Genomic DNA, 46,925 nt, shown 5'->3' with positions numbered 1-46,925 from the left:
TCACTGCTGATGGCAAGCGGGCGATTTCTGGTTCAAATGATAAAACCATCAAAGTCTGGGATTTAACAACTGGAAAGGAACAGTTTGCTCTCAATGGTCACACCCGTTTGGTAAATGCAGTAGCCGTCACTGCTGATGGCAAGCGGGCGATTTCTGGTTCAAATGATAAAACCATCAAAGTCTGGGATTTAACAACTGGAAAGAAACAGTTTACTCTCAATGGTCACACCAGTTCGGTAAATGCAGTAGCCGTCACTGCTGATGGCAAGCGGGCGATTTCTGGTTCATCGGATAAAACCCTAAAAGTCTGGGATTTAACAACTGGAAAGGAACAGTTTACTCTCAATGGTCACAGCGACTCTGTAAATGCGGTCGCCGTCACTGCTGATGGGAAGCGGGTGATTTCTGGTTCATATGACCAAACCATTAAAGTCTGGGATTTAACAACTGGAAAGGAAGAGTCTACTCTCAATGGTCACACCAGTTCGGTAAAAGCAGTAGCCGTCACTGCTGATGGCAAGCGGGCGATTTCTGGTTCAGATGATAAAACCCTAAAAGTCTGGGATTTAACAACTGGAAAGGAACAGTTTACTCTCAATGGTCACACCAGTTGGGTAAATGCAGTCGCCGTCACTGCTGATGGCAAGCGGGTGATTTCTGGTTCATATGACCAAACCATTAAAGTCTGGGATTTAACAACTGGAAAGGAACAGTTTACTCTCAAGAGTCACACCCGTTTGGTAAATGCAGTAGCCGTCACTGCTGATGGCAAGCGGGCGATTTCTGGTTCATATGACCAAACCATTAAAGTCTGGGATTTAACAACTGGAAAGGAACAGTTTACTCTCAATGGTCACACCCGTTTGGTGAATGCAGTAGCCGTCACTGCTGATGGCAAGCGGGCGATTTCTGCTTCTTGGGACAACAGCCTCACAGTCTGGGATTTAACAACTAGAAAGGAACAGTTTACTCTCAATGGTCACACCAGTTCGGTAAAAGAAGTAGCTGTCACTGCTGATGGCAAGCGGGCGATTTCTCGTTCAGATGACAAAACCCTCAAAGTTTGGGATTTAACAACTGGAAAGGAACAGTTTACTCTCAATGGTCACACCAGTTCGGTATATACAGTAGCCGTCACTGCTGATGGCAAGTGGGCGATTTCTGCTTCTTGGGACAACACCCTCAAAGTCTGGGATTTAACAACTGGACAGGAAGAGTTTACTCTCAATGGTCACACCAGTTCGGTAAATGCAGTAGCCGTCACTGCTGATGGTAAGCGGACGATTTCTGGTTCAGATGACAACACCCTAAAAGTCTGGGATTTAACAACTCGAAAGGAACAGTTTACTCTCAAAGGTCACAGCGAATCGGTAAATGCAGTTGCCGTCACTGATGATGGGAAGCGGGCGATTTCTGGTTCAGATGACAACACCCTAAAAGTCTGGGATTTAACAACTGGAAATGTCATTGCCAGTTTCACGGGTGAAAGTTTGATCGCCTGTTGCGCGATCGCCCCCGATGGAGTCACAATTGTCGCAGGCGACGCATCGGGCCAAGTATATTTCCTGCGGCTAGAAGGGGTGGAGGCACTAACATGAATTCCTCACCTCTCTCAACTCCCATCTCTACCGCAGCTTACCCAATAGAATTTCAGCAACTCCTGCGAGAAAAAACCGAGAATTTTGCAGGTCGCAAGTTTGTTTTTTCTGCGATTTCCGACTTTCTGGACTCCCACAGCCGCGGTTATTTCACAATAGTCGGCACTCCCGGCTGCGGCAAAAGTTCCATCCTCGCCCAATATGTCACCGCCCATCCTCGCAGTATCTATTACAACGCTGGAGTTGAAGGCAAAAATCGAGCTGAAGATTTTCTCGCTTCTGTCTGCACTCAACTGATTGACAAATACCTTGCCGCCAATGGGGAAACATCGGAAATTGTCAAGCTCAGATCTCAACTTCAAAATCTCGAATCCGATGATGGGAGTTGGTTTCTGTCTTTGTTGCTTCAGCAAATTAGCGATAAATTAGCCGTAGCTTGCGAGACGGCACGTCATCGCCAAAAGTTGATAATTGTCATTGATTCTGTAGACGCGATCGCCCGCACGAGTCAGCCTCCCAGCACAAATCTGTTTTATCTGCCGAGATATTTGGGCGATCGTACTTATTTTATCCTCGCCCGCCGCCCGTTTTTGAGAGAGAAATCCGGTTTGTTAATTGAGACGCCCTCTCAAACCCTCGATTTAAGAGATTATCCCGCCCAAAATCGGGAGGATGCCCTGAACTACATTCAGCAATACCTATCAACCGCACCGGATTTAACAGCACCCGAATTGGGCCAACAACTCGCAACTGTCAGCGAAGACAATTTCATGTATCTGAGTCAGATGTTACCTGCCCTTAACGAGAATTCACACCCCGATGCTAATCTGGGAGAGTCCTCACTTGTCTCTGAACTTCCTCCCGGTTTAGCAGCGTATTATCAAAACCACTGGCTGCGGATGAGAGGTGATGGCTTATCGGCGATCGAGTTGTCGGTGCTGAATGTTTTGGTACAATCAACAGCAAGTTTATCTGTAAGTGCGATCGCCAATATAATTGATCAGGATGAATACGATGTTGAAAAAGTGTTAGACAATTGGATCGAGTTCTTAAATAAGCAGGAAATTGGAGGAGAAATTTGCTATAGTTTGTATCATGCCAGCTTCCGCAAATGGCTGGAAAAACAATCTCTTTTAGAATGACGAGTTTACCTAGACTTGCATTTCTTCTCTTCAGTCCGCGCAGGCGGACTTTGTTTGTGTAGACGCGATTTCAATCGCCGAGTTAGATCTTTGTTTGTGTAGACGCGATTTCAATCGCCGAGTTATATCAAATATAGTACAACAATGAAACGAGCAGTATTTCTTGACAGAGATGGCGTCCTCAATATCGAAGCCGGCTACATTCACAAAGTAGAAGATTTGCATTTAATCCCCGGAGTAGCCCAAGCTGTACGCCGTTTAAATGACCAAAAAATATTTTGCTGTTTGGTTTCCAATCAATCGGGCCCGGCGAGGGGTTATTATCCGGTTAGCCACGTAGAAGCTTTGCACAAACGCCTTTGTCAGCTATTAGAAAATGAAGCAGGAGCAAAGTTAGATGCTCTTTATTACTGTCCTTATTTAAGCGCAGCCGAAGGCGGAACCCACCCAGAATTTACGCGGTATACAACGTGGCGAAAACCCAATACAGGGATGTTGGTAGCGGCCGCTTGGGAACAGGATTTAGATTTGCGAAATAGTTTTATGGTCGGGGATAAAGCGACTGATGTTGATATGGCTCACAATGCCGGCTGTACTGGTATTTTGGTGCAGACTGGTTACGGAGAAAGCGTGTTGAGTGGGGAGTATCAGCACCATACTAAACCGGATTTTATTGCAGCAAATTTAGCTGCGGCGGTAGAGTGGATTTTGCAACACTTTGATTAGTGTTTGTAGTGGTATTTAAGTTGTTTCTCGTTGAGTCCTACAGGAAAGGGCAATGTAAGGAAGGGCGACTGTGAAGGTTGTACCCACGCCCATTTTGCTTTCGCAGGCGATCGCGCCTCCTTGCAATTCCACCGCTTTTTTAACAATTGTTAATCCCAAACCGTTACCTTTAATCTTTCCAGTATTCTTGCAGCGGTAAAACATTTCAAATATTTTCCCTACTTCCGTTTCTGGGATGCCCATACCTTCGTCTCGGATACGGATAATTAGTAAGGGAGAGCTAATATTTGTAAATTGGGAAGTGGCAAACAAACACTGAGGAGATAAGCCGAAAATAGCTTCTTTGTCTCCTTCGCTTGCTGGACGGCATTCCAATTCCAAGGTGACTTGCCCGCCGTTGGGAGAATATTTGATGGCATTGACGATTAAGTTAGAAATAATGCCGTGCAGCAATTGTTGATCTAACATCGCGCTGGTAACATCTGAAGGGATTAATGTTAGTTTGTGCTTGGCTTCATTTCCTAACTGCAATTGATCGAGCAAGTTTTGACAAAATTCGATTAAATTTATCGGAAATGGATTGCATTTGAGTTGGCCTGATTCTGCCCTGCCCATGAACAGCATATCGTCGATTAGCTGGTTCATCTTTTGGGTAGCTGAGTGCACCAGCCGCAAGGTTCTAACTTGGGATTCGTCACTGCTGCGAGTTCGATCGAGATCCAGAAGTTCCGCAGAAATTAAAATCGCGTTGAGCGGGTTCCGCAATTCGTGAGCGGCCATGGAAATATACTGGTTTTGGCGGTGCGATTTTTCTTCCACCGACTCTCTGACTGCTTCCGCAGCTTTGAGAGATTCTCGCATCTTGGTTTCGATTTCGTGTCTGTGCAGGGCAATCTCGATCGCCACCCGCAAATCATTTTGTTGAAATGGTTTGATAATATAACCGAACGGATCTGTAAGTTTCGCTCTTTGCAGTGTTTGATCGTCGGCATAAGCGGTTAAAAATATTGTTGGCACATTTCTATTAGTTCGGATTTTATCGGCTGCTGTTACCCCGTCCATGTCCCCTTTAAGCACGATGTCCATCAAGACTAAATCGGGCGGGTTTTCTATCGCTTTTTGAATAGCTTCTTCTCCTGAAGAAACTGTAGCTGTGACTGCATATCCCAGTTTTTTCAATCGACCTGCTATGTCTTGGGCTACAATAACTTCGTCTTCTACAACCAAAATTTGTATAGGGTTCATTTTTCGTTAAATACGCTGCCGATAATTTAACTCTTGGAAAATCAGAGTGTAGCAGGTTCCCCGCTGAGTGTCAATGGCAATACTTGCCTCTAATTGGTAAGCCAACATTCTTACTAATCGCAATCCTAATGTTTCAGTATTTTCCACGTCAAAATTAGCCGGAAATCCGCGACCGTTATCTTGAATAATTAAATGAAATTGGTGACTACTTGTCTCATTAAACTTAATAGAGATTTCACCATTTAAATTAGAGCCAAATGCGTATTTTAAAGAGTTAGAAACCAGTTCGTTAATAATTAAGCCACACGGAATAGCTGTTTCTATGTTTAAATAAATGGGATCAACTTTGAGGTTAAATTGGATGGAAGTGTTGCCACAACCAAAAGATTGATACAAATTAGCAACCAAATTTTCGACATAGGGGGACAGGGCGATCTGATCGAGATTTTCGGATTGATACAATTGCTCATGAATCAAAGCCATTGAATGGATGCGAGTCTGGCTTTCTTCAAATAAAGTTAGCGTTGCTTCGTCTTCAATATATTGAGCTTGAAGCTGCAGCAGACTGGAAATTACCTGCATATTATTTTTGACTCGGTGGTGAATTTCTTTCAGCAATACTTCTTTTTCGCGGAGTGCTCCTTGAATGCGGGCTTCGGTAAATTTGCGATCGCTAATATCTTCGCCAATACCCGCGATGCGGTAAATTTTGCCCGATTCGTCGTAAATGGGAAAAGCTCGATCGCACACCCAGCGCATTGTGCCGTCTGGCAGAAAAATGCGATATTCGGTACTGGTGGACTCGCCCTGCAACACTCGCCCCATTGCCTCTTCCAACAAATGTTTATCTTCTGGATGCACCCACTCCATCATTTTTAAGGGCTCAGCATACAATTCTTCGCGACTGCGCCCCCAGATTTGTTCGTAAGCTGGACTCAGATACAATAAATCGGTGAATTCCGCAGACATTAGCCAGACGGAATCTTGGATAGTTTCTGCTAACTGGCGGAAGCGTTCTTCACTTTCGCGGATGGTTTTTTCTGCCTGTTTGCGTGCGGTAATATCTACTGCAATGCCCACGATGCGGTAAACTTTACCAGATTGATTTATAATCGGAAAAGCCCGATCGCGAATCCAGCGGATTTTGCCATCCGGCCTGACAATTCGATATTCTATCTCGTCTTCAGACTCAATTTGTCTAGTTAAATTACCAATAACCCGCTCGCGATCTTCTGGATGGAGGGAATCTGCAAAAAAGCGCCCGTTAGCATACAAATCAGCGCAGCTTCTGCCCCAAATCTTTTCGTAACCCGGACTGATATAAATAATTTCCTGGGGTTGAATGCCTACCATCCAAAACACGCTTTCAATGTTTTCTGCTAGCTGTCGGAACCTTTCTTCGCTTTCTTTCAGCGCTGCTTCGGTTGCTTTGCGATCACTAATATCTTCTGTCACTACTACATTGTAAATTGCCCCGCTCAGCGGTTCTTGGATGAGCGATACAGTAATATTTACCCAAACTACAGTGCCGTCTTTGTGCAGCAAGCGTTTTTCCATTTTAAAACTGTCAATTTCCCCGGCAAATAATTTCTTGTTTTGTTCTAAATCTGCATCTATATCTTCTGGGTAAGTAACGTCCATCCAAGTGCGCGACAGCAGTTCAGTCGCAGTATATCCCACTATCTCGCAGAATTTTTGATTGACTCGCAAATAGTGGCCTGTTTCGTCAGGGTGGGTAATGCCGACTGCCGCTTGTTCGACGGTTGCCCGAAAGCGTTCTTCGCTATCTCTGAGGGTTGCTTCTGCTTTTTTGCGATCGCTAATATCCCGCTGCACGCCAAAATACCCGACGATTCTGCCGTGGGAATCATAAATGCAAATATAGTCGCCTTCCACCCAAATTAGATCTCCGTCAAACTTGCGATTGTCATTTTCGATATGAATCCGGCCTTCATCAAAAAATTGCTTGATTATCTCTCTGCTGCCAGTAAAGTTGTTGGAAAATAAAGAGTCAAGCGTGCGGCCAATAAACTGTTCCCTAATACCTCCGTATTGGGCTATCAAAGCATCATTTGCCTTCGTTACCCGCCCGTTAGAAAATATGTAATCCAAGACCTTTTCTTTGTCAACTGTATCGTCCCAGTGTACTGGTTCGTCCAGCATCACAAAGAAAAAGCCATCTAAAGATTGCGAGAAAAACAATTCTAACTGTTCCTGGCTTTGCCGCAGAGCTTCTTCGGCGCGCCAGCGAGAAATAATTTCTTCCTGCAATTGACTATTGGCTGTTTTTAAGTCTTCAGTGCGCTTTTGATATTTAATTTCTAGCTGATTTTTGATTTCTTCCAGCGCTATTTCTGCCTGTTTTTTTTCGGTAATATCTTGAGTAACTACTATGCCTGCAAAAATTTCTTCCAGGTCGTTTTTGACGGGAGCAATTGTTGTGGAATAAACGCGATTGCCGTATTTATATTCAAAAGTATTCTCTTTTCCTGCCAAAGCCGCGCGATATTTAGTCTCAAAAAGTGGCAAATCTTCAGGGGGGGATACTTCCCACAATGTTTTGCCTTCCAACAGTTCTTTGGACAAACCAACTACTGCCAAACCTTGGCCGTCAACCAGAGTATAGCGCAAATCGCGATCGAACAAAAACACCGAACCATTGGGATAATATTTGATGAGAGTTCGGTACATTTCCTGGCTTTTTTCCAGAGATGCGATTAACCGAATGCGATCGTCCTCGGTGATATCAAATTCAGTTACGGAACCCGAAAAGCCAGCATTCTCGACTGCTTTGAGTTGTGCTTCTAATTTCTGGCACAATTCTCTCTGCTGCTGCAAATCCCCTTCAAGTTGCCGAATTTTTGCTTTTTGCTCTGCTACTAATGCTTCGCAGGTTTCAAGAGGTCGATCGATCTTGGTAGGATCAATACACATAAGCGCTCTTTGTTTGGCACTTGCGGACTTGAGCTTTTTCAAGCCAATACTAACAAAGCTCAAGCCTTCACTGCTAACTTAATTAATCAATCTTTCTTGACTTCTGCCCAAAGCCTTCTACTTTTCCTTTATTTAGGAACTCCCGCCGTCAAGACTTCATGACTTTCCAATGTCACCAAAACATCATCTTCAATTCTCACGCCAATACCGCGCCATTTTTCAGGAACCTCCGGCTGTCCTTCAACGGGTTTAATATAAGGAGAAATATAAATCCCCGGTTCCACCGTCAGCACTTGTCCTGCCTGCAAAACTTGCGGATTTTCGCCGTACTGATAAACCCCGACATCGTGCACATCCAATCCCAGCCAATGACCAGTGCGGTGCATATAAAATGGCTTGTATTTCTCTTCTTTAATTATCTCTTCAATGTCCCCCACCAAAAGTTTTAAATCCATTAAACCTTCCACCAAAACGCGCACCGCTGTTTCATGAATTTTGCTGTAAGGATTTCCGGGATATACTTGACTAATTGCCTGCAATTGTGCTTGCAAAACTAAGTCATAAATTATCTGTTGTTCGGCTGTAAATTTGCCGCTAACAGGAAAGGTGCGAGTAATATCGGCGTTGTAGTACCCGCAGGCACAACCAGCATCTATTAGCAACAAATCGTTTTCCTGCATTTGGCGGTTGTTTTCGATGTAGTGGAGGACGCAGGAATTGTAACCTGATGCAACAATTGAAGGGTAAGCGGGAGTGCAGCCATTTAAGCCAAAAGTATGTTCTATTTCCGCTTGAATTTCATATTCGTATCTGCCCGGTTTGGCGAATTCTTGGGCGCGGTTGTGCGCTGCAACTGAGATATTAGCGGCTTTTCGCATTAATGCTAATTCTGTTTCGCTTTTCACCAGCCGCATCGGGTGTAAAATGATGTTGGAATCTTCGATTGCTGTGGGGCCTGTGCCGCGTTTCGGGTAGGTTGCCATCAAGCGCTGCCAGTGATTGAGGACTGTTTGGTTGAAAGTACGATCGCGCCCGAAGTGATAGTATATGCGATCGGCTTTTTCTAAATATTTCGGCAATTTTTCCGCAAGTTCGGCAATGGGGAAAGCTTCATCCGCGCCGTACAATTCTTTAGCGCCTTCTACTCCGGCGCGATAACCATGCCAAGTTTCTTTTTCCAAGTCTTTTGGCTGCACAAACAAAACAAACTTGTGTTCTTCGTGGTGCGGCGCGAGCACTGCTACCGCCGCAGCTTCATTGAAACCGGTTAAGTAGAAAAAATCGCTATCTTGTCGGTATGCGTATTCTACATCGTTGTGCATGACGGCTGCGGGCGCGCTGCGAAATATGGCTGTCCCGCTGCCAATTTTTGCCATTAATTGTTCGCGTCTTTGCCGATACTCTGTGGGGTTTGTCATCCGATTTTAGATTTTAGATTTTAGATGGAATTTAATATTAACACTCATCCGATTTTAGATTTTAGATTTTAGATGGAATTTAATATTAACACTCATCCGATTTTAGATTTTAGATTGATTTTAATATTAACACTCGGCGGTTTAAGCCGCTGAGTTTACGGGAACACAGGCACAACCCGCAAGCTAAGGGTTGAAGATATAGTTACTCTGTGTTTTTTTTCTACTTATTTATTCTCTTGTTCTGCGATCGCCAATTTACAAGTATAGTCAACTAGCCGAGACAAAGATGAGTTGCGATCGACTAAAGTCCATCTCGGATCGAAATTCGACCAATTTTCGCCATCTTCGCTAACTCGGACGGTTCTAAACTGTCGCTGCTGGCAGTTGACTTCCATTTGCGCCAACAATTTCTGGTTCCTAAACTTTTGAGTTCCTAAAATAGTTCTGACTGGATAAGAGGGAGCACCGGGAATATCGGATTTGCTTAATTCAACGCTGCTGGAGTCGATGCAAATATCTACAAAACATCTTGATTTTTCGGCGCGGGCGCTCAAAGTATTGAGTGAAAAAAATATCCAAGTTGCTATTAAAAAATATGACAGATTCTTAGTATGTATGGCAAATGTAGTATTCATCTGCGTTAATTGGCGTTTAGGGGCGGTTTAATATTATTGACAGTTTAATAAAAAAGTAGGGACGTGGCAATAGTCTTGCGTCCCTACTTTTTAAAGACACAGCAAGGCCGTGTCCCTAATTTTTAAACAAGTCTTAAAGCTGAGGAACGTATTGTTCTTTTTCAGGAACAAAAGTGTATTCAGAGACGATTAGGCGCAACTCTTCGCCGTCGATGGTTTCTTTTTCAATTAACAAATCGACTAAGCGATCGATCACAGTGCGATTTTCGCGAATAATTCGGCGGGCGTCGTCGTAGCAATGATCGACAATCGATCGAACTTGTCCGTCAATCCGAGAGGCTATTTCTTCGGAATATTCCGATCGCGCTGTGTAGTCGCGGCCGAGGAAAATTTCGCTTTGCTGAGCTTCCAGGGCGATCGGGCCCAAGGTAGACATCCCGTAGCGAGTCACCATTTGCCGCGCCATGCCGCTTACTTGCTGCAAATCGTTGCCGGCACCGGTGGTTACTTCGGCATCGCCAAAAACTACTTCTTCGGCTGCGCGGCCACCTAAAGCACCGCTAATCCGGGCTAAAATTTGCGATCGAGAAATCAAACCTTGGTCTTCGCTGGGCATGAACCAAGTCAAGCCGCGGGCCTGTCCGCGAGGAACTAAGGTAACTTTTTGAACTGGATCGTGGGCTTGAATGATTGTACCGACGATCGCGTGGCCGATTTCGTGGTAAGCAATCAAGCGCTTGCTCTTGCTGTCCACCAAGGGAGTGCCTTCCATACCTGCTACCACGCGATCGACTGCATCGTCAACTTCGAGCATCGTAATCGCTTCTTTGCGGCGGCGGGCGGTTAAAATAGCAGCTTCGTTGAGCAAGTTAGCCAAATCAGCGCCGGTAAAACCAGGAGTGCGGCGGGCGATAGCGTCCAAAGAAATCTCTGGAGACAGCTTCTTGTTGCGCGCGTGAACTTCCAAAATTTCCAAGCGGCCTTTGATATCCGGCGTATCTACGCTAACTTGGCGGTCAAAACGTCCCGGACGCAGCAGTGCTGAGTCGAGCACGTCGGGGCGGTTGGTGGCAGCAATGATGATAATGCCAGTATTGCCCTCAAAACCGTCCATTTCGGTCAGCAACTGGTTCAGGGTTTGTTCCCGTTCGTCGTTACCGCCACCGATACCGGCGCCACGCTGGCGGCCCACTGCATCGATTTCATCGATAAAGATGATGCAAGGAGCATTTTCTTTAGCTTTCTTGAACAAGTCCCGAACGCGGGAAGCGCCGACACCGACGAACATTTCAACAAATTCCGAACCGGAGATGCTGAAGAAAGGCACGCCAGCTTCGCCTGCGATCGCTTTTGCCAGCAGGGTTTTACCGGTTCCGGGAGGGCCCACTAGCAGGACGCCTTTGGGAATCTTCGCCCCGACTGCGGTGAAGCGTTCGGGTTTTTTGAGGAATGTCACCACTTCTTGAAGTTCTTCTTTGGCTTCCTCAACGCCTGCTACGTCGTCGAACAGTACGCCTGTTTTAGCTTCCATTTGAAAGCGAGCTTTGGATTTGCCAAAATTCATGGCTTGGCCAGGGCCGCCGGGAACGTTGCCACCGCGGCGGAAGAGGAAAAACAGGCCTCCTACTAACAACAGGGGAAATACTAGATTGCCTAAAAGTCCCCAGACAGCACCGTCGTTGCGTAGTGGGTGAGTGTCGAAGCTGATTTTTGAGTCTCTGAGCCTAGAAACCAGTTCCGGGGCATTTGAGGGCAAGTCTACCCGCCACCGCTGCTCGTGATTGTCCAGTTCGGGATCGACTGCTAGGACAATAGCCGTCCGACCTCCGTCGTAAAGGTCAACGCTGGTCACTCGACCGGCGTTTAAGTAATCTAAGAATCGACCGTAGCTCAGGCGGGTGCTGGCGGTGTTCTTGCTCATTTCTGCGGGGGATGGGGCAAAGGCCCCCTGCCACAAGAAAAAGCCGATGACTAAGGCGGGTAAAGTCCAAAGTAGTATAGTTCGCCAAGAAATTTTCATAAATGAGGATGCCTTGAATTGGGGACAGATCGGGTAAGATCGCGGTGTGGGAGAAGTGCGACAAAAGTTTACACTCAGAATCTTAACTAAATTTAACTTAACAATGCACTCTCAGGCAACAGGCCGTATTGCCGCGATCGATCGAGAATACTCCTCGACCGAAACCATCCAGGGTACAAGCCCCCGGACCGCGGCCCCTGTTGTCGCCTCTAAAATCTAAAATCTAAAATCTAAAATCTAAAATCCATTAAGGGCGATCGTCCCGAATATAATGTTTGGTGCTGATTTCGATACCGATCTAGGTAGAGTTAGAAGAATCGCCGCTTTCACCCACTGTCTTTAAGCGTGGCAGTGTCAAGGGATAAGGCATGATAATGGTGAGGCTCAGTGAGGTAATACATTTCAATGACAACTAGACAGCTTGTTCCTAATTCGGCTATGCTGACCCAGCAGACTAAAGTCGCTTCTAACAAATCGATTATTAGTGCTGATTTGGGTCGGACGGCAACTAAAGCTTGCGTGAGTCGCAACCCAAGTAGCGTTGTTTTCATCCCTGCCAACGTGGCTACTATGCCCGTGGAAAAGGTGCGGGGTGGCAGCTTTGAGTCCAAAGCAACAGACCCTCTGTTGGATATGTGGCTGGAGTACCAGGGCAGGGGTTACGCTATAGGTCAATTGGCGGCAGATTTTGGCGCTAATCTCGGTGGCGCTGACCAGTCGAAAGTAGTAGATGCTTTGGTTAAGGTCTTTTCCTGTGCAGGATATTTCCAGATGAAGGGCGAAATAGCAGTTGTGCTGGGTTTGCCGTTTTATTCGCAGGATCAGTTTGAGAAGGAAAAGGAAGAGATTATCAGCCAACTGCGCTCTCCCCACGTTGTGGTGTACCGGGGCGAGCGTGTGGATATTAATATCAGTCACGTTTGGGTGATGCCGGAAGGGTTCGGCAGCCTGATTTGGTGCGAGGCTCAAGATAACAAGGAGTTTACGCCGGAATTGCCGGAACTGTCGGTGGCTGTTGTTGATATCGGACACCAAACTACCGATTTGTTAATGGTCGATCGTTTCCGGTTCGCCCGGGCGGCTTCAAAGAGCGATTCCTTCGCAATGAACAAGTTCTACGAACAAGTTGCCTCAAAGATTCCGGGGGCAGACCCTCAATCTCTGTCTTTACTGGAAGCGGTGAATAAACCCGAAGGCCAGCGTTTCTACCGTCCCAGAGGAGCGACTAAGCCGACTAATTTAGATCCGATTATTAAGGATTTGCGGGAGGCTTTCGCTAACGAACTGTCCGAACGTTTGGTGCAGTGGCTGCCCGAACGTGTGACGGATGTGGTTCTGACTGGCGGTGGCGGCGAGTTTTTCTGGGAGGTTTTGCAACCTTTGCTTAAAGACGCCAATCTTAAGGCTCACTTGGCTCAGCCTTCTCGGAAAGCTAATGCTTTGGGACAGTTTATTTATGCTGAGGCTCAGCTAGCCACGATAAAGTAACGCATTAAGGCTTGAACCCTATGGCACTGTGGGCAAAAAATAAGGCGAATTTCTCCGTGGCGTTTACGGAAGATGCTGCGGATCAAACTTTGCTGGCCGCTATTGAAAAAGAGTTGGCTTTCACGAAGTATCAGACTTTCAGCAATCTCTGCAAGCAAGCTTTGTGGCAGTTTTTGTCTGTATCTGAGTCTGCTAGCTCTACACAGAGCTTTCAGCGGTTGGAACAGCGTATTGCTGAACTTGTGGTCAAATTTTCTGAGTTTGAACACAATGTTTCGGCAGAGGAATTAAGCCGTTTGGAGGGACTGGAACATCACCTTAGTCAACTCAGCGCGCAGTTGGATCAGTTGCAGGGGAGTGTTAACAGTAAGTTTGCTCAAGTTTCTTTTGCCCCAGTTTCAAAAGTAGTAGAGCCTGGCCCGATTGAGTCTGAGTCTGTTGCGGATGATAATGTAGTGTCTGATGCTGAAGTTGTTCCTCCTCGGAATTCCGATCCTTTGTTGGAGCGTTTAAGTTCTTTGTTACCCCAAGATTTCTAAAATGAGGTAGACCAAGGCTAAAAAGCCTTGAGATGTGATGTTGGTGACCCGCTGTTGGCAGCAGGTACTGAATACAGAAACAAAGCGATCGCTCTTTTGAAAAAAAAGGGCGATCGCTTTGTTATTTGTCCGTTGTCCGTTGACTTTTGACTGTTGTCTGTTGTCTGTTTTCTGTGGTTATACCAATTTTAAAAAAGAATGCAACAGTATTCTTGTCCCCCCGCAATGCAGCGGGGGGGCTAGGGGCGGTCGAAGAGTGTTGCACGATTTTAGAGAAATGGTATTACCAATTACCAATTACCAATTACCAATTACAATTATTTGATTAATCCTAATTTTTGTAATCGCGAACGAATGGCACTAGGCTGTCGCTGAAATCTCTGAGCTAATTCGCCAATTTGTTGACCGCTAGCATATTCTTTTTTCAAATTCTCGTCTTCATCCTGACTCCACTTGACATAAGCTCTGGGATATTTCTGGCGAATTTTCTCATTCTGGGTTTTAGGTCGATAACCATTCTTTTGCTCGGCATTCAAACCAGAACCAAGCTGTGGGTTAATTTCCCCACCGCGACTAGCTAGCGCTTCTTGGACCCGGTTGGGAATCACAGCAATTTCTTCTGAGAGTTCCGCCAAAGCATTGTCTACTTTTTGCTGAAGTTCTGTTAGCTGCCGCTGCTGCAAATTTCCCCACTGCGGCAGTTCGTTGATAAACTGCTGCAAGTCCAGAATTATTGTTGTCAAAGTTTCGACTTGTTGCAACTCCGGTCGCTGTTTGAATTGGCGGCTGGTGAGTTCGATCTCGCTTTGAATCATTTTAATAGTTTTTTCTAAAATTATTAGTCGCTGGCGCAGGTTCTCAATGGCTGAAATTAGAGAGTGTACGTTTTCTCCAGGCGCAACATTGAGATTTTCGCGAGATGTTTGAGCAAGAGCTTCGTCTAAAGCATTTACAGCAAGTTGCAATTGCTCGATCGCGCGATCGGTAGTAGCTGCTTGTTGATTTACGCGATCGAACGTGGCCGCCGTACTTGCTTTAACTTGCCTGTGCAGCTTCTGCCGATTCACAAAATTCAACACCAACGCAATCACTACAGGCACTTGAGCATAAACGCTCTGTTCCCAAACCAAGCTAGCAGCCAATCCCACAGCAGAGGCAGCAATAAAAACCACTTCAGCAGTTTCTAACAAATTGCTGGACCTGGGATTTTGGATTTTCGTTGGTGAATTGGATGATGACATAGGCTAATACCATTTTAGATTTTAGATTTTAGATTGTAGATTTTAGATTGGGAATGACTGATGAAGCTCGGAGTTTAGAGCACGGGCTTATAGTTGCATTATTTTTTTCAAGTGGTACAAGTATGCGGATAAAAATAAAGTACGCGCGATGGCAGATATCCGGTATGTAATCGCACGTAAACCCCGAATTTAGCAGTGGTGAAAAACAGATTAAGTTTTTTATTCACAGCCATGTAATTAAATATATTAAAGCTGCAAAATTTGTCGAGCTAAAGTGAAATAAATCAAGACCCCGAGGACATCAACTGCGGTGGTAATAAAAGGAGCAGACATTAAAGCCGGGTCTAAACCCAAAGAACGAAATAGAAACGGCAGAGCTGAACCGGCAAGAGAAGCTAAAATTGCGATCGCAAACAAACTCACTCCCACCGCGAGTGCCACTGGTAAACTCCCTTGCAAAGTATAAGCCCAGCCCGTCGCTACAGTCCCCAATATAGCTCCTAGCAGCGCTCCCGCCATCCCCTCGCGAACAATTACTTGAAACGGCCCCATTGCTGTAATTTCATCAGTGTTCAAACCGCGAATTACAACTGTTGAGGACTGAGCTCCGACATTGCCTCCAGTGCCAGTCAGCAGGGGAATAAAAGCTGCTAAGGCGACTACTTGGTTCAAAATATCTTCTTGAGCTCTAATAATTGCGCCGGTGACAGTATTAGTTAAAAGCAGAACAAACAGCCACACGACTCTTTTCCGGGCAACAGTGATTAAGTCGGTCTGAAAATAATTGTCGCCGCCGGACTGGACGCCGCCCAAGGTATAAATATCTTTGGCTGCTTCTTGTTCTAAAATGTCGATCGCGTCGTCAACTGTAATGATCCCGACCAGCCGCTGTTCGCGGTCTACAACGGGCACAGCTAAAAAATCGTAACGCTGGATCAGCCTAGCGACTTCTTCTTGATCCGTTCCTGTTTGAACAGAAACTACTTCGCGGGTCATAATTTCGCCGACAGTTTTGTCGAGGGGGGAAGTGACTAAATCCCGCAAAGATAAAATACCGGTCAAGCTGCGTCCGGCGTCGGTGACGTAAAGAGAATAAATTGTTTCGGTAGTTTTAGCCAAAGAGCGAATTCGGTCTAAAGCTTGGGCGACGGTAAAGCTTTCTTTCAGAGAAATGTATTCCGGGGTCATAATCCGACCGGCGGTACTGGCTTCGTAACCCAAAAGTTGAGCCGTAGCTTCCCGTTCCGTCGGGCTCAATTCACCCAACAGGCGACGGACTAATATTGCCGGCAGTTCGTCAAAGAGTTTAGCTCGATCGTCCGGGGACATTTTGTCTACAATGTCAATGACTTCTTGGCGTTTGAATTTTTCGCAGAGGGACTGCTGAACGCTGGAGTCGAGATATTCGTAAACTGCGATTGCTTCGTCTTTGGAAAGCAAGCGGAAAGCTATTACTTGCATGGTTTCTGGCAGGCCTTCGATAGCTTCAGCTATGTCTGCTTCCTGCACCGGGTGCAAAATCGCTTTTGCTCCTTTAAAGTCTCCTTCTTCCAACAGGGCCCTTAACTGCGATCGAACTAATTCCCGCAGTTCTTTTCGCGCGTAGGTGGGTAGAGAAGACGATTGATAACTTTTTTCTGTCACTGATGACCCTCCTAAACCTGTGCTGCGCGCCTTCCTGAATCCAGTTTAGAGCGTATTGACGCCACTGGTTGCAGTGATCAGACTTGCCCTGACAAGATCCGCACCTCACCCCTATTCTTCTGGTGCGCGCCGAGCACCTTGCCTGATTTGGGATCAAATACATTTATCTTGATCGGCGACACTCATCGGTAGAAAAGGAGAATTGCGTCCGAGCACTTTTTCCAACAGGTTCGTCGAACTTTGATTGCGAATAAAATTATTGACTGTTTCTTTCCATTCAGTATCGCTTGCTGGTAGAATCATGCCGTAAGAAATGCAGGTTAAAGGCTGCTCCGGTATAACAGAATATTGGTTTGGAGTTAAACCCTGTCTCAGCGCTTCTCCTACTAACAGCATTCCGTCGCTAGCGAAGGCATCGATTGCTCCGGATACCGCATCTTTTACACCCGACTGTCTGCCCCCGATACCTTCATAAATTCGCTGGTTGGCTAGTTGATATCGGCCTGCAATGAATTGTTGGGTAACAGAACCGCTTAGCACGCCAATGGTCACGTCTTGCAGGAATCCTGAAGGGTTGACTCTCAGTCTGTTTTCTGGCTTGACTAACAGATAAGTGCCGCTGTATAAAAAAGGCAGTGAATATGCAATCCCGCTGGGGGGATTTTTTAGAATTGTATTAGGCCCGCATTCTAGGTGAGCGCGCTTGCTGGTTACGCTGCGGAAGCGCCCTTTTTCCGCTGATTCGTTTAGATCTGTTTCTACTTTTTCTAAGCGGATGGAGCGATTTAATTTTTTTTCTAAGTCAGCTCGAAAAAGTTCTAAGCCTTCCATGCAAACTCCTTGCCATTTTTCACCTTCTAAGTAGCCAAAGGGAGGGGCATCTTTTCGGATGCCAACTTTGAGAATGCCGGTTTGCCGAATTTCTTCCAGTGCTGTCTGGGCTGAAGCAACTGTAGGTAAAGCAGCAGGAAATAATATCGAAAATATAGCTGTAAATGCTGCGAGTTTGAGGTTTTTCTTGGTTAGCGTTGATTTCATTCGTTGAGCATCCGAATAGATATTTTACGGGTTTTTAATATGATACGCAAAAAAACCATATTGTCAATATATTTGGGTGCTTGTATTTTGGGTGAGCCTCGTATTTTTGGTGGTGCGATCGGCTAACTTCAACCAGCACTGTCTAAAATTAAGTTTCGGGGGTTTGGCAGCAGAAAAGTATCGCCTGCTTTAATTAAGTCGCCAGAGCCGAGAATTGACGGCCGCTTTCGCTCAGCTTTGGCTTCTATATTGCAGTCCTATTTTACCCGAATCAAACCAACAATTGATATTTTTCTTGTGCCAAACGGTAAAGTGGTCGCCACACCAAACGGTTAGTCAATACAACCAACAACGACATCACAGAAGTAGCAGCCAACAGCAAGGGAAAATTCCCAGATGCCGTAGCCTGAGAAATAGTTTCTCCCAAACCCTCTGTCGTAACAATTTGACCTTTAAACTGCACGTACTCGCTGACAATACTTGCATTCCAAGCACCGCCAACTGCTGTAATAATTCCTGTGATTAAGTAGGGAAAAATTCCCGGCAAAATTAAAGTTTGCCAGCGCTGGATTAGGGATAGTTTGTAAACTTGTGCAGCTTCAAATAACTCCGAAGGTATGGCTTGAGCGCCCGCAATAACATTAAACAGCAAATACCACATTGTACCCAACATCATCAGCGCCACAGAACCAATTTGCAAGCCGCCTCCAGCGTGAATTAAAGCTAGTAGCAATACGGGAAATAAAGCAGTTGCCGGTACAGATGCTGCTATTTGTACTAATGGTTGCAAAATTTGAGCTAAACGCGGATTTCGACCGATCGCCACTCCGACCGGCACTGTCCACAACAGCGATAAAAATAGCGCGCAAATGACGCGCAAAGCTGTGAAAAATGCACCTGTCATGACTTTTTGCCAGTCAGACAAATTCAGCAATCGCAGCAGCAGCACTGCTTCCCAAGTTCCCCAAAGCACAATGACGGCAAACCCGCTAACAAATATCCAATTTATCCAATTTCCGATGCGGCTTTTTTGTCTGGAATTTGTTGGGAAATTAACAGGTGCAAAAGCTCTGGCCAAACCGACCTCAAGACTGTCACCGATCGGCGAAATACGCGACTTGAAAACCCGCAGTGTCGCCGATCGCCTGAAAAAATCTAACACATTTGACTGCGGTACATTGGTAGCTTCCACCGCTTGATATTTAAACTTTTCTACCCAAGCAATCAAAGGCTGCCAGATGAAAAAGTCTATGGCTATAATCACCCCAATTAAGACTGCTAAACCCCAGCCGATCGCCCCAAAATTGCCTTCATTGGCTGCCTTGCCCAAATAGGAACCTAGTCCGGGCAAATTAAAGTTTTTCTCCCCCAATGTAAAAGATTCGATCGCAATCAAAAAGAACCAGCCGCCCGCCACTGACATGACGCTATTCCACACCAGTCCGATCGCCCCAGCAGGCAATTCTAATGTCCAGAACTGCTGCCAAGCATTGAGCCGATAAACTTGAGCAGCTTCCTTAAGTTCTTTCGGAATCCCGGAAAGCGACTGATAGAAACTAAAGGTCATATTCCACGTCATCCCAGTAAAGATTAAGATAATTGATGCAAGTTCTACGCCAATTCTTTGACCGGGAAATAAAGTGACTAGCGCTAAAACAACTCCCGGCAAAAAAGATAAAACAGGAATCGACTGCAAAATGTCTAACAAGGGAATTAAAATTTTCGCAGCCAGGGGAAAACGGTAAGCAGAATAAGCATAAACTAGGGTAAACAGCAGCGATAAAAAATAGGCGGCTGCCATGCGTAAAAGAGTCTGGGCTGTATATTCTGGCAAGACCTTTAGGGTGGTCTCAATTTTGAAATTTGGGTTGTAGTCACTGCTGAATTGAGAAGCTGTTTGGACAATTGCCAAAATTAGAGAGAAGATTGCTAGAATCAGCAAACCATCTTGCCAAGTCCAAGCTGACCTTTCTAAAGTTTTATTGGCTGGTGTTAGAGGTCTGGTCATAAGAAGTAGTTATTGGTAATGGGGCATCGGGCAATTTTAGATTTTAGATTTTAGATTTTAGATTGAAGAATTGATTAGTAACTTGAATCTAAAATCAGCCATCGAAAATCGAAAATTGGCTTGCATGGGGCATCGAGCATGGGGCATCGGGCATGAGTTATTAGTTATTAGTTATTAGTTATTGGAGGCCGAGCCTCCGGGTATGTATTCCCACCCAGGCAGAGCTTGGGAACAAGACTAAGACACCAATAAATAACAAATAACAACAAACAACTAACAAATAACTACTCAGGTTTATCTTCAGATTCTAAGAAGATTTCGCCCCCTGGCTCATCGTAACTGTATAACTCTGCATAGCGACCCCAGTCAATAGCAGTTTTCAATTGCCGCATTGCTTCTTTGGGGCTAAAGTGGGCTTCGAGAATATCCAAAATCAACTCTTCAGAAATGCGGTGATTGCGCTTGACCTGAAGCATTCGATAAATTTGCTGTACGAGGCGAATATTGCTGAGAATTTGGGTGCGAACAATTTGTTTGCGCTGGTCAATGCCGCCGGCAATAAACTCAATGCCAACTGGAGTTAAAAGGAGGTCGCCTTCTTGAATTACCAGAAATTCCATTAATTTTGCTGCTTCCACGATCGGCAAAATGTCGTCAACCTCTAACATTAATTCTTGACCGAGGCGGTAGAGATCCTGCTCCTTTCGGTCTTCCAAGAGTTCCAACAGACCTGCGATCGCACCGGTTCGCACCTGCGGCAGAGATTGGTATTTAGCGCTTTGAGCGGGTTGAGGTTGAGACACAGTAGCGACACTTTCAGGCGGTGCAGTTACTGTTTCATAGCTCAAGTCGGGATTGGTGAGAATTTTGTAAACTTGGTCTACCAGAGCTTGAAATTCGGGAGTTTTACGATCGCGGTAATGCGGCAAAGTCACCGTCAATTCGGCGCGAATTCGCCCCGGGTTGCGGCCCAAGACTACAACGCGATCGGCTAAAATTACCGCTTCCTCAATCCCGTGAGTTACGATTAACACAGCTTGAGTCGGAATCTTTTTTTCCAGCCACAAATCTAATAACTCAAACCGCAAGTTTTCTGCCGTCAGCACGTCTAAAGCTGAAAACGGTTCATCCATACAAAGCAATTCGGGTTCTACCGCCAAAGCTCTAGCAAATCCCACCCGCTGCCGCATTCCGCCGGAAAGTTCTTTCGGATAAGCATTTTCAAATCCGTCTAAACCAATAATATCAATCATTCGCAAGGCTTTTTGCAGGCGCGGTTCGGCCAATTCTCCTTTAGCTTTTAAGCCTAATTCTACATTTTCTAGTACGGTCAGCCAGGGATAAAGGGCAAAGTTTTGAAATACAATTGCCACCCCAGGATTTAAGCCGACTAAAGGACGATTGTGGTAGAGAACTTGACCGTTGCTGGGCGGGATAAGTCCGGCAATCATCCGCATTAATGTTGATTTTCCTGAACCGGAGGGGCCTAGTAAAGCTACTATTTCGCCCGCTCGGATCTCTAAACTAATTGACTCTAAGATAGAGATTTTTTGACCGTTGGGCTGCTGGTAAACCTTGCTAACTCCTTCTAAGGTGATGAGACCCTCTGTTGCTGTTTTAACTACCACAATTAAACCTCCTATCTTTTGTTTGAGTTTAGTTATTAGTCAGTAGTCAGTAGTCAGTAGTTAGTAGTTAGTAGTCCGCAGTCAGTAGTCAGTAGTTAAAAACTCTGGCAAACTGATAACTGATAATGGCTAATTGATACCAGTTTTGTAAAATAAGCAACTGCCGAAAAGCCTTAACCATGATGCAGTCTGTCATTCTCAATCGAAAATCAAAAATGGTATGACTGGCGAGTATTCAGTCAATTTTCTGTGACAGGTGATCGCTTTTTCACCAGAAACAAGACTGGAAAAATAGCGAGTTGGAGCGCAACTGAAAATATAACCGGCTAAGTAATTGAGCGCTCGTAAACAATTATCATCGCCCAACTGCCCAGAAATCACGATCAGCCATAGCCTGTGTTAAAGATCCCATAGGCGGAACCTCTTTTGTTTGCAGGCACGAGTCGAGCTACGGCGGCTTTCAAAATCGATTCCTGGACTCCCATACCTATACCCTATAAAGTCATTCCTAGCAATTCCCTATGCCCATTTCCCAACAATACCAATGGGGCAAACAGTGAAGAAAAAATCACTGCAAACATCATGGCCCAAATGCCGAGGCGATCGAACTTGCCACCCAAAAATCCGGGCTGCGATCGCGTCACTCCCCATCGCCCAAGGGTAAAATATAGGAATCTAGCTGTCAAATGTGATTGCGCTTCGGTGAAAATCAGTCAAGTTGAGATGTGAGACTTCGGTGTGAGCGCTCAGTCGAAGGATGTGAGATTTTAGATGTACTCCACAGATTAATCTGGGAGCAGCAACAAAAGTCTAAAATTTGTATCTTTCCACCACAGGAGTCCGAGGCTTATATTCGTTTTTAGGTAGGGTTAAAGGGAATGAAGGGAAAATCCTCATAGCCATCACCAATCAGCCCTAAAGTATCTAAATAAACCCAAAACATCTCGATCACCCTTCCCCTTTAATTTTTAACCCTCCTGCTTCAAAATCGCAGGGAGGGAGATAGGTTCGCTGAAGTACCAACAGCACTGTCACCCCCAAAAAAGCTGGCACAGCCAAAATCGCAAAGCCGAACCGATAACCAAATTGCTTTGCCCATGCGATCAGCTATCATCAATAAGGAAGCTGGCGATCGCTATTGGATAAGGTGCAGTTGAGCGTCGTCCCCCTCGATTGATCGCGAAATGTTAACTACCTAAATTCTTTCTTATTCACCTTCACGGGTTATACACACAAAGAAGTTTGGGGCAATAAGGGGTTTGACAACTTATTACCTCGCGCGCATTAACAATTAATTAAAACTGTCCATATCACCTACCAGCAGTGATATAAATCCTATCGCTCCAACTATGGTTTCTGTTCAAACTGCCAATGTGTTGGGCTGGGATTTAGACTCTCATATCAAATCATGGAACAGGGAACAGGAAAACCATTTTATGTAGGAATGGATCTCAAAAGCTGCATCTGAATAGGGTAGAATTATAACAAACCAGATGGAACATTACAAGTTGCGTATTTTGGGATAAAAATTCTCTGCAATCTTAATTGCATTACGGAATGTTTAAACTTGTATCTTTTCCTTAACCATTTTATCTTCTTTACCAAATCTTTATTTTTTTTCTGTAGGGTCTTGTTATCGTTGCTTCAAGCGAGCTTACAGCACTTTGCAACAAGAGTGAAGTACCCCTTAGTTAAAAAATAGGTCTTTATGACACACTGCCCCTGCTGCTCGACTCAAATGCTCCGTCACGTTCGCCAGCATCAAATCTACTGGTTTTGTCGCCAATGTTGGCAAACAACACCTATTTACAATCTGAACAGATATTGCTCATCGCCCTCTCTTAATCTAGTTAGAGGGCTAGGGCTTAATGAACAACATTCTTTGTCGGTGGAATCTAATAGGTCACTTGAGGCAGATAAAGTTTAGATATTGTCTTATGCCTAACTGGTTTTCACGCTCGAAACTTTTTTTTATTGCCTCATTAAATTACCCAACTCTAGCCCAAGAAAGGGAATACAGATCTATTTATCTATCGCTTAATTTATGGTAATCCCTCGACTCAACGTAATTAGAAGTTTATGCCAAACACGACTTAAACGATTGCTACCTCTTTTGCTTGGTGTGGTGGCTTCTCTTGCTGTTTTATTTACGTGGCAACAGCTAACCATCAACGGAGAAATTCACATTGAGCAGTTAATTCAGCAGGAAGCCAATGCGATTCAGTCACAACTGACCGAAGAATTATCAATTCGGATGCTGACACTTCGGCAAATGGCGAATCGCTGGGAAGCCAATGGCGGTACACCAAAGGATCTTTGGGAAGCCGATGCTGAGGCTTATGTAAAGGATTTCTACGGTTATCAGGCGATCGCATTAGTTGATCCATTATTTAAAGTGCGATCGATTGTGCCACTGGCTGGGAATGAGGCAGCGCAAAACCTAGATCTTAATCTGGAAATGCGTCGCAAAATCACTTTGCAAGTGGCTCGTGATTTGCGTCAACCTATGTTAACTCGCAATGTTTCCCTCGTTCAAGGGGGTCAAGGATTTCTAGCAACTTTTCCTTTATTTGTAGGGGAGCGGTTTGATGGGTTTATTGTCGGAGTTTTTAAGTTTAAAACTCTATTTGACAGTATTTTAAAAGTGCCATTTGGGTACAAGGTGGCTATATATGATGACACGAATTTGATCTACGGTCAAGAGCTTTTGTCTCAATGTTTACCTCTTAAAACAGTTTTAATAAGAGCCTATAGTGCCGAGTGGCGAGTTGATCTTTATCCAAATTTAGATTTAGTAAAAGAGGGTAAATTTTATTTACCAACAGTTGTGTTAATTGGGGGATTGAGTTTAGTTTGGCTGCTGATTTTGGTCATGTATCTCGCACAAGTTAGTTATCGCGAAGTCCATCAATTCAAAAAAGCCAATCGCCAGTTGCAATGGGAAATTCACCAGCGACAACAGGCAGAAATTGCGATCGCTCGACTAGCTGCGATCGTTGAATCTTCGGAAGATGCCATTATCAGCAAAGATTTAGAGGGTGTAGTTACAAGTTGGAATGTAGGAGCCGAAACAATTTTTGGCTATACAGCGACCGAAATAGTAGGGCAATCAGGGAGAAAACTGATTCCCGCAGACTATCGAGATGAGGAAAACGAAGTTCTCACCAAAATCCAGCGAGGAGAACGCATCGAACACTACGATACAAAGAGGCTGAGGAAAGATGGAACATTAATCGATGTCTCGATGAGTGTGTCTCCCATTAAAGACGAAACAGGGAATATAATTGGAGCCTCAAAGATTGCCCGGAATATTGCTGACCGCAAACAAGCAGAAGCAGCACTACGTGAAAGTGAAGAACGCTGGGAACTTTCTGTACGCGGGAATAATGACGGCATTTGGGATTGGAATGTTCAAACCAATGAGATCTTCTTTTCTAGTCGCTGGAAGGAAATGCTGGGCTATGAAGACCATGAAATCCCAAACATTTTAGACCAATGGGTTAATTTGATACATCCCGATGATTTGGGATGGGTGATGCAAGCCGTTCAAGATCATTTTGCCAAGAAAACTCCTTTTTATATCACAGAACATCGCATTCGCTGCAAAGATGGTTCCTACAAATGGATTTTGGATCGCGGTCAGGCGCTGTGGGATGATGCAGGTAACGTAATTCGGATGGCTGGCTCTCACACCGACATTACAGAGCGCAAGCAAGCTGAAGTTGCTTTACAGGTAAGCGAAGCCAGATATCGGCAATTGATCGATAACTTAAATGCGGGTTTTGTGATTCATGCGACAGATACCAGCGTCCAATTATGTAATGAAACGGCTGCTGAATTACTAGGGTTTTCAATGGATCAAATACTGGGAAAAACCGTGAGCGATCCGGGATTGCATTTGGTACGCGAAGATGGCAGCGTTATGCCCCTAGAGCAATATCCCGTGAATCAGGTTTTATCCACGGGAAGTTCGCTCAAAAATTATGTTTTAGGAATAAAAAAAAGAAGTGATAGTTGTGTTTGGGTATTAGTTAATGCCTACCCTGAGTTAGATCAAAAGGGTCAAATCCAACGAGTAGTAGTTACGTTTATTGATATTAGCCAGCGTAAAAAAGTAGAGCAGGACATCCAAAACACTCGCAATTTCTTACAAGCACTGCTGGATAATTTACCGATCGCAATTTTTGTTAAGGACGCACAGCCTAAACAATTTGGCGTATTTCAGTTTTGGAATAAAACCAGCGAACGGTTATTTGGCATCTCAGCCGAAAAAGCGATCGGCAAAAGTGGCTATGATTTTTTCCCAACTGAACAGGCTATCTTTTTTGACCAAAAGGATAGAGAAGCCTTTGAGAAAGGTAAGACTGAGGATATTCTTGAAGAAGTCATTGACAGTCATAGTCTGGGCAAACGTTGGCTGCATACGGTGAAGATTCCCATTTACGACGAGCAGCATCAGCCCCAGTACCTACTTTGTTTTTCAGAAGATATCACCGATCGCAAACACGCAGAAGCAGAGCGTAAAGAAATGAGTGAGGTAATGCAAAATGCGGTGTCCGGCATTTCCAAACTGGATGTACAAGGGCGTTACCTCTATGTGAATAAAGCTTATGCTGACATGACAGGCTATCACCCAGAAGAAATGATCGGAATGTCCTGGGAAAAAACCGTAGATCCCGATGAGTTGAAAAAACTGGTTGCAGCTTATTGGCGGATGGTGCAAGAGGGCAGGGTTGAAGTTGAAACCAGAGGAGTTCGTAAAGATGGTTCGGTTTTTTATAAGCAATTGGTGATGATTTCAACTTACGACGAACAGCACCAATTTATGGGGCATTACTGCTTCATGAAAGATATTAGCGATCGCAAAAAAGCCGAACTTGCCCTAGAACAGGAACTCCTGCGGACTAAAACACTTTTCAACACTTCAATGGATGGTGTTGTGGTCATGAATCGCCTCGGAAAAGTCGTCGAAGCCAGCCCCAGTTTTGCGCGGATGCTAGGTTACAGCCTAGAAGAAACCCTGAATCTGAGTGTCTTTGATTGGGATGCTCAATTGACAAAAGAAGAACTACAGCTTTTCATCCTCAGAGACGAGATTATTCCTCTGTTTCAGACGCGACATCGCCGCAAAGATGGTTCTGTCTATGATGTGGAAATTAGCTGGGATCGGGTAGAATTAGAAGGTGAGATGATGAACTTCTGTATCTGCCGGGATATCACCGAACGCAAACAAGCCGAAATCGACTTACACATCTCTCAATCGCGATTTGCAGGAATTTTAGAGATTGCCAGCGATGCGATTATTTCTATCAATACCAATCAGCAAATTACTCTGTTTAACAAAGGAGCAGAACGAATTTTTGGTTACGCCGCTGAGGAAGTTTTAGGGAAACCCCTGGCGATGTTGATGCCCTCGCGCTTTGCAGAAGTTCACCATCAGCACATCAGCGAGTATACCCACAATGGCTCCTATGCAAGGCAAATGGCAGAGCGAGGAGCCATTTTTGGACGGCGCAAAGATGGCACAGAATTTCCGGCTGAGGCTTCCATTTCCCAGATCGAAATCGGCGGTGAAATTATTTTTACTACCTTTCTGCGAGATATTACGGCTCGACAACAAGCAGAGGAAGCTCTGCGCTATCAGAAAGAGATGTTTCAGGCGATCGTCGATAATATCCCAGTGATGATTGCTTTATTTAACAGGCAAGGTCAAATGGAATTGCTCAACCCAGAATTTGAAAACATTTTAGGTTGGTCCCTAGAAGATTGGCAGCAAAAAGATATCTTAGCTGAGTGTTATCCTGACCCAGTTGATCGTCAAAATGTCGGGAACTTTATGTTATCAGCAACCGGCAAGTGGCAAGATATGAAAACACTGACCGCCACCGGACAGCAATTAGAGACATCTTGGGCAAACGTGCGGCTTTCTAGCGGGCATTTTTTGGGCATTGGGCAAGATATTAGCGATCGCAAACAAAAAGAATTGGCACTGCAGCACGCAAGGGAAGCAGCAGAAGCAGCGAACTTGGCAAAAAGTACCTTCCTAGCCAATATGAGCCATGAATTACGCACTCCTCTCAACGTAATTCTAGGATTTGCTCAGGTGATGACCCATGACCCCTCCCTAACTCCCAACCAAAAACAAGACCTGGAAACAATTCGGCGCAGTGGAGATCACCTCTTGAGTTTGATTAACGATGTGCTGGATCTCTCGAAAATTGAATCGGGACACTGCACAGTTGAAGAAAGCGGATTGGACTTAATTGCGCTGCTGCATTCCCTCCGAAATATGTTGGCGGAACGAGCAAGTTCTAAAGGACTTGACCTTTGTTTCGAGATTGCGCCAGAAGTTCCCCAATTTATGCTTGTCGATGCTCAAAAACTGCGCCAGGTTTTGCTGAATCTGCTGAGTAATGCCATCAAATTTACCGATCGGGGAAGCATTAGTTTGCAAGTCAGCATTGAGGCGGACGGTACAGGGGCATTAACCACAACTCGGCCGATTCTCCAGTTTGTAGTCGCTGACACAGGTGTAGGGATGGCATCGGTCGAACTCGATACTATCTTCGATGCGTTTGTGCAAGCCCAAGCTGGGAGACGATCGATCGGCGGTACTGGGCTAGGTCTCACCATTAGCCGCAAATTGTTGGAACTCATGGGCGGAGAAATTTCTGTCAGCAGCACTCTGGGAGAGGGCAGTACCTTCACCTTTACCCTTCCCGTCAGCCCCATCAGTGGAGTTAATGTTACACCCGAAGAGAATAATCGCCTCGTGATTGGGCTGGCTCCGAGTCAAGCGGATCATCGCATTTTGGTGGTTGACGATCAAGCAGAAAATCGCTTGCTAATGGTCAGATTACTGACACAATTAGGATTAGAAGTAAAAGAAGCTACCAACGGACAGGAAGCGGTGCAGATTTGGCAACAATGGCAACCCGACCTCACCTGGATGGACATTCGGATGCCCGTGTTAGATGGATACGAGGCTACGAAGCAAATTCGGGCAATGGAAGACGGACAGAAGAGTATCATTATTGCACTTACGGCCCAGGCTTCCCAGAGCGATCGCGCCCTAGCCTTGGCTGCTGGCTGCAACGACTACATCAGCAAGCCCTTCCGGGAACAGACCCTATTTCTTAAGATGGGGGAATACCTAGGTTTAGAGTATGTATATGAGGAAGAGGACACAGAAAAAGGGGAACGGGGAACAGATTGTTTTCCTTCTGATCTCTGTTCCGTTGCCTCTTCCGTTTCTGATTCCCTCGATCCAATGCTTCTGGCGACATTACCAAAAGAATGGGTGGTTCAGTTGGAAGATGCTGCTTTATGTGGGGATGATTTTGCGATCGTTGGACTGGTAGCTCAACTTTCCTCAGAACTCGCTCAATTCGGTATTCATCTGACCGAACTCGCCAACCAGTATCAATTTGAGAAAATCCTTAATCTAATTCAACGTAATTTCCCAAGTGGAATCCGTCCATTGGATTTATAAGGTGTTGTGCAGTTAAACGTTTGATTAGGACTAGGGAATTAGGAACAGCTAAAAAGAATTAAATTTAATTCTTGGCAATTGGCAAAAAACTTCTTAATTTTTATTGATAACTACTGCTCTAAAATGCCTCATAAAATACCCAATATTTCCCAAATTACTCCTGGCTATTTAACAAATTTAGAGGAATGCAGTGACGAATCCGTGTACGCTCCCGGTCATATTCAGCCACACGGAATCGTTTTATTTATGCAACGAAACAACCTCAATATTTTACAAGCTAGTGAAAATGTCGAACAGTTTTTTGGAATTTCTGTCCAAGAATTATTAGGTCATTCATTGCCAAAAATATTTGGTCACGATCGAGTCCAAGAAATTGTCAGGCAGATCAGTCACGAACAAATAAACATTAATAATACTTTTGATATAAAAATACCTCTAAAAGACGGTAAAATTCAAACATTTAGAAGCACAGTACATCAGCTACCCGATGATTTGATTCTGGAGCTAGAACCCCAATTGACTGTTGAAAATAATCAGAAAATCGATTTTTATCATCATCTGCAAACAGTTATCCTCAACTTTCGCAGTGCGATCGATCTTTCGGATTTAGCTCAAACCATTGCTAGAGAAGTGAAAGCCATCACCGGGTTCGATCGCGTGATGGTATATCGCTTTGAAGCCGATGAGCATGGGGTGGTGATTGCCGAAGAGAAAGAAAGCTATTTAGAAAGCTACCTGGGATTGCATTACCCGGCGATCGATATTCCCGTACCCGCCCGCAAATTGTTTTACCGCAATTGGATACGCCAAATTCCCAATATCAATTACACCCCGGCCCGCCTAATTCCCACCAACCATCCCCTAACCGATACACCGCAGGATCTAACTGCTTGTGTGTTAAGGGGAGTATCTCCCTACCACCTTGAATATTTGCAGAATATGGGAGTTGCTGGGACACTGACAATTTCGTTAATTGACGATCGGCGCCTCTGGGGATTAATTGCCTGTCACCATTACAGCCCGCGATTGGTAGATTACGACACTCGCAAAACCTGTGAATTTTTAGGACAATTTGCCTCGATCGAACTGGTGCACCAGCAACAGCGAGAATTGAACCTTTACCGATCGCAGGCGAAAACTATTCAGGATCAACTTCAGCAGGCATTCCGGCGAGAGTCTAATTTTATCGAACAAGTATTGACCGAAAATGCTTCTCAATTGCTAGATTTAGTTCATGCTCAGGGAGCTGCAATTCTGCTCGATGGTCGTCTGACATTGGTAGGTAAAACACCATCTGAATCAGAAGTTTGCGAACTTGTGCAGTGGTTGCTGCAACAGAACAAAGAACGAGTGTTTGCAACAGCTTCTTTGTCTCAGTTGTATCCCCAAGCTAAGCAATTTAAGGAGCGAGGTAGTGGTGTTTTAGCAATCTCAATCTTGCTATGCTACACCATACAAAAGTCATACCACATTCTTTGGTTTCGACCCGAACAAATTCAAACCATAAACTGGGCTGGTAATCCACAGGATGCTGTGTCGATCGACGAAATTGGAAAAATGCACCTGTGTCCCCGCAAATCCTTTGAACTGTGGAAAGAGACAGTGCGGGAGATGTCTGAGCCGTGGCAGATTGCAGAGTTAGAAGGTGCCGCCGAAATGAGACATATCCTCATGCTGGCGGTGTTAGAATTTTCGCAAGCTGCCCTAGAACACGCTGCAGAAAGGGCAACTATAGCCAACCGTGCCAAAAGCCAGTTCCTTGCTAACATGAGCCACGAGCTCAGAACGCCACTCAACGCCATTCTGGGATTTACCCAGCTTATGAACCACAGCCCCTATATCCCAGAAGAATTTCAAGAGCATTTAGGGATCATTACCCGTAGTGGAGAGCACTTGCTGACATTGATCGACGATGTTTTGCAAATGTCTAGGATTGAAGCCGGGCAATTGGTACTGAGTCGAAGCTGTTTTAATCTGCATCGACTGCTGGGTTCTATTAACGAGATGTTCTCCCTCAAAGCGCCTGAGAAAGGGTTACATCTGAGCAGCGAGTGGGATGCTACTGTCCCCCGTTATGTTTGTGGAGATCAAGCAAAACTTCGCCAAATCTTGATTAATTTGTTGGGGAACGCGATCAAATTTACAACAACAGGAAGCATAGCCCTGCGCGGACGAGCTTTTTCATCAGATGATATGTCATCCGGTACAAATCGCGATCGCGCCACTAATCCACCCGATATTAAACCAACTATTACCCTGTCTCTCGAAGTTGAGGATACCGGATCGGGCCTTTCTCCCTCAGATTTAGAATCAATTTTTGACGCCTTCATGCAAACCAATCGCGATCGTCATGATCGAGGAACAGGTTTAGGACTGTCTATCAGTCGTGAGTTTGCGCGTCTGATGGGAGGCGATATCACCGTGCGAAGCACCCTAGATCGAGGCTCTACTTTTACCTGCCAAGTCGTTTTGGAACTACCAGAGTCCCTTGATTTAGAGGAACCTGAAATTAGCGATCGGATTATCGGGATTGAACCTGGGCAACCTATCTACCGAATTCTAGTAGCAGAAGACGTTCTAGAAAATCGGCAACTGCTGGTGACGCTGCTGCAGTCAGTTGGGTTTGATGTGTGTGCGGTGGAAAATGGGGTAGAGGCGATCAATCGTTGGCAAACATGGCACCCTGACCTGATTTTGATGGACATTCAAATGCCTGTGATGGATGGGTATGAAGCGACGAGACAGATTCGAGCGCAACAGTCATTAGTCATTAGTCATGGGTCATCAGCAGACACGAGAGAGCAAATGTCACAGGACAACAGACAAATGACACGCATCATTGCCCTCACTGCCTATGCTTTTGAAGACGATCGCACCGCCAGCCTGCAAGTTGGTTGCGATGACTACATTGCCAAGCCGTTTAATGAATACACACTTTTCGACAAAATAGCTCATCACTTGGGCGTCCGCTACTGCTACGCCGAAAAATTTCCGCCAGACTCATCAGCTTCGCCACCAAAGATATTTACTCCTGACTTGAAAACCATGCCCACCCAGTGGATTGCAGAAGTTCATGAAGCAGCACTCGATCTTAGTGATAATAAGCTTTATCAACTTATTGCTCAAATTCCCCAGGAGAAACAAGATTTCATCGAAGCGATGACATCTCTGGTCGATAACTTTCAGCTTGAAACGATCGCAACTCTCACCCAGATTTAGGAAGAAGACCATGACAACTCTATTCAAACTTGCCGCCCAAACGAATATTCTCATCGTGGATGATACCCCAGACAATCTGCGCTTGTTAGCCAAAATTCTAGAGTCACAGGGCTATATTGTGCGTAAAGCGCTCAACGGCAGAATGGCGCTCCAAGGTGTTCATCGCGACCCACCAAGTCTGATTTTACTTGACATCAATATGCCGGAGATGAATGGGTACGAAGTCTGCCAAAAGTTAAAAGCATCGGAAGCCAGTGCAGAGATCCCGGTTATTTTTATCAGTGCGATCGAGCGACTGGAAAACAAGCTACGAGCCTTTGAACTGGGTGGTGTAGATTATATTACCAAACCCTTTCAAGAGCAGGAAGTACTCATGCGAGTAAAAAATCAATTACTCATCCAACAGCAACGCCAACAACTGATCGAACAAAATCAACGTTTAGAACACGAAATTCAGGAACGTCTAAAGGCAGAAGCAGAAGTAAGGCAGCTATCCGTGACCGATCAATTAACTGGATTATATAACCGACGTGGCTTCTTTTTATTAGCAGAACAACAACTGAAAATTGCTCAACGCACGCAAACCTCTTATTGTATTTTGTTCGCTGACTTAGATGGTTTGAAAAAAATTAACGATACTTTCGGACACGAAATGGGAGACAGAGTAATTGTTGACGCCGCTCAAATATTAAAGCAAACCTTTCGTGACGCGGATATTGTAGCTCGACTGGGAGGAGATGAATTTGCTTTATTTATTACTAATTTTTCTAGTGATTCATCTACTAATTTTCAGAGTCGCCTGCAAGAAAATATAGATTGCTTTAATCAACAGTCCGAGCGAGGTTATATATCAATAAGTCTTGGTGTGCAGTTCGGGGAGTTAAATAATGAAGTTTTATTAGAACAATTGCTGGCAAAGGCTGACAAACTAATGTACGAGCATAAACGCACCAAACGCTGTTTGAATTCTTAACCGTTCTTTTGATAACCGCGAGATCGGAGCGCCATAAGCATTATTTATTAAATGTGAGTTCAACCGAGAAAGAGTACACTGAAAACAAGATAAGGAAACAGCTTGAAAACTTTAGCCCCTCAGCCGGAAAACACGATGCAGTACACATCATCACACCTAAACCTGACAGGGTGGCAACCGGGTTAAAAGCTCTAGGGAAAAGCCGTCCCGAAACGATTGGCAAACCACAAGGTGATATAATACCGGCTCAAAGCGTCGGCAACGGAACCTAAACTAATTGCGATCGGGTGGCGGAAATTTGGGTATTGCTGCATACAGCTATTGAACATTTGCTAGTTGAATTTGAGATAAATGTGAGATTCAGCGAACTTATGTAAAGTATTGTAGGATTAAATTGGCGATCGCTCTAGCTGTTCGCAATTAAAATTAAGAGAGAGTATTTATGCAAATTGTGCTGGCTGCCTTAGACGATAGTTTAGTTAGATCGTGGGAAAGCACTTGCGGCAGTATGGAAAATGTCAAGATACATCACGGTTCAATATTTGATGTGAAATGTGATGCTCTTGTTAGTCCGGGGAATAGTTTTGGTTTCATGGACGACGGCTTAGAGTTAGAAATTTCGGAATATTTTGGAGGGCAGGTTCTTGAACGCTTGCAAAAACTAATTCAGGCTCGACATCACGGCGAACTCTTAGTAGGAAGGGCAGAAATTGTAGACACCGATCATGCTGAAATTCCCTATTTAATCGCTGCACCAATTATGCGCGTTCCCACAGTTTTAAGAGAAACAGTAAATGTTTATCTAGCAACCCGCGCTATTTTGACTCTCGTAAAATTTGGCTCAGTCCCAGATGGAACGCCAGTCAAACATATCATTGAAACTATCGCTATTCCCGGCATGGGTACGGGAACGGGCAAAGTGCCAGCACATATCTGCGCCAATCAAATGAAAGTTGCACTCGAAGAGATCCTCTTATCTAAGTACGAATTTCCTCAATCTTTACTGCACGCTCAAAGATGTCACCACTTGTTATATACGGAAGAAAGCGAAGATTTGCACGGTGCAAATTGAAATTATTAAATTTGCCCGTTTTATTGTGTTGAGAAACCAAGTTTATTGGTGTTTTTTTTTAGGTATAGAGACTTATCACAAAATTAAGTGCGCTAAACCGTACCTGCAAGTTGGTGGTATCCTACACACGAGAGTAACTTTGGTAGATATAATGTAATAGAACTGAGGTCATTCCAACTAGGTAAACGCGGATACAAAAGTTGATCAAGCTGGAAAAAGAATTGCCTAGTTCTTATTAAATGCCAGAATTCCTTCTGGCGCTACACGTACAAAGTCTGTATAAAAAACCACAATTCGTTCTGGCGCTACACCTACAAAGTCTGCATCCAGGGACTGTGAGATTTTTTGAAAATGTTTACTACCACAGGAGAAGATTGAGATGACAGATCCAAAAGTAACCGAGGAACCAGTTTTAGAGGCAACTCTGGAAACGACGGAGCTCGTCAAAAAAGAGATGCCCGATGCGACTGATGAGGCGATCGCAGAAACTGCGGCGCTGTTTGAAGCAATTAAAAAACGCGCCACCGCCGAAGTGCAAGCAGCGGGCGAACTCACCCGCGAAGCTTATTTAAAAGCTGTGAATAAGGCCTCCGGGGCGATCGAAGAAAATAAGGATCTCGCCCACGAGAGATTCACAGAAGCAGTCAGGCTGATTAAAAAAGAAACTGAGAAAAATTGGCTGGTGGTAGATGCGATTAAAACGCGGGCGCAAGCGCAGGTGCAAGATGCCGGCGAAGTCAGTCGCGAAGCTTATTTGAAAGCAGTGCGACAAGCGCGAGAAGCGGTGGAACAAAATAAATTGATCGAACGCGATCGCATCGAACAAGCTGTTGACCACATTCAGACGGAAGCTGAAAAGAATTGGCACCTTATTGTGAAGCAAATTGAGTCGATCAACACTCGCTTGACAGAAACCGCTAAGTCTGCATGGAATGCGCTAACGGCGTTTTTTGACAAGAAGCATTAAACTCAGATATGACACCCTTTTAAAGAACAGGCAAGATGCCTGTTCCACAAAGATTGAATTTTCTTGTGGAACAGGCATCTTGCCTGTTCATAAAAGGTTTTGACACTAAGCGCTATAATCAAAAAGCTTTATTTTTAATCCATAACCCCCAACCATGAGAAGTTACTACTGCGGCGAACTGCGAAGCGAACACATCGGAGAGACTGTCACCCTTTACGGCTGGGTGGATCGCCGCCGCGATCATGGCGGGGTGATTTTTCTGGATGTGCGCGATCGATCGGGTATCGTGCAAATTGTCAGCGATCCTGAACGCACCCCGGATTCCTATCACGGGGCTGAGGCTTTACGCAGCGAATACGTGCTTAAAATTACCGGGCGAGTCACCGGCCGCCCCGCAGATTCCCTCAACCCGAAATTGCCTACGGGTGAGGTGGAAATTTATGCTGACGAAATTGAGTTGTTAAATGCGGTTCGCAAACAGTTACCGTTTCAGGTGGCGACGGCGGAAAATGAAAGCGTGCGGGAAGATTTGCGGCTGAAATATCGCTATTTGGACTTGCGGCGCGATCGTATGAGTCGCAATTTGCAGCTTCGCCACCAAGTCGTGAAAGCTATGCGCCGCCACCTGGAAGATGTGGGAGGTTTTATTGAAGTTGAAACACCGATTTTAACGCGATCGACTCCTGAAGGTGCGAGAGATTATTTAGTGCCCAGTCGCGTCAATTTGGGCGATTGGTACGCTTTGCCGCAGTCGCCGCAGTTGTTCAAACAATTGTTAATGGTTTCCGGTTTGGACAGATATTATCAGATTGCCCGCTGTTTCCGCGATGAAGATTTGCGCGCCGACAGACAGCCGGAATTCACACAATTAGACATGGAAATGAGTTTCATGTCTTTAGAAGAAATTCTCGAATTAAACGAAGGTTTAGTCTCCCAGATTTTCCAAAGTGTCAAAGGCATAGAATTGCCCCGTCCTTTTCCGCGCTTGACTTACGCGGAAGCAATGGATCGCTACGGTAGCGACAAACCAGACACTCGCTTCGGTTTGGAATTAGTCGATGTTTCCGATTTGATGAAAGATTCGGGATTTAAGGTATTTTCCGGGGCGGTTGCTGCGGGCGGAATTGTGAAAGTTTTGCCGATTCCCGGCGGGAATGATGCGATTTCTAACGTGCGGATTAAACCGGGTGGCGATTTGTTTAGGGAAGCCAGCGAAGCGGGTGCGAAGGGATTGGCTTACATTCGCGTGCGGGATAATGGCGAAATTGATACGATCGGCGCTATTAAGGATAATTTGACGGAAGCGCAAAAACAGGAATTGCTTGATCGCACGGGCGCGCAACCCGGTCATTTGTTGTTATTTGCTGCGGCTGACGCGACAACTGTCAATAAGACTTTGGATAGATTGCGTTTGTTTGTCGGTAACGAATTGGGATTGATTGACAAAGACAAGATGAATCTGCTGTGGGTGACAGATTTCCCGATGTTTGAATGGAACGCTGACGAGAAGCGTTTGGAAGCATTGCACCACCCGTTTACTGCGCCGCATCCCGACGATATTAATGATTTGAAAACTGCGAGAGCTCAAGCTTACGACTTGGTGTTAAACGGTACAGAAGTCGGCGGCGGTTCCCTGCGGATTTATCAGCGGGAAGTTCAGGAAAAGGTGTTTGAGGCGATCGGCTTATCGACTGAGGAAGCTTATAATAAGTTTGGCTTTTTGTTGGATGCGTTTGAGTATGGAACTCCGCCCCACGGAGGCATTGCTTACGGCTTGGATCGGTTGGTGATGCTGTTGGCTGGTGAGGAATCGATTCGCGATGTGATTGCGTTTCCGAAGACGCAGCAGGCGGGTTGTTTGCTGACGAATGCGCCGGCTGGGGTGGATGAGAAGCAGTTGAAGGAGTTGCAAGTGCGATCGACTTATACGCCCAAGTCATAAGCGAATGGGGACTTAGGCAAAGCCTATGTGTCATGCTGAGAGAAGGGAAGCATCTCGCTGGATGCTTCACTACACTGCGTTTTGTTCAGCATGACAGACACTATTCTGCGTCCTGGACTGTCATTGAGTCAAAACTTTGGCTGATACTGTATGCTAGAGTTACATTCCAGGTCTTGAGACTAAAAACGCTATAATTAGCATAATCGAAAATAGGTAAAAACGATGTCAACAGTTTATCGTTTAAAAGCCAGCGAACTCAATCATCATTTTTTAGAACAAATCAAGGCGACTTTTGGAGATAAAGAGATTGAAATAATTGTTTCTGAGTGTGATGAAACAGAATATCTTTTGAAATCAGAAGTCAACAAAAATAGACTTTTAAAAGCTATTGAAAATGTTAAAGAGGGGCAAAATTTAGTTGAAGTTAACTTACAGAATTTGCAATGAGCAGAAGAATTGTTTGTGAATCTTCTGCTTTTGCAGATTTTAATGAATGGGCAAAATTAGACAAAAAGATTTATCGCAAAATTGTAGAATTGATTAAAGATATAGACCGCTCACCGTTTGAAGGATTGGGAAAACCTGAACCTCTGAAATACGAGTTAAGTGGTTTTTGGTCTAGGCGCATTGATAACGAACATCGTTTAGTTTACCAAGTTACGGAGCAAGAAATTGCGATCGTGGCTTGTAAGTATTATTACAGTGAATAGATGTGATTGCGTTTCCGAAGACGCAGCAGCCGGGTTGTTTGCTGACAAATGCGCCGTCTGGTGTGGATGAGAAGCAGTTGAAGGAGTTGCAAGTGCGATCGACTTATACGCCCAAGTCATAATTATGAAACACCTTGACAATTTAACCATTCATCGGTTCCGAGGTCTGCGAGATTTAACTTTGCAGGACTTGGGCCAAATCAACATATTGGTTGGTGGGAATAACTCAGGTAAAACCAGTGTTTTAGAGGCGATATCAACCTATTGTCGCCCCTTAGATCCGCTGGAATGGCTGAACACATCGTGGCGGCGAGAAATCAAATATTCTCGCAAGCCAAGACTGGAGGCACTAAAATGGCTGTTTCCTCAAAAGAAAGAAGAAGAACAATTGGATTTTTACCAAATGGAAACTCGTGTTTCTGGTAATGGTAAGTTTCTAGTGAGAGAGTCGAGGGCAATTTACCAAGAATTTGAGGGAGTGGAATTATCGGATGATGACGAAAGTCAATCCTCAGACGATCTTGGATTTGATAATACTCTGCGAGGTGCAGAAATAGAGCTGAAAGCTATTATATCGGATTCACCAAATGAATTATCTGAATTTTTTGAAATTTGGGAAAATGAGCGTTTAACAAATCGGCGAATTCGCTCAGATGCAATGCTGTCAGTTGATACTGTGACACCTTTTTCTCACCGCATAGAACAGTCACAAGTTGGCTTGCTCTCAGAAGCTATTTTTCAGCGTTTTAAGCCGGAAGTGATTAAGCTATTGCAAGTGATGGATTCAGGAATTATTGATTTAGTGATTCTCTCGCATGGCGGCAATCGTAGCAGTCTCTATATTGACCACAAACAGGTGGGTATTTCACCATTAAGTTCTTTTGGTGATGGAGTACGTCGCTTGCTATTTATTGCTCTAACACTGACAAAAGTCAGAGGTGGAGTTTTGCTAATTGATGAGATAGAAACAGCAATTCATACTGAAGCACTTCGCAGTTCATTTGCTTGGATTGTGCAGTGGTGCAAGCAAATGAATGTTCAGTTATTTGCAACTACTCACAGTTTAGAAACAGTTGATGCGATGTTGGATGCTAGCGATACGGAGACGGACTTAGTTCTTTATCGTTTAGAGAAACAGGAGTCACAAACTAAAGCCGTTAGAATTGAACGGGAAAGATTGCAAAGATTGCGGGAGGATTTAGGTCTGGAGGTTCGCGTGTGAGATATGCCATTATTGGAGTAGAAGGCCCGCACGATCAGGCATTTGTCGGCAAGGTTCTCAAGCTTTTGGGTTTTAAAGATTTTCGGGAAGAGTGGGATAAATTGGATAAGTTGACAAGATTGGATATGTCAAAAGAATTGGAAAGTAAATTTGATAAATTCTGGCACAAATTTATTCCTAAGTATCCCAAACAAGGAAGCTTGTACAAACGTCTTAATATGCCTTCTATTCTGTTCACAGAGAGCCTATCGGTAGCAATTTATGAAGGCGAAGGAAGCAATATTGTGACTAATTTGGATGACATTTTGTCTGCTAATTCTGAGTATCAAACAAACTTGGCAGCATTCGGGATAGTTGCCGATTGTGACAAATCAACTCCCGATCACATTGTCGCAACATATTCTAACAAGTTCCGCAGTTATTTTCCTAATTTTCCAGTTAACCCTGGTGTTGTAGATACTAATAGCCCGCGTACAGGAATCTATGTTTTGCCAGACAATCAGCAGCAAGGTGTTTTAGATACTTTACTGTGCGAGTGCGGACAGATAGCTTATCCCGCGTACATGGAGAAAGCTAGTTCATATCTAAATGAGTTCTCACAATCAGATATAAAAGCTTTAAAATGGAAAAATTTCGATAGACAAAAAGTTTTAGTGGCTACTGTTGTCAGCGTTCTCAAACCCGGCAAAACTAATACAGCAAGTATTGCTGATAATAATTGGGTGAGCGAACAGACACAGCAGCAGGTTCCGGCTTTGGCAAATTTTATTGAATTTTTGAGCCAACTTTTGGAATTGAGTTAAGGGTCGATCGCACTTCTGGAATCCGTGCGATCGCCCTCAAAGATTACTCTTTCCAGTAACGGGTTAAAATCCGAATTACCTCACCCGCTATCGGCGATGGTAGAGGCGGGCTCCATTCCCCAACTTCTGCAAAACCTAAAACGTGCAACAGATTAACAATGCTGTCTACCGCTTTGGGAACGCCACACAACAGCAAACGAATCGGTTGTTTACCTTGAGGTACGTCAGGAATTTCTTCCCGGAGCAGTTCGGGAACTGATTTTGGCTGTGATATCATACAGTTTCTCCTAAATATGGGAGTTCAAGCCCCCACCGAACGATTGCAACTCCGACCGGTGGGGGTTTTGTTTTGTGTTAACTCTAAAGTATCACGGTAGGCACTCCGAGTCAACCTGTGAGGGTAAAATTGATACTGTAGAGGTTAAAAAAAGGTACAATAGGGCAGTAAAAGCACAAATAACAGCCTTGCCAGCAAAACTCCCCAGAATAGTTGTATATCTTCCAGAAGAACTTAAAGCAGACCTAGAGCGGTTAGCCAAATCGCATTATCGACCGGTCTCGAATATGGTGTTGACATTAATTCAAGAAGCAGTAGATGAGGCTAAATCTGAGGGGAGAATTCAAAGCGACGATCGATCGCAACCACAAAAAATCGACAGCGACGAGTAAAATGACATGGTGAACACGCTACCCCCAAACAATGTGAGTCCTGCAAAATCTCCCAGAGTTGCCTTTTACCCGCCGCCCGAAATCAAGGAAAAATTAGAGAAGCTGGCGAGTATTGAGCGTCGTTCGATTTCCCAAATGGCATTACTTTTGGTGGAAGAAGGACTCGAAAGAGCGCAGAAGGAAGGCAAGTTTAATGAATCCAAAGAATCCAAAGATGATTAATCCGCTGGAACAGGGCGGAAAGCCTGTTAAGCGAGAATCACCCTTGATGCGGGTTCAACTCCAAGCATCTGCGTTACCTTAGTTAATTAACGCACTCCCCAAGTAAATTCATGCTTCCCCGCATCCAAGAATTAGCCGCCACCCTAGCACCCCGCTTAATCGAAATTCGCCGCCACATCCACTCCCACCCCGAACTCAGCGGCCAAGAATATCAAACGGCCGCCTACGTAGCCGGAGTCCTCGCTTCCAGCGGAGTCCGCGCGATCGAAGGAATCGGCAAAACAGGAGTGCTCGGCGAAATCAAAGGCTACAGCAGCGAGTCCCGGTGGCTGGCAATTCGCACCGATATGGACGCTTTACCGATTCAAGAACGCACACACTTAGAATTTGCCTCCCGCAACGAGGGAGTCATGCACGCCTGCGGCCACGACATCCACACCACCGTCGGTTTGGGCGCAGCCATGATATTGTCTCAGCTAGGGGAAAAATTGCCCGGTCACGTCCGCTTCTTGTTTCAGCCGGCGGAAGAGATTGCCCAAGGTGCTCAATGGATGATTAAAGATGGGGCGATGCAAGATGTTGACGGCATTCTCGGAGTGCACGTTTTTCCGACCATTCCCGGCGGTTGCATCGGTATCCGCCACGGGGCCCTGACGGCGGCGGCAGATGACCTAGAATTGATTGTGATGGGCGAATCCGGCCACGGTGCGCGTCCCCACGAGGCGATCGACGCAATTTGGATTGCTTCTCAAATAATTACCACTTTGCAGCAGGCAATTAGCCGCACGCAAAATCCTTTGAGGCCACTGGTTTTGACGATCGGGCAAATTAACGGCGGACGAGCGCCGAACGTAATTGCCGATCGAGTAAAATTATTGGGAACCGTGCGATCGCTCCATCCGGAAACCCACGAAAACCTGCCGGCTTGGATCGAACAAATTGTTTCTAGCGTTTGCGCGACTTACGGCGCTAAGTACGAACTCACCTACAAGCGCGGCGTGCCCGGAGTCCAAAACGACCCAAAACTCACGCAATTAGTCGAAACTGCGGCTTTAGAAGCTTTAGGTCGATCGCGCGTCCAGATTTTACCAGAACCATCCCTCGGCGCGGAAGATTTTTCCATGTACTTAGAACACGCACCGGGAACCATGTTTCGCTTAGGAGTGGGACTGACTGACAAACCCAACTATCCCCTCCATCACCCGCAATTTGAGGTCGATGAAGCGGCCATCGTCACCGGCGCTGTCACCTTGGCCTATGCCGCCTACCAATATTGGAAACAGCATCCAGGTTCACACTAATAGTCTTCGACGTATGGGTGGTCAGCTAACTAACCGTAGGGTGCTTAGTGGGAAAAATGTTTAGTCTCTGGTAATAACATTCAGCCCTGATCCACCCTACAATAACTACAAAAACTAATTTAGAAAATTTTATGAACCTAGATTTCGATCGATTCTGCGACGCCTGCAACCCCACTCACTCCCTGATGTTGGGCAATGCCGAAGATCAGCGATACTACATTGATTTTGCTGAGGTGCGCGGCGGGAAAATCATTAACCTACTCAAACGAACAATTACCCGCGTGTCACCAGATAAACGGACTTGCCAATTATTTAGCGGACATATTGGTTGCGGCAAGTCTACTGAATTGTCGCGACTGCAAAAAGAGTTGACTGATGAGGGATTTCATGTAGTTTACTTCGAGTCAACACAAGACCTCGATGAAATGGATCTCGATTTGACGGATATCATGTTAGCGATCGCCCGGCGAGTCAGCCAAAGCTTGGAAGAGGGTAAAATTTCCTTGCAGCCCCAGGGTTTTAAAGAATTCTTAAAAAATAGTTGGAAAGTTTTACAAACCCCTGTGAGTTTAGAAGCTGAAGGAGAACTTTTTGGCAGCAAATATAAGGGCAATACAGACGGAAATCTGGAAGCTTCTCTGCCTTTAGGCATCGCCAAAATTACTGCCAAAATCAAAAGCAATCCCGACTTGCGTTCTACACTGAGACAGTACATGGAACCGCAAGCGAATAAAATGTTAGAACTGATTAATCAAGAAATTATTGATGTAGCCATTAATCAGCTAAAGCAGCGGGGTAAAAAAGGATTGGTGGTGATTGTTGACAACTTAGACCGGATAGTTTTTCGACCCAATGCAGCGGGGCGACTGTTGCCAGAATATATCTTTATTGACCGGGGCGATCAGTTGCGGCAACTGAATTGCCATTTAGTTTATACCCTGCCGCTGGGATTGATTTTTGGCAATGAAAGTGAAATTTTGAAAAATCGATTGGGAGGCGGAGTTGACCCGAAAGTTTTGCCGATGGTAGCAGTAAAGAATAGAGACGGCAGCGAATGTGTTGAGGGGATGAATTTGCTGCGGCGCATGGTGATGTCGCGGGCTTTCCCTGATGTGCCAACCGAGGAACACATCACATTAATTACCGAAGTTTTTGACAGTCCTGAAACTTTAGATGAATTGTGCCGAGTCAGCGGCGGTCATTTGCGAAACTTGATGGGGATGCTGTTTGGTTGCTTGCAGCAAGATGACCCTCCCATTTCGCAAAATGTGTTGAAATCAGTGATTCGCAGTGCCCGTGACACTCTGAGGAATGGCATTGATAATGATGAGTGGGAATTACTTTTTAAGGTGGTGAAAGAACAAAGCATTAAGGGAGATAAAGAATACCAAGATTTGCTGGGAAAGCTGCGAGTTTTTGAATATGTAGACACTCAAGGAAATTGGTTTGCGTTGAATCCGCTGTTGATGGAAACTGACAAATTTAAGCTGTGGCAGCAGCAAAATTGTTGAGATTATGGTAAACTCAAATCTAGCCGAAGATATTGCAGTAGAAAATGAGCGCTCGCTCTCTACTTTAGTAAGGACGATCGCCCGCTTTCAAGGAAAGTTTTCTTTAACTATAGTGCGCTGTAATTATGCTAGCTTGCGTTCTGCCATGCTGGAAAAGCTGCGCGAGCTCTCGACTGTTGAATATCAAGAATTAGCCCTCGAACCTGCTACCAAAACACTTTATCAAACCATTCTCAATGCCGCCCAAAAGCAACCGCCGAAAGCTTTAATAGTTTTCGGTATAGAATCGGTGGTTGCTCTTGATGACCTCTTAGCGGGGGCTAATAGAGCGCGAGATCAATTCAAGCAAGATTTTGCTTTTCCTTTAATATTATGGGTGACGGATTCCGTACTGTCTAAATTCAGTCGATCGGCAAATGATTTGAAGTCTTGGGTTCCTGCTCCAATTCAGTTTACCATGCCGCCCGAGGATTTGATGAATTTGTTGCAACAACAAGCAAGTCAAGCTTTTGCTGATGTTGAGAATTTCAAATTAGATGACTGGGAAATTGAGTCCTTGAAGAATGATTTGCTAAATGCAGCATTAGACCAGGAATTGCAAGCTAGTTGGCAATTTATTCAGGGTTTAGTTGAAGTTCAGAAAAATCAAATAGATTTAGCACTGGAACATTATCAGCAAAGTTTGAAATTTTGGCAGCAAAATCACCAGTTAGAAAGACAAGGAATTGTCTGCCAGAGAATTGCTCAAGGTTACAACCGGAAAGCTGAATTGCACCGGGCAGGGAATCAAAATTATTGGCAAGAAGCGAGAAAGTATTTACAGCAATCTCTGGAGAGTTTTGAGCAAGCGCAGCGACATGATCTAGCTGCGAAATGTATTAGCGAACTTGGCGAAGTGCTGCGGCGTTTAGCAGCTTGGGAAGAGTTGCAAAGTTTAGCTAAAAAAGCTTTAGAAATGCACGAAAATTACGGCACTCCGAGTCAAGTAGCTGAAGATTACGGCTTTTTAGCTGAGGTGGCGCTGCAACAATTTCAGTGGAAAAAAGCTTGCCAATCGGCTAAATTAGCATTGTCGGTTTTGGCACAAGCAGGAATAAATAAAAAACAGACTGGTTTGTATCTGCTACTTTTGGCAAAAGGGCAGCGAAATCTTATCCCCTGTTCGGCAGTTAACCCCCCCCAACCCCCCCAAGCTTCGGGGGGGAGTCAGTCAGTATTTTCCCGTCTTGAGATTATAGAAACTTTAACACAAGCGAAAGTAATTACCCAGCCTCAAGATGATGTGCAGCTTTATCTGAGGATTTTAGAAGAGTTGAGAACTCTGTATTTTGAGCAAGGCGAATATTTAAAAGCATTTTACCTTAAACTCGAACAACAAGCAGTTAAAAGCAAATATGGATTGCAAGCTTTTATCGGTGCAGGTCGCTTGCAGCCGCCGCAACAAACAATTGATATCGGTTTAGAATCTGGTCTGTCAAAAGCTGAAATTGTTGAGGAAATTGAAGCTGCTTCCGGGCGGGCGCAGGATATTAAACGGATAATTCAACGGATAGGTACACCTGCTTGCAAGCTGACAATTATTCACGGACAATCTGGAGTAGGAAAAAGTTCTATTATTCAAGCGGGGTTAGTTCCGGCACTGCAACTTACAACTTTTGAAGCGCGGGATGTATTGCCTGTTTTATTGCAGTCTTATCACGATTGGGCGAGGGATTGCGGTCAGCGTTTGAGTTCCGGAATTAAAAAAATAAAAGGTGTGAGTTTATCTACTCCTATTGACACGTCGGCAGCTATTTTGGAACACTTACGACAGAATGAAAAGCGCAATTTGACGGTACTAATCTTTGACCAGTTTGAGGAATTTTTCTTTGCCGATCCAGACCAAACTAGCAGGAGAGAGTTATATGATTTTTTGGATAAATGTTTAAAGATTAGCGATATTAAAATTATCCTGTCGCTGCGGGAAGATTATCTTTACAATTTATTAGAATGGGAGCGGGCGAGCAATTCGTCAATAATTGATAACGACATTCTCAATAAAAATATACGCTATTACTTGGGTAATTTTTCGATAGCCGATGCTAAAATTGTTCTCCAAACCTTAACAAAACGCTCTCAACTTGACTTATCCGAAGATTTGGTCAACGCACTGGTAAAAGATTTAGCAGGTGAAGTGCGGGAAGTGCGGCCGATCGAACTTCAAGTCGTGGGAATGCAACTGGAAAAAAGGCAGATTACTCGACTGACTGAATATCAGCAGCTTGGCAATGAGGCTAAGGTCAAACTGGTTGAGGAATTTTTAGCAGAAGTTATCGACGACTGCGGGAAGGAGAATAAAGATACTGCCGAATTTGTCTTGTACTTGCTGACGGATGAAAACAATACTCGTCCTCAGAAAACTTGGGTTGAATTAGCAGCAGGTTTAGGAAGCGAGGCAGAAAAATTAAAGTTAGTTTTAGAGATTGTGGTTAAATCGGGATTGGTGTTAGAAGTGCCAGCAACTCCCATTGAACGCTACCAACTTGTTCACGATTATTTAGTACCTTTTATCCGGAAACTGCAAAGTTCGGACTCACAATTACGCCAAAAACTAAAGCAGACTGAAACTGAAAATCAGATATTAGCAGAGGCGCGGCAGAAAACTGAAACTGAAAATCAGATATTAGCAGAGGCGCGGCAGAAAGCAGAACAGTTGTCAGCAGCAGCAAAGCGACAAGTTAAATGGCTAACTACTATTGGCGCAACGATATTTAGCATTAGCTTAATTGGCGCTGTCACCCTAATGGGAGTAGCGTGGCAGCAAGTCAACAAGGCAGAGAAATTGACCAAAGTAGAGCGATCGGCAAGTGATGCTTTGAGACTGTTTGAGTTGCACAATAACCAAATAGATGCTTTAATCTCAGCCGTAAATACTGGGAAAGAACTTAAAGCTACAGTTAAAAATGTTCGTTCTCTTGCCGATTACCCGATATCTACTCCCCAGATAGCCCTAAGTCAGATTCTCGACAACATCCGAGAACAAAATCGGTTTAAAGGACATCAAAAAACGCTATCGAGTGTCAGTTTTAGTCGCGACGGCAAATACATCGCTACGGCATCAGCAGACAAAACAGCAAGGTTGTGGGATGTCACGGGTAAGTTGATACAAGAATTTAAAGGACATCAAAAAGGGGTATCGAGTGTCAGTTTTAGTCGCGACGGCAAATACATCGCTACGGCATCACATGACAAAACAGCCCGGTTGTGGGATGTCACGGGTAAGTTGATACGAGAATTTAAAGGACATCAAGATGCAGTATTGAGTGTCAGTTTTAGTCGCGACGGCAAATACATCGCTACGGCATCATCGGACAAAACAGCCCGGTTGTGGGATGTCACGGGTAAGTTGATACGAGAATTTAAAGGACATCAAGATGCGCTAATCAGTGTCAGTTTTAGTCCCGACGGCAAATACATCGCTACGGCATCATCGGACAAAACAGCCCGGTTGTGGGATGTCACGGGTAAGTTGATACGAG

Annotated in this window: 33 protein-coding genes; 21 read left to right on the top strand and 12 right to left on the bottom strand. The window is 44.9% G+C overall.

The features are described 5' to 3' along the window. The 3 genes from QUA34_RS09250 to QUA34_RS09240 all read left to right on the top strand — a co-directional run. The coding region (locus QUA34_RS09250; RefSeq protein ID WP_333385874.1) for a WD40 repeat domain-containing protein at positions 1-1,598 on the top strand (1,598 nt) is incomplete at its 5' end. Then, complete coding sequence (locus tag QUA34_RS09245; RefSeq protein ID WP_333385871.1) at positions 1,595-2,740, top strand: ATP-binding protein; 1,146 nt, start codon at positions 1,595-1,597, stop codon at positions 2,738-2,740. The genes QUA34_RS09250 and QUA34_RS09245, both read left to right, overlap by 4 nt. A gap of 144 nt (positions 2,741-2,884) precedes the next feature. Beyond that, positions 2,885-3,466, top strand: a complete 582-nt coding sequence (locus tag QUA34_RS09240) for an HAD family hydrolase (protein WP_333385869.1) — start codon at positions 2,885-2,887, stop codon at positions 3,464-3,466. A 15-nt stretch (positions 3,467-3,481) separates the two neighbouring features. On the opposite strand, the gene QUA34_RS09235 is transcribed toward QUA34_RS09240, so the two are convergent. The 5 genes from QUA34_RS09235 to ftsH2 all read right to left on the bottom strand — a co-directional run bounded on the left by QUA34_RS09235 (position 3,482) and on the right by ftsH2 (position 11,718). Next, positions 3,482-4,711 carry an ATP-binding protein gene (locus QUA34_RS09235; RefSeq protein ID WP_333385866.1) on the bottom strand — a complete coding sequence of 410 codons (1,230 nt, stop codon included), beginning with the start codon at positions 4,709-4,711 and terminating at the stop codon, positions 3,482-3,484. Positions 4,712-4,717: 6 nt separating this feature from the next. Beyond that, the gene (locus QUA34_RS09230; RefSeq protein WP_333385863.1) at positions 4,718-7,645 is read right to left on the bottom strand and encodes a PAS domain S-box protein; all 2,928 of its coding nucleotides are present in this window, start codon (positions 7,643-7,645) and stop codon (positions 4,718-4,720) included. Positions 7,646-7,773: 128 nt separating this feature from the next. Next, positions 7,774-9,063: an aminopeptidase P N-terminal domain-containing protein gene (locus tag QUA34_RS09225; RefSeq protein ID WP_333323733.1), complete on the bottom strand. Its 1,290-nt coding sequence runs from the start codon at positions 9,061-9,063 to the stop codon at positions 7,774-7,776. 224 nt (positions 9,064-9,287) lie between these two features. Continuing rightward, complete coding sequence (locus QUA34_RS09220) at positions 9,288-9,698, bottom strand: hypothetical protein (RefSeq protein ID WP_333385861.1); 411 nt, start codon at positions 9,696-9,698, stop codon at positions 9,288-9,290. A gap of 133 nt (positions 9,699-9,831) precedes the next feature. Beyond that, positions 9,832-11,718: an ATP-dependent zinc metalloprotease FtsH2 gene (ftsH2, locus tag QUA34_RS09215; RefSeq protein ID WP_333082514.1), complete on the bottom strand. Its 1,887-nt coding sequence runs from the start codon at positions 11,716-11,718 to the stop codon at positions 9,832-9,834. Positions 11,719-12,123: 405 nt separating this feature from the next. Here ftsH2 and QUA34_RS09210 point away from each other — a divergent pair, with 405 nt between their 5' ends. Together QUA34_RS09210 and QUA34_RS09205 are read left to right on the top strand one after the other, a co-directional pair. Continuing rightward, positions 12,124-13,206 carry a ParM/StbA family protein gene (locus QUA34_RS09210; protein ID WP_333082516.1) on the top strand — a complete coding sequence of 361 codons (1,083 nt, stop codon included), beginning with the start codon at positions 12,124-12,126 and terminating at the stop codon, positions 13,204-13,206. Between the two features lie 20 nt (positions 13,207-13,226). Beyond that, a complete protein-coding gene (locus tag QUA34_RS09205) occupies positions 13,227-13,745 on the top strand; it encodes a hypothetical protein (RefSeq protein WP_333323739.1) in 519 nt (172 codons plus the stop codon). Between the two features lie 317 nt (positions 13,746-14,062). Here QUA34_RS09205 and QUA34_RS09200 read toward each other — a convergent pair whose 3' ends face one another. The 5 genes from QUA34_RS09200 to QUA34_RS09180 form a co-directional block, all read right to left on the bottom strand. Continuing rightward, a complete protein-coding gene (locus tag QUA34_RS09200) occupies positions 14,063-14,986 on the bottom strand; it encodes a hypothetical protein (RefSeq protein ID WP_333323741.1) in 924 nt (307 codons plus the stop codon). Positions 14,987-15,232: 246 nt separating this feature from the next. Further along, on the bottom strand, positions 15,233-16,630 hold the full coding sequence (gene mgtE / locus QUA34_RS09195; RefSeq protein ID WP_333385858.1) for a magnesium transporter: 1,398 nt from the start codon (positions 16,628-16,630) through the stop codon (positions 15,233-15,235). 153 nt (positions 16,631-16,783) lie between these two features. Next, a complete protein-coding gene (locus QUA34_RS09190) occupies positions 16,784-17,668 on the bottom strand; it encodes an amino acid ABC transporter substrate-binding protein (protein ID WP_333385855.1) in 885 nt (294 codons plus the stop codon). Between the two features lie 271 nt (positions 17,669-17,939). Further along, positions 17,940-19,676 carry an ABC transporter permease subunit gene (locus QUA34_RS09185; RefSeq protein WP_333385853.1) on the bottom strand — a complete coding sequence of 579 codons (1,737 nt, stop codon included), beginning with the start codon at positions 19,674-19,676 and terminating at the stop codon, positions 17,940-17,942. Positions 19,677-19,960: 284 nt separating this feature from the next. Next, positions 19,961-21,304, bottom strand: a complete 1,344-nt coding sequence (locus QUA34_RS09180; protein WP_333323748.1) for a nitrate/sulfonate/bicarbonate ABC transporter ATP-binding protein — start codon at positions 21,302-21,304, stop codon at positions 19,961-19,963. 426 nt (positions 21,305-21,730) lie between these two features. On the opposite strand from QUA34_RS09180, the gene QUA34_RS09175 reads away from it, so the two are divergent. The 4 genes from QUA34_RS09175 (at position 21,731) to QUA34_RS09160 (ending at position 32,988) form a co-directional block, all read left to right on the top strand. Beyond that, the gene (locus QUA34_RS09175; protein WP_333323749.1) at positions 21,731-22,033 is read left to right on the top strand and encodes a hypothetical protein; all 303 of its coding nucleotides are present in this window, start codon (positions 21,731-21,733) and stop codon (positions 22,031-22,033) included. A gap of 1,372 nt (positions 22,034-23,405) precedes the next feature. Further along, positions 23,406-28,796: a PAS domain S-box protein gene (locus QUA34_RS09170; protein WP_333385850.1), complete on the top strand. Its 5,391-nt coding sequence runs from the start codon at positions 23,406-23,408 to the stop codon at positions 28,794-28,796. A gap of 123 nt (positions 28,797-28,919) precedes the next feature. Further along, a complete protein-coding gene (locus tag QUA34_RS09165) occupies positions 28,920-32,015 on the top strand; it encodes an ATP-binding protein (protein WP_333385847.1) in 3,096 nt (1,031 codons plus the stop codon). A 10-nt stretch (positions 32,016-32,025) separates the two neighbouring features. Beyond that, the gene (locus QUA34_RS09160; RefSeq protein ID WP_333323754.1) at positions 32,026-32,988 is read left to right on the top strand and encodes a diguanylate cyclase; all 963 of its coding nucleotides are present in this window, start codon (positions 32,026-32,028) and stop codon (positions 32,986-32,988) included. Between the two features lie 191 nt (positions 32,989-33,179). On the opposite strand, the gene QUA34_RS09155 is transcribed toward QUA34_RS09160, so the two are convergent. After that, positions 33,180-33,302, bottom strand: a complete 123-nt coding sequence (locus QUA34_RS09155) for a hypothetical protein (protein ID WP_333385844.1) — start codon at positions 33,300-33,302, stop codon at positions 33,180-33,182. Positions 33,303-33,430: 128 nt separating this feature from the next. Here QUA34_RS09155 and QUA34_RS09150 point away from each other — a divergent pair, with 128 nt between their 5' ends. From QUA34_RS09150 to QUA34_RS09120, 7 genes are all read left to right on the top strand, one after another. Then, positions 33,431-34,060, top strand: coding sequence for a macro domain-containing protein (locus QUA34_RS09150; protein ID WP_333323758.1), 630 nt, complete (start codon positions 33,431-33,433; stop codon positions 34,058-34,060). Positions 34,061-34,439: 379 nt separating this feature from the next. Beyond that, positions 34,440-35,027, top strand: coding sequence for a hypothetical protein (locus QUA34_RS09145; protein ID WP_333323759.1), 588 nt, complete (start codon positions 34,440-34,442; stop codon positions 35,025-35,027). Positions 35,028-35,181: 154 nt separating this feature from the next. Further along, the gene (gene aspS / locus QUA34_RS09140; protein ID WP_333323760.1) at positions 35,182-36,969 is read left to right on the top strand and encodes an aspartate--tRNA ligase; all 1,788 of its coding nucleotides are present in this window, start codon (positions 35,182-35,184) and stop codon (positions 36,967-36,969) included. Between the two features lie 222 nt (positions 36,970-37,191). Next, positions 37,192-37,416 carry a hypothetical protein gene (locus tag QUA34_RS09135; protein ID WP_190655705.1) on the top strand — a complete coding sequence of 75 codons (225 nt, stop codon included), beginning with the start codon at positions 37,192-37,194 and terminating at the stop codon, positions 37,414-37,416. After that, on the top strand, positions 37,413-37,679 hold the full coding sequence (locus tag QUA34_RS09130) for a Txe/YoeB family addiction module toxin (protein WP_333323762.1): 267 nt from the start codon (positions 37,413-37,415) through the stop codon (positions 37,677-37,679). The genes QUA34_RS09135 and QUA34_RS09130 overlap by 4 nt, the downstream gene beginning before the upstream one ends. Positions 37,680-37,803: 124 nt before the next feature. Then, entirely contained in the window at positions 37,804-38,901 is a 1,098-nt protein-coding gene (locus QUA34_RS09125; protein ID WP_333323764.1) for an AAA family ATPase, read from the top strand. Continuing rightward, on the top strand, positions 38,898-39,704 hold the full coding sequence (locus QUA34_RS09120; protein ID WP_333323766.1) for a DUF3226 domain-containing protein: 807 nt from the start codon (positions 38,898-38,900) through the stop codon (positions 39,702-39,704). Before QUA34_RS09125 ends, QUA34_RS09120 begins: the two co-directional genes overlap by 4 nt. A gap of 43 nt (positions 39,705-39,747) precedes the next feature. On the opposite strand, the gene QUA34_RS09115 is transcribed toward QUA34_RS09120, so the two are convergent. Beyond that, on the bottom strand, positions 39,748-39,981 hold the full coding sequence (locus QUA34_RS09115; RefSeq protein ID WP_190663608.1) for a hypothetical protein: 234 nt from the start codon (positions 39,979-39,981) through the stop codon (positions 39,748-39,750). Positions 39,982-40,169: 188 nt separating this feature from the next. Here QUA34_RS09115 and QUA34_RS09110 point away from each other — a divergent pair, with 188 nt between their 5' ends. From QUA34_RS09110 to QUA34_RS09090, 5 genes are all read left to right on the top strand, one after another. Further along, the gene (locus tag QUA34_RS09110; protein WP_333323768.1) at positions 40,170-40,373 is read left to right on the top strand and encodes a ribbon-helix-helix domain-containing protein; all 204 of its coding nucleotides are present in this window, start codon (positions 40,170-40,172) and stop codon (positions 40,371-40,373) included. 6 nt (positions 40,374-40,379) lie between these two features. Continuing rightward, positions 40,380-40,595: a ribbon-helix-helix domain-containing protein gene (locus QUA34_RS09105; RefSeq protein ID WP_333323770.1), complete on the top strand. Its 216-nt coding sequence runs from the start codon at positions 40,380-40,382 to the stop codon at positions 40,593-40,595. A gap of 110 nt (positions 40,596-40,705) precedes the next feature. Beyond that, complete coding sequence (locus tag QUA34_RS09100) at positions 40,706-41,896, top strand: M20 family metallopeptidase (RefSeq protein WP_333385838.1); 1,191 nt, start codon at positions 40,706-40,708, stop codon at positions 41,894-41,896. 131 nt (positions 41,897-42,027) lie between these two features. After that, entirely contained in the window at positions 42,028-43,407 is a 1,380-nt protein-coding gene (locus tag QUA34_RS09095) for an ATP-binding protein (RefSeq protein ID WP_333385835.1), read from the top strand. Positions 43,408-43,411: 4 nt separating this feature from the next. After that, the coding region (locus QUA34_RS09090) for an nSTAND1 domain-containing NTPase (protein WP_333385833.1) at positions 43,412-46,925 on the top strand (3,514 nt) is incomplete at its 3' end.

The sequence above is a fragment of the Microcoleus sp. POL10_C6 genome (assembly GCF_036701585.1).
Taxonomy (GTDB): Bacteria; Cyanobacteriota; Cyanobacteriia; order Cyanobacteriales; family Microcoleaceae; genus Microcoleus.
This window is presented reverse-complemented; position numbering and strand designations above follow the sequence as displayed.

Excerpts from the sequence above, each read along its gene's own strand:
- QUA34_RS09245 (WP_333385871.1), top strand. The coding sequence starts at position 1,595 with ATGAATTCCTCACCTCTCTCAACTCCCATCTCTACCGCAGCTTACCCA.
- QUA34_RS09240 (WP_333385869.1), top strand. The coding sequence starts at position 2,885 with ATGAAACGAGCAGTATTTCTTGACAGAGATGGCGTCCTCAATATCGAA.
- QUA34_RS09235 (WP_333385866.1), bottom strand. The coding sequence starts at position 4,711 with ATGAACCCTATACAAATTTTGGTTGTAGAAGACGAAGTTATTGTAGCC.
- QUA34_RS09230 (WP_333385863.1), bottom strand. The coding sequence starts at position 7,645 with ATGTGTATTGATCCTACCAAGATCGATCGACCTCTTGAAACCTGCGAA.
- QUA34_RS09225 (WP_333323733.1), bottom strand. The coding sequence starts at position 9,063 with ATGACAAACCCCACAGAGTATCGGCAAAGACGCGAACAATTAATGGCA.
- QUA34_RS09220 (WP_333385861.1), bottom strand. The coding sequence starts at position 9,698 with ATGAATACTACATTTGCCATACATACTAAGAATCTGTCATATTTTTTA.
- ftsH2 (WP_333082514.1), bottom strand. The coding sequence starts at position 11,718 with ATGAAAATTTCTTGGCGAACTATACTACTTTGGACTTTACCCGCCTTA.
- QUA34_RS09210 (WP_333082516.1), top strand. The coding sequence starts at position 12,124 with ATGACAACTAGACAGCTTGTTCCTAATTCGGCTATGCTGACCCAGCAG.
- QUA34_RS09205 (WP_333323739.1), top strand. The coding sequence starts at position 13,227 with ATGGCACTGTGGGCAAAAAATAAGGCGAATTTCTCCGTGGCGTTTACG.
- QUA34_RS09200 (WP_333323741.1), bottom strand. The coding sequence starts at position 14,986 with ATGTCATCATCCAATTCACCAACGAAAATCCAAAATCCCAGGTCCAGC.
- QUA34_RS09190 (WP_333385855.1), bottom strand. The coding sequence starts at position 17,668 with ATGAAATCAACGCTAACCAAGAAAAACCTCAAACTCGCAGCATTTACA.
- QUA34_RS09185 (WP_333385853.1), bottom strand. The coding sequence starts at position 19,676 with ATGACCAGACCTCTAACACCAGCCAATAAAACTTTAGAAAGGTCAGCT.
- QUA34_RS09165 (WP_333385847.1), top strand. The coding sequence starts at position 28,920 with ATGCCTCATAAAATACCCAATATTTCCCAAATTACTCCTGGCTATTTA.
- QUA34_RS09160 (WP_333323754.1), top strand. The coding sequence starts at position 32,026 with ATGACAACTCTATTCAAACTTGCCGCCCAAACGAATATTCTCATCGTG.
- QUA34_RS09155 (WP_333385844.1), bottom strand. The coding sequence starts at position 33,302 with ATGCAGCAATACCCAAATTTCCGCCACCCGATCGCAATTAGTTTAGGT.
- QUA34_RS09150 (WP_333323758.1), top strand. The coding sequence starts at position 33,431 with ATGCAAATTGTGCTGGCTGCCTTAGACGATAGTTTAGTTAGATCGTGG.
- QUA34_RS09145 (WP_333323759.1), top strand. The coding sequence starts at position 34,440 with ATGACAGATCCAAAAGTAACCGAGGAACCAGTTTTAGAGGCAACTCTG.
- aspS (WP_333323760.1), top strand. The coding sequence starts at position 35,182 with ATGAGAAGTTACTACTGCGGCGAACTGCGAAGCGAACACATCGGAGAG.
- QUA34_RS09135 (WP_190655705.1), top strand. The coding sequence starts at position 37,192 with ATGTCAACAGTTTATCGTTTAAAAGCCAGCGAACTCAATCATCATTTT.
- QUA34_RS09130 (WP_333323762.1), top strand. The coding sequence starts at position 37,413 with ATGAGCAGAAGAATTGTTTGTGAATCTTCTGCTTTTGCAGATTTTAAT.
- QUA34_RS09125 (WP_333323764.1), top strand. The coding sequence starts at position 37,804 with ATGAAACACCTTGACAATTTAACCATTCATCGGTTCCGAGGTCTGCGA.
- QUA34_RS09115 (WP_190663608.1), bottom strand. The coding sequence starts at position 39,981 with ATGATATCACAGCCAAAATCAGTTCCCGAACTGCTCCGGGAAGAAATT.
- QUA34_RS09105 (WP_333323770.1), top strand. The coding sequence starts at position 40,380 with ATGGTGAACACGCTACCCCCAAACAATGTGAGTCCTGCAAAATCTCCC.
- QUA34_RS09100 (WP_333385838.1), top strand. The coding sequence starts at position 40,706 with ATGCTTCCCCGCATCCAAGAATTAGCCGCCACCCTAGCACCCCGCTTA.
- QUA34_RS09095 (WP_333385835.1), top strand. The coding sequence starts at position 42,028 with ATGAACCTAGATTTCGATCGATTCTGCGACGCCTGCAACCCCACTCAC.